This window comes from Nocardia sp. NPDC003693, assembly GCF_053981095.1.
The window spans coordinates 1-55,775 of record NZ_JBSFNO010000046.1; the positions used below are offsets into that span (position 1 = coordinate 1).

Sequence of the window (55,775 nt, forward strand, 5' to 3'; positions counted from 1 at the left end):
ACAGAATCAAGCTCTTCACACCCGCTGCGGAGGACAAGCCTCGCGCTCCACACTCGAGAGCGAACCGCTGCTTCACCGCCTCCAACTTGCGGAAAGTGGTCTCGAGCTCCTGCATAACCTCGATGACCTCGCCATCGGGCATTGAGTACATCGGTAATTCGAGCAGGTTCTCCACCGCGGCGGCGAGTGCTTTGGCACTCGTCGCGATGGTGGGTACCTCTCTCGAATTCATACCCCTATTCTACTCCTTCATAGCGAGCATGAATAGACCAATTCTGTTGATATACAACGCAATTCGGGCCAATCGGCTATTTTGCGCGACAAAATTGCCCCCCGAAATGTCGGGTGTTATCGAGCGCCTCCTGAGCCCGCCGAATCCCTCTTCGCTATTCACCCCATCTCCGCCTATTCACCTGACATGCGGTGGCGAAGTGAGTGATTCGCTGTTTGAAACCGGCCACGGCCGACCTCGCTCCGCGTCCGGTGCGAGCGCCGAGCTGGAATGGCTGCGCCGGTGCCTACCGTGGGTCGGCTTCGGGGTACTTCTGGTCGCAGTGCTGTCGGCGGTCGGGGGAGTGGTGACCGGGGTGATCGTCGGCCGGCGGCTGGAGGCCCTCGACATCGCCGCGCTGGCCTGGCCCGAGTGCTCGATCTTCACGCAACTGCTGGTGGTGCCGTTGGCGGTGGGAGTGGCGGCGGCCGGACTCGCGGCGGGAGTGCTGACGCGCGTGGCGGTTTCCGTTCCGCGAGCGACGGCACTCGGGTGGGGCGCGGTGGCGGCCGTGGTGCTGTTCGGAGTGTTCTGGGTCGTCGCGCGCGAAATCGCCACCGCCGCTGCCGAATGGAGTTCGCTGGCGATGACCGAGACCCCTCGCGAAGCCCTCGCGCACTACCTGGTGCGGCTCGCGGCGCCGGACCTGACGATGCGGTCGCTGCTGTCCGCGTTGCTGTCCGCCGTCGTGACGACGGCCCTGGTGGCGGTCGTGACACGACGTGGCCGACAGCGGGGAGTGCGCGGCACCACGGGAATCGCGGCGGCGTCGATCATCGTGTGCGCGGCGGTGTTCGGTGCGGCGTTCAGTGTGCATGCCCTCGACGTCAAGGACTTCTGGCTCACCGAGTACACGGGTCCGCCCGAGGTTCGGATGCCGAATTAGCCCGTCGCACGGCCGAGACGGAATCGGTGCCGACGAGCTGGTATTCGGCAGCGGCCGAAACACGACATCTACCGGTGGTACGGGCCGGGGACGGCTCGCATCCTGCGGCTGATCCGCGATCGCGACGCCGACTGGCGTGAGCTGGCAGGTGCGGCGCGAGACGGGCGAGGCTCGTGGGGGAACGGGGCCGCCATGCGGGTCGCGCCGGTGGGCGCGTACTTCGCGGACGATCTCGAGCGGGCGGCGGCGGAAGCGGCCGCGTCGGCGACGGTGACCCACACCCATCCCGAGGGCATCGCCGGAGCCGTCGCCGTGGCCGTCGCCGCCGCGCTGGGCGTATCGCAGCCGGGATTGCGGGGACGGGAGTTGCTCGAGACCGTCGCCGAGCGCACTCCGGCGGGGGTGGTTCGCGAGCGTATCGGTACTGCGGCAACCCTGCCGGGATCGGCGGATCTCACGGAAGTCGTTGCGCTGCTAGGCAATGGAAGCGAAACCTCCGCGCCGGACACCGTGCCGTTCTGCCTCTGGATCACGGCCGGGGTATGGGCCGGCGACGAGGTCACGGAGGCCCTGTGGCGGACGGCGGCGGCGGGCGGGGACATGGACACCACATGCGCCATCGTCGGCGGGATTCTCGGTGCGCGGCTGGGGGTTTCAGGACTTCCGAACCACTGGCGCGAGCGGTGCGAACCCCTGCCGAGCTGGCTGGGCTAGAGATTCGCACCGGCCCGGATCATGGCATCTGCTGGGAGAAGCGCAGGTGATTGCCCCAGGGATCGCGAAATCCGCAGTCGCGCACCCCGTACGGCTGGGTGATGGGCCGCTGGGCCACCTCGACCCCGGCGCCCTCGAGACGCTCGAACGTGGCGTCCACATCGTCGGTGCCGAAGATCAGGGTGCCCTGAGCGCCGGTGGCTATCCGGGTGCGCGCACCCTGCTGCACACCGTCATTGGGCACCATCTCGGGCACCTCGAGCAGGAACTCGATCGTGGGCTGACTCGCCGGACCGAGCGTCAGCCAGCGGGCCTTGCCGAACGGCATATCCTGGCGGACCTCCAGGCCGATGGCGTCGCGGTAGAACTCCAGGGCTTCGCGCTGATTGCCGACGAGCACACTGACGTGGGTCAGTGCGAGGTCCTTGCCGCTGCTCAATTTCTCTACTCTCTGTCTAGCTCGATCGGAACGCTGAGGGGGAATACGCCGAGCAATGTAGCCGACGTGGCACAGATTCGCGCGGAACGGATTTCGGGCGGTGAGAGCGCCCGCGGGCTCGCTGTTCAGCGACGATGAGAGAGATTCGCTGCCGAGGGTACCCGTGGACGGGACACGGCCGTCAGCGCGGTCCGCGGGGTCCGGCAACCGAGCGGGCGGCCGGTATCACTCCGTGGGGTCGGGATCGTTGAGCGTCGCCGACTCGCCGATGTCGCCGATCACCCGGTGCAGGCGCGCCCTGCCGTCGGCCAATTCGTATGTCACGCATGCGATGGCGCAACTGCCGGTCGCGACCGCGCGCGAGACCACCATCGATCGCTCCACCAGCAACCGCCCGGTCTCCACCACGTGCCTGGCCTCCAGATCGTCGACGCCGGTCAACCCCTCCGCACGGCCGATCAGGATGGACGGGGTGACCCGCTCGACGATGCTGCGGATGAACCCGCCGGGCACGTCGCCGCCGTCCAGCGCCTTGATGGTCGCGTTCACCGCGCCGCAGCTGTCGTGCCCGAGCACGACGATCAGCGGCACGCGCAACACCTCGACGCCGTACTCGATGGACCCGAGCACCGAGGAGTCGATCACGTGCCCGGCCGTGCGGACCACGAACATGTCCCCGAGGCCCTGATCGAAGATCAGCTCGGCGGCAACGCGGGAGTCTCCGCAACCGAACAGGATGACCGAAGGCTGCTGTCCGTGTACGAGTTTCGCGCGCTCGGCCGCGCCCTGACCGGGATGTTCGAGGGTACCGCTGGTGAAACGCTCATTGCCGGCGCGCAGAGATTTCCACGCGCCGATCGGGTCGGTCTGCGCCATGGTCCTCAGCATGGCAGCTCGAGCCGGATTCAGTGGGCGTACATGCCTATTACGGGTTGGTGATCGGGATGCAGCGTGGTGAGCAGGCTGCGCATCACATCCGCCGAGACCGCCACGCAGCCCGCCGTCGGCCCGTCGGTCGCCACGTGCAGGAAGAACGCCGAACCGGCGGCGGGGACCACCGGCGCCCGGTTGTAGTCGATGACCAGCGCGTAGTCGTACGCCTCCCCGGTGCGCCCGAGGTTCTCACCGGCCGCGGTGTCGAACGGGCACGCGGTCTCGGCGCAGCGGAATCGCTGGTTGTAGTACGGACTTTCGGTGTCCGAGACCCACCACCAGGTGTCGGACGAGCCGACGTCCAGGTACGGCAGCCGCGCCGCCGGAGCGGGCCGCCTGCCGAAACCCTCGGTCAGCGGGAAGATGCCCTGCGGGGTGTACGCCGAGCCTTCGCGCGCGTGCTCGGAGATGCCCTCGCCGCCGACCCGGGCCCGTACCGCGAAGGTCTGCTTCCACTCGCGCAGGCGATTTCGCTCCCACAGTTCCAGCATCGCGTGCGAAGCCCCGGCCCGGGCGGTCACCCACACCACCTGGGATCCGGGCACCCGTCCGGGATCGAAGGGCGGTGCGTCGGAGGCGGGACGCGGCAGCATGATCAACGCCAGCAGCGCCGCTCCCACCGCGACTGCGGCCCGCGCCGCGCGGGCGCGGGTGGCGGACAGGCGCATTCAGCGCTCCGCTAGCGGTGTCGGCCACCCGTACAAGCCGAAGTTCTCCCCGCGCAGGTACAGGTCCACCCCGGCGCTGGTGTACGGCACGGTGTCCGCGGGCAGCTGATCGATGGGGAACCACCGCAGGTCCGAGCACTTGTCCGGTTCGGCGTTGTAGGGCTCTCCCACCCAGCGGTCGGCGTGGAAGAAGAACCCGACCCGGCCCACCTCGTCCGGGGTGCGCACGTGCAGGCTGGCCGCCATGCGAATGTCCTTGCGGGTGAGGGTGATCCCGAGTTCCTCGGCCGCCTCGCGGATCATGGCGGCCTCGAGGTCCTCGTCGGCGTCGAGTTTGCCCGAGGGCAGATTCCACAACCCGTCGGAGTAGCCGGTGTTGGCCCGGCGGGCGAGCAGCACCTCATCGCCCCGGGTGGCGATGAGCAGAACGTCGACGTGGCTGAGGTAGGTCATTGACCGGATTCTTCCAGCCCGGCCGCGCGGACGGCGCGAACGGGATGATCACCGGTGTGCCCGGGCGCGAGTCGGTACGGCGTCGCCCCCGGGAAAGCGCGAAACCGGCCCCGGGAACGGGACCGGTTCCGGGATCGAACTCCGTCAGCCGGGCAGGTCGCTCGCGGCCGCGGTGTCCAGCAGCCAGGTGGTCGACTCGCTGCCGATCGCGCCCGCGGCCGGAATGTCCAGGGGCGAGGCGCCATTGAGCGCGGCGGCGACCGCGGCGGCCTTGGCCTCGCCCGCGACGATCAGCACCACGTGCCGCGAGCGCCGGATGGCGGGCAGCGTCAGGGTGATGCGCACGGCCGGCGGCTTGGGCGAATGCGTCTCCGCCACAACGAGTTCGCGGTCCTCGCGGGTCGCGTCGGTGTGCGGGAACAGCGAGTTGATGTGCCCCTCGCCGCCCATTCCGAGCAGGTGCACGTCGAACGCGCCGTACTGCGCCAGGTGCGCGTGCACCGCCGCGGAGTACTCACCGGTCGCCTCGAGCACGTCCGGGTAGTCGCCGCTGGAGGTCTCGGTGGGATGCACCCGCGTGGGATCGACCGGCACGTGATCCAACAGCGCCCGGCGGGCCTGCAACTCGTTGCGCTCGGGATCGCCGGCGGGCAGATAGCGCTCGTCGCCCCAGAACACGTCGAGCTTGGACCAGTCGATGTCGCCCGGCGCCTTGCGGACCCATTCCAGCAGCCCGATGCCGTTGCCGCCGCCGGTCAGCACGACCGAGGCCGACCCGCGCAGGCGCTGCGCCTCCACGACCAGCGCAACGAAGCGCGCGGCCGCGGCCATGACGAGTTCTTCGGTACCGGCGAAGGTTTCGACGACGGGCTCACTCATAGTTCACCTTTTCGATTCCGGTCAGGGCCTCGGCGTAGATCACGTCGGCATCGAGGTGGCGCAGTTCTTCGGCCAGGCAGTCCCGGGTCTCGCGGCGGGCCAGCGCGAAACGCTGATCCGGCTCACCGGTGCGGGTCAGGGTCGCGGTGCGGCCGTGCTGCGGGCGGGCGATCGAGATGGACACCGTCGGGCGCTTGACCTCCACCTTGAGCTCACCGGTGCGGCGCACGATCGGGCAGTCCAGGCGCGCGGCCAGCCAGCCCGCCAGCATGTCCAGCGCGGGCTCGTCGCGCAGACCCGACACCGTCACCGATTCCACGGCCTCGAACGGCGCCTCGTCCAGCGCGGCGGCCAGCAGGGCCCGCCAGTAGGTGATGCGGCTCCACGCCAGATCGGTGTCACCCGAGGCGTAGGAGGCGCGCCGCTTCTTGATGGTGCCCTGCGGATCCGGCGCGAACGTCGCGTCGGTGATGCGGCGCGTGGCCAGGCGGCCCACCGAATCCTTGGACGGGAACTCCGGGGCCCCGCGCGGCCACCACGCCACCACGGGGGTGTCGGGCAGCAGGAACGGGATCACGACACTGCTCTCGTGGCTGACCAGCTCGCCCTGCAACCGCAGCACGATGACCTCGGCCGCGCCCGCGTCCCCGCCCACGCGGATCTGGGCGTCCAACCGCGTCGCGGCGTTGCGATCCCCGCGCGCCAGCACGATCACCCGGCAGGGGTGTTCGCGGCTGGCGTCGTTGGCGGCGTCGATCGCGTCCTCGGCCTCGGAGCTGTCCAGGGTGCACACCACCAGGGTCAGCACGCGGCCCATGGTGACCACGCCGTTGGCCTCGCGCAGCTGGATGAGCCGTTTGGAGACCTCACGGGTGTCGGTGTCGGGCATGTCGATGATCACGGCCGCCGCCATTCCCGCCCGCTGCGCGCGAGCATCTCGTCGGCCGACTCCGGGCCCCAGGTGCCGGCCTCGTACGGATCCGGCTTACCGGTCGCGGCCCACTGCTCCAGCACGGGATCGAGGATGCGCCAAGACAATTCGACCTCCTCGTTCACCGGGAACAACGAGGGAACGCCGAGCAGCACGTCCAGGATGAGCCGCTCGTACGCCTCGGGGGAGTCCTCGGTGAAGGCCTCGCCGTAGCTGAAGTCCATGTTCACGTCGCGGACCTCCATGGACGACCCGGGCACCTTGGACCCGAATCGCATGGTGATGCCCTCGTCCGGCTGCACGCGGATCACCAGCGCGTTCTGCCCCAGCTCCTCGGTCATGGTCTGATCGAAGGGCAGATGCGGGGCGCGCTTGAACACCACCGCGATCTCGGTGACGCGGCGGCCCAGGCGTTTTCCGGTGCGCAGGTAGAACGGCACCCCGGCCCAGCGCCGCGTCTCCACCGCCAGGGTGATGGCCGCGTAGGTCTCGGTGCGCGAATTCGGGTCGAAACCCTCCTCCTGCAGCAGGCCCACGACCGATTCGCTGCCCTGCCAGCCCGCGGTGTACTGCCCGCGCGCGCTGGTCTGCTCCAGCGGCTCGACCAGCTTGGTCGCCGACAGGACCTTGATCTTCTCGGCCTGCAATTGCTTGGGCTGGAAGGAAACCGGCTCCTCCATGGCCGTCAGCGCGAGCAGCTGCAACAGGTGGTTCTGGATCACGTCGCGGGCCGCGCCGATGCCGTCGTAGTACCCCGCGCGCCCACCCAGGCCGATGTCCTCGGCCATGGTGATCTGCACGTGGTCGACGTAGTTGGCGTTCCAGATCGGATCGAACAGCTGGTTCGCGAAGCGCAGCGCCAGGATGTTCTGCACCGTCTCCTTGCCCAGGTAGTGGTCGATGCGGAACACCGACGACTCCGGGAACACTCGATTGACCAGCGCGTTCAGATCCAGCGCGCTGTCCAGGTCGTGGCCGAACGGCTTCTCGATGATGACGCGCCGCCACGCCGGCGGCTGACCCTGCGGGGCGATACCCGGTTGGGCCAGACCGTTTTTCGACAGCTGGTCCAGCACCACCGGGAACTCGTCCGGCGGAATCGACAGGTAGAAGGCGTGATTGCCGCCGGTGCCGCGATCGCGGTCCAGGTCCTTCAAGGTCGTCGCGAGCCGATGGAAGGCCGCGTCGTTCTCGAAAGTGCCCTGTACGAAACGCAATCCGTCCCGCAGCTGCTGCCACACCTCTTCCCGGAACGGGGTGCGCGAGGAGGAGCTCACGGACTCGTGCACGAGCGCCGCGAACTCCTCGTCGGTCATCTCCCGGCGGGCGAATCCGACCAGGGCGAAACCCGGGGGCAGCAGCCCCCGGTTCGCCAGGTCGTAGATGGCCGGCAGCAGTTTGCGCCGCGACAGGTCACCGGTAACTCCGAAAATCACCATGCTGCAAGGTCCAGCGATCCGGGGTACCCGGCTGTCCCGCTCATCGCGGAGCGGATTCCCCTTCGTGACCTTTGCCGCCGCGCGGGCTGCCACCGTCAGTTGCCTCCTGCTACCCGGAGCTGCTCGGTTGTGGCATCGAGCAGTTCCTGCCAGGACGTCACGAACTTCTCGACGCCCTCGGACTCCAGCACATCGAACACGTCGGCCAGATCGATGCCGACGGCGGCGAGCTGATCGAAGATCGCCTGCGACTCCGGTCCGGTGCCGGACAGGGTGTCGCCGGTGATCTCGCCGTGGTCCGCGGCGGCCTGCAGGGTCTTCTCCGGCAGGGTGTTCACCGTGTTCGGGCCCACCAGCTCGGTCACGTACAGGGTGTCCGGGTAGTCCGGGTTCTTCACGCCGGTCGAAGCCCACAGCGCGCGCTGGGCGTTCGCGCCGCCGGAGGACCGCAGCTGCGCGAACACCGAGGTGTGGTCGCCGCCGTCGAACACGTCCTGGTAGGCCGCGTACGCCAGGCGGGCGTTGGCCAGACCGGCCTTGCCGCGCAGCGCCAGCGCCTCGTCCGAGCCGATGGCCTCGAGCCGCTTGTCGATCTCCGAATCCACGCGCGAGACGAAGAACGAAGCGACGGAATGGATCTTGGCCACATCGTGCCCGGCGGTCTTGGCGTTGCGGATACCCGCCAGGTACGAGCCCATCACCGCGACGTAGCGCTCGACCGAGAAGATCAGCGTCACGTTCACGCTGATGCCCTCGGAGATGACCCGCGAGATGGCCGGCAGACCGGCCTCGGTGGCGGGAATCTTGATGAACAGGTTGGGCCGGTCGACGATCTTCCACAGCTCGATGGCCTGGGCCACCGTGCCGTCCTCGTCGTTCGCCAGGCGCGGGTCGACCTCGATCGAGACGCGGCCGTCCTTGCCGCCGGTGGCGGCGAAGACATCGGCGAACACGTCGCAGGCCGCGCGCACGTCATCGGTGGTGATGGTGCGAATGGTGGTGTCGACGTCCGCGCCCTGGGCGGCGAGTTCGTTCACCTGGGACTCGTAGTCGTGGCCCTGCGACAGCGCGGCCTGGAAGATCGACGGGTTGGTGGTGACGCCGACGACGCTGCGGGTATCGATCAGGTCCTTGAGGTTTCCGGACTGAATTCGATTGCGCGACAGGTCGTCCAGCCACACCGAAACCCCGGCGGCGGACAGCGCCGCGAGATTCGCGTTCTGGGTCATGTTCTGACTATCCCTTCACCTTGGCGAGCGAGCGGGTGGCGGCGGCGACCACGGCGTCGGTCGTGATGCCGAACTCGCGGAACAGCGTCTTGAAATCGGCCGAGGCGCCGAAGTGCTCGATCGAGACGATCTCACCGGCGTCGCCGACGAAGCGGTACCACGGCATGGCGATTCCGGCCTCGACCGTGACGCGCGCCTTGACCGACGGCGGCAGCACCGAATCCTTGTACGCCTGGTCCTGCGCGTCGAACCACTCCACACACGGCATGGACACCACGCGGGTGCCGATGCCCTGCGCCTCGAGGGTAGCGCGCGCCTCGACCGCCAGCTGCAGTTCCGAACCGGTGCCGATCAGGATGACCTGCGGTGTGGCCGTGGAGGATTCGGCCAGCACGTAGCCGCCCTTGGCGACGCCCTCGTACGAGGTGCCCTCCTGGATCGGCAGATCCTGACGGGTCAGCGCCAGCGCGGACGGGCCGTCCTGGTGCGGCGGCTCGGACACCGAGAAGTGCGAATGCCGTTCCGCGGAGTCACGTTCGAGGATGACGCGCCAGGCGTGCGCGGTCTCGTTGGCGTCGCCCGGGCGCACCACGTTCAGGCCCGGGATCGCGCGCAGCGCGGCCAGGTGCTCGATCGGCTGATGCGTCGGGCCGTCCTCGCCCAGGCCGATGGAGTCGTGGGTCCACACGTAGGTGACCGGGGTGCGCATGAGCGCGCCCAGGCGCACGGCGGGCCGCATGTAGTCGGAGAACACCAGGAAGGTGCCGCCGTAGGGACGCGTCGGGCCGTGCAGCGCAATGCCGTTGAGGATCGAGCCCATGGCGTGCTCGCGGACACCGAAGTGCAGCGTGCGGCCGTACGGGTTGGCCTTCCACATGCCGGTGGAGATGGTCTCCGGGCCGAAGCTCGGGGTGTTCGGCATGGTGGTGTTGTTGGACTCGGCGAGGTCGGCCGAACCGCCCCACAGTTCCGGCAGCACCGGGGCGAGGGCGGCCAGCACCGCGCCGGACGCCTTGCGGGTGGCCATGCCCTTGGGATCGGCGTCCCACGACGGCAGCGACTCGGCCCAGCCCTCGGGCAGGCTGCGGGTCGACAGTCGATCGAACAGCGCCTTGTTCTCCGGGTTGGCGGCGGCCCACGCGTCGAACTGATCCTGCCAGGCGGCCTTGGCGGCCTTGGCGCGATCGGCGACCTGGGTGCGAGCGTGCGAGATGACAGCGGCGTCCACGTCGAAGTTCTTCTCCGGGTCGAAGCCCAGGATCTTCTTGGTGGCGGCGACCTCGTCCTTGCCCAGCGCGGCGCCGTGCGAGGCGCCGGTGTTCATCTTGTTCGGGGCCGGGAAGCCGATGATGGTGCGCAGCAGGATGATCGACGGCTTGTCGGTCACGGCCTGCGCGGCGGCCACGGCCTCCTCGATGCCGGTGACGTTCTCGCCGCCCTCGACGACCTGCACGTGCCAGTCGTAGGCGCGGTAGCGCTCGGCGACGTCCTCGGTGAAGGCGATGCGGGTGTCGTCCTCGATGGAGATGCGGTTGTCGTCGTAGAACAGGATCAGGTTGCCCAGCTGCTGGGTGCCCGCGAGCGAGGACGCCTCGGAGGTGACGCCCTCTTCCATGTCGCCGTCGGAGGCGATGACGTAGATGAAGTGGTCGAAGGCGCTCTCGCCCTGTGCCGCTTCGGGATCGAACAGACCGCGCTCACGCCGTGCCGCCATCGCCATGCCGACCGCCGAGGCCAGGCCCTGGCCCAGCGGGCCGGTGGTGATCTCCACGCCCGCGGTGTGCCGGTACTCCGGGTGGCCCGGGGTGAGCGAGCCCCACTTGCGCAGGTCGACGAGATCGTTCAGCTCCAGACCGAAACCGGCCAGGTACAGCTGCACGTACTGGGTCAGGCTGGAGTGGCCGCAGGAGAGCACGAAACGGTCGCGTCCCACCCACTCCGGATCGCTCGGATCGATCCGCATGATGCGCTGAAACAGCGTGTACGCCAACGGCGCCAGGCTCATCGCGGTGCCCGGATGTCCGTTTCCGGCGTTCTGGACCGCGTCGGCGGCCAGGACACGCGCCGTATCGACGGCTTTCGTGTCCAGGTCGCTCCAGTCGGTGGGGTGATGCGGCTGCGTGAGGGCGCGGATGTCGTCTGTGACTGACACGACCGAGGTTCTCCTGACCTTCTCGTGAACACTGAGGTTGTCGGCGGCTTCGCTGGCGGGGGGATGCGCGATGCGCCGACACGAGCATCCGACAGCGCACCGGACTACTACCACCCTAAAGGGGGCCGTTTCCGCGCTATACGGGAACCCGCGTTCACCGGCCGCCGTGTCGTGAGTTCGTGTCCGGGCGCGGACCTGCCCGTGACCGCGCGACGGCACCGCGATGCGTGACACGCCCGGGCGTACCCGGTGGAAAAATCACGAAATGCCCAGGGCAGGCCGACTTCACGCGTCCCGGACACGCACGAGAACGGGTGCCCGCGACCCGTTTCCGGGAGGTCCGCGCCGAGTGCGAAAGTCCGTAACCGACCTGAACGGGACACCGGCGGCCGCGGGCACGCCGGAGCCGAGCCGAGGCCGCGGACACAGAGGGCGAATTAGCGATAGCTCGGCGTGGGTCTACCATTCCGTGTAGTAGTAGCCGCGCCGCCGGGGCCCGCACGCAGGGAAACGGCCGAGCGCGCTGCTGGTCGAGACCGGATCAAGTGCACGGCGTGCGAGGAGAAACAGTGCGGATTGGGCAACAGCCGGGTGGCGCTCACGGCACCTCCGGGACGGTGCTTGCTGAGCGCGTCACGGGCAGTGGACCGCTGGCAGCCGGCACCCGCCGGGTCCTGGCCTATATCGCGCTCACCAAGCCGCGCGTCATCGAGCTGCTGCTCGTGGCAACGATTCCCACCATGCTGCTCGCCGACCGCGGCACCGTGGACATTCGCCTCATCCTGGCCACGCTGTTCGGCGGCTGGATGGGTGCGGCCAGCGCCAACACGCTGAACTGCGTCGCGGACGCCGACATCGACAAGGTCATGAAGCGGACCTCCAAGCGGCCGCTGGCCCGCGAGGCCGTGCCCACCCGCAACGCGGCGATCTTCGGCATCACGCTCGGCCTCGGCTCGTTCGCGTGGCTGTGGTGGCAGGCGAACCTGCTCTCGGGCGCGCTGGTCGTGGCGACCATCCTGTTCTACGTCTTCGTCTACACCCTCGGCCTCAAGCGCCGCACCTCGCAGAACGTGGTGTGGGGCGGCGCGGCGGGCTGCATGCCCGCGCTCGTCGGCTGGTCCGCGGTCACCGGCACCATCGCCTGGCCCGCCATCGTGCTGTTCCTGGTCATCTTCTTCTGGACGCCGCCGCACACCTGGGCGCTGGCCATGCGCTACAAGGAGGACTACAAGGCGGCGGGCGTGCCCATGCTGCCGGTGGTCGCCACCGAACAGGTCGTCACCAAGCAGATCGTCATCTACACCTGGCTCACCGTGCTGGCCACCCTGGCCCTGGTCCCGGCCGCCGGCGCGATCTACGCCGCGGTGGCCATCGCCGCGGGCGCCTGGTTCCTGCTCATGGCACACCAGCTCTACTCGGGCGTGCGCCGCGGTGAGCCGGTGAAGCCGCTGCGCCTGTTCCTGCAGTCGAACAACTACCTGGCGATCGTGTTCTGCGGTCTTGCCGTCGACTCGGTGATGGGGTGGAACACGATCGGGAGCATCCTGTTCGGCTGACGCCCGAGCCGATACAACGCGAACCGCCGCCGAGCACGTGCTCGGCGGCGGTTCGCGTTTTGCGGTGCCCGAGGGCGCCGGGTGGTTCAGCTGTGAGCGGTCACGGCGTGGTCCGCGCCGGGGTGGGTGCTCGAATCCTCGGAGGAGTCCGAGCCGGACGATTCGGGGCGCTCGGGTGAGGAGGCGGCCGTCGCGGGTTCTGACTCGGTGGACGGCGTGGGAGAGACGCCGGGTTCAGTGGTCTCGGCGGCTGCGGCCTCCGGGACATCGGCGGTGTTCGCCTCCACGTCCGCGACGGCCTCGGCGGCGTCCGGCTCGGGCTCGGGCGCGGCGATCGTGCGGGCCTCGGGGCCGGCCGGGGGCAGGGCCTCGAGCTCGCCGCGCAGGTCCGCCACCTCGGCGGCGAGGGCGTCGCGGACCTGGACCTGCTCGTCGAGGCTGGCGCGCATGCCCGCGATGGTGTCGTTCAGGCTGTTCAGCCGACGGTCCGCGCCGAGCAGCCGCCACTCGATCACCACGCGGCGGTCCACCTCGCCGCTGACGTTCTCGACCCACGACACCACGTATTCGAGCCACTCGGGCTGCTTGGGCATGGGCTCGGCCTCGGTCCAGCCCTTGCGCAGCAACGTCTTTCCCGACAGCACCCGCTCGGACCGCCGCCGCGTGAGGTCGTTGACGTGCACCAGACTCAGCTTCCCCGCACTGGTCACTGCGGCCGACACCCGGTACCGCCCCGCCAGATGCATGCGCAGCTCGGCCGTCCCCCGCCCGTCCGCGTCCATGATCCCCAGCCAGGGCCCCTCCGCCGCGTCGATGATCGACTCCAGCACCCCCAACTGCCCCATACCCCGCCGCAGCCGCGTGGCCCGCCGCCGCAGATCCTCGGGTGTGTCGGTCATCTGATCCCAGTGCATGGCACCCACTCTCTTCTCGGCCCGCCCCGAACAATCACCACGAAGAACATAGCCGCGCGTGCCGGTGGGTCGCGCGCACCGCCGGTTGGGCGAGGAGGTGGCGTGGGCCGTCCGAGTGCCGGACAGTGCTCGAACACGTTCCGACTGTCGCCGGACGTGGGTGGAGTCGCAGAATCGGCCGAGGGGTCAGCAGTTGGGGTCGAGGGGGAAGCAGGCCGGGGGGATCGTCGTCTTCGGGATCGTGGGGTCGGTGGTGGTCGAACCGCCGGGGGTCGTGGTGCGCTGGGAGGTGGTGGGGCGGGTGGGGGTGTTCGTGTCGTCGTCTTTTGTCGAGGTGGTGCGGCCGGTGCACATCGCGGCGATGAGCAGGATCAGGAACACCAGGACGATCGCGCCGACTATCGGAATGTCCTTGCGGCGGCGGGGTTTGGTGGGGTGGGTCGTGGACTGGGGGGTGTTCCAGATGGGGAAGCCCGGGCCGCCGGTGGGGCGGGTGGGGGCCGCGGCGTAGGGGGCCTGTGGGTTGGCCACCGGGGCGGTCGGGGGTGCGTTCGGGGGAACGGGGGGTTGATTGCGTTGGGGCGCTTGGGGGCGCGGCTGCTGGGGGGCGCCGGGGCCCTGGGCACCGTACGCCAGGGCCTGGCCGGGGCCCTGGGGACCGGCGGGGGCCTGGGGACCAGCGGGCTGGGATCGGCCGAGGTTGACGCCCGGGCCCTGGGGCTGGCCGGAGCCGTGGGGGGCACCGGGGCCCGGGGGTGCGCCCGGACCCGGCTGGGTGGGAGGCGGGCCGGCGGGGCCCTGTGGGTCGGGGGTGCGTTCGGGGCGATCGGAGGGGGAGGAGCCGCCGGTCAGGTGGCGGTAGGCCGCTACCGCGGCGGCGGCCGCCGCGCCGCCGGCGATCACACCGCCCGCGGCTGCCTTGCCTTTGCCGGAGGAGCCGGACTTCTCCGGCTCCTGTTGCGGCGCTTCGTCCGCGGGCTTGCCGGGCGCGGATTCACCACTGCCGGAACGGGCCTCGGCGGCGGGCTGCGGCGGGGCGGGCGGGGGATCCTGCTGGACCGGGACCGAGGGCACCTTGACCGTCGGGGCGGCCGCCAGCGGCGGAGGGGAGGTGCGCGCGGACTCTGGCGGGGGGAAGCCTTCCGACACCAGGTCGGAATAGGTTGCGGCGGCGGCGAATCCGAGCGCGCCCAGGGCCTGGCCTACCTGGGCGGCGTCCCAGGACGGGTCGGCGCCCTCGGCGATCGTCGTGAAGTAGTTGCGCAGGGAGGAGGGGCCGTCGCCGATCAGGACGTCGATGCCCGGGGGCAGTTCGCCCTTCTCGAGTTTGATCCGGCTGCCCAGCTGCGGGCACAGCAGCACTAAGCCGCTCACCGGCACTTCCTCCCGGCCGGGCGCGGATCTCAGCTGGCGGGCGAGCTCGGCGGTCTGGCGCCGCACCCGCTCGAGCGGATTGGCGTCCCCGTCGATGGGCGCGGGTTTGCCGTCGATCGTCCAGGGCTCGTCCTGCGCGCAGGTGAGGGTGCCGGTGACCCGCTCGGTGAAACCGTGCACGCCGACCACGACACTGGTCTGCGGCGTCCACACCACCACGTCCGCGTCCTGGCACTGCACGATCGCGATGCCCGGCACCGCGTGCGGGCCGCTCCACGACTTGAGCCAGTTCACGACGGTGCGCTCGGTGGCCGACAACCGCGACGGGTCGTCGTTTCGGACCTTCACCAACATGCGAACCACCTCTGACCGATGCCTCTACCTGCCGCCCGCCCGAACGAACGCCGCGACAACCTTACGGCGTCCCGTGACCGGACGTGGCGAATCGTCTTGCGGTGCAGCAAGATCATTCTGCACGCTTTCGCCGAACGACGCGCCGGGGGAGGGCAACTCACCGATTGCTGGAATCGGTCTGGGTCCGGCCGGGGCGCGTTCGCGGGTCCGCGCCCGACACCCCGAGCAGAGGCCGTGGGCATTCCACCGCGTGACTCGAACCCCGTTGCGCTGATCCGGATGACACGGCGCTGCCGGGCGGATGACCCCGATCAGGACCCGCATCATCCGGGCGGATACCCGATCAGTGCGTGCGCGCGCCCACGTATCCGTCAGGGCGAACCAGGATCTGGGTGCCGTCGGCGGCGTCGTAGGCGCGGGCGGCGTGCCCGTCGGCGTCGATCAGCACGTTCTCGCTCCGTGCCCCGGGCCGCACGACCCGGACGAGGTGCGGTCGCACCCCGAAGGATTCGAGCGCCGGCGCACCGTCGCCGAATATCAGCAGCGTCGCGTGCGGTCCCCGGAACATGTCGAACAACCGGACATTCCGGCCGTCACCGGTCACCAGTGGCGCATCGGGCGCGCGGTCACCGGTGCGCAGATCCGCGGAACCGGTGTCCGGGAACAGCATCCGATAGCTCAGGTCCAGCTGATGCGTACCCTCCCGATCCATGGCGTCCGGATCACCCTGCACCGCCTTGTCCAGCAGGTCCGAGGAGAGCCCGAGTACCCGCGCCGCCACCGCCCGGCGCTCGGTCGCGTAGGAGTCGAGCAGCGCCTCGCTCTCCGCTCCGGGATCGCGCAGTGCGACTTCGAGTTTCCAGCCCAGGTTGTAGGCGTCCTGCACCCCGGTGTTCAGGCCCTGCCCGCCGGTGGGCGGATGCACGTGCGCGGCGTCCCCGGCCAGCAGCACCCGGCCCTCCCGGAACCGTTCGGCCAGGCGGGTATTGGGCCGCCACACCGTCGCCCAGCCGAGGTCGGCGAGCTCGATGTCCGAACGCCCCGAGCGCTCGAGCACATACCGTTGCAGCACGGCCAGATTCGCGTCGCCGTCCCCGGATACGGCTGTGGCGAACTGGAAGTGCCGTCCGCCCGGCAGCGGGGTCAGCGCGATGCCGTCCATCGGCGCGTCCGGCCGGGCGAACCAGTAGCCGAACCCGTGGTCGAGGGCGTCGGCGCGCACGTCGCCGAGCAGCATGCGCACCGACTCGTCGGTGACGCCCTCGAAGGCGATGCCGAGCCGTTTGCGCACGGTGCTGCGCCCGCCGTCCGCGCCGACGAGGTAGTCCGCGCGCACGGTCTCGGACTCGCCGCCGCGGACCAGGGTGGCGCTCACCCCGTCCGCGTCGGCGGTGAAATCGGTCAGTTCCGTGCCGAGTTCGACCCGCACCCCGAAGTCCGCCAGCCGCTCGCGCAGCAGTCGTTCGGTGTCGGACTGCCCGAGCACCCACGGATTCGGTTGCGGCACGGCCGGAGTCGGCTCCCGCCACGCGGTCATCCGCCGGTCCATGACGTGTTCACCGCCGATGTGCACCCGCAGGGTGGCCTGCGGCGAACCGGCGGCCAGGACCGCCGCCAGGACCCCGAGATCGTCGAACACCTCCAGCGTGCGCGGCTGGATCCCGTCCCCGCGCGAGCCGTCGAAGAACTCGGCGGCGCGGTCGATGACGCGCACCGGCACGCCGCGCCGGGCGAGGTCGATGGCGAGGGTGAGGCCGGTGGGACCGGCGCCGGCGATGAGGACCTGCACTGACATGACGACTCCAATTACTGAATCTAGATTCACTGAATGTAGATTCAGTATTGTGGGTGGTACTTTCCGCTGTCAAGGAGGTGGTGTGCGTGGCCGGGCGACGCCGGGAGAAGTCGACGGAAACCGAACAGGCGCTCAAGGCCGCCGCGCGCGGGCTGTTCGCCGAGCGCGGCTATCTGAACACCAAGATCACCGACATCACCGCGGCGGCGGGGCGCTCGGCGGGCTCGTTCTACAACCACTTCGCGAGCAAGGAGGAACTGCTCCAGGCGCTGCTGAAAGACCTTGCCGACGAGGGTGATTCAGCGGCCGAGCGGCCCGAGCACAATCCGGACTTCACCGATCCGGACGCGGTGCGCTACCACCTGGCCGAGTACTGGGGCTTCGCCCGCAAGAATTGGGCGGTCATGCGCGCGGTGAACCAGGCGGGCCTGGTCAATGCCGAGTTCGCCCGGATGGCGGCCGATTTCGGGACACAGCAGCGCACGGAGATGGCCGACCACGTCGACGGGTTCGGGCCCGCGGGTCTGGAACTGCCCGGCAGCGTCGACACCAGTCTCGCCATGATGTTCCTGCTCGCCACCGGCCTGCTCCAGGCCGTGGAGGAAGGCGCGATCGAACTCACCGACCAGGAAGCGATCGACGCCCTGACCCGCTTCACCTACCGCGGCCTCACCGGCCGGGACTACTGACCGCGCCGTGGGCATGATCCGCGCTGTCGCGTACAGATGTGGGCACGGGCACGCGGGGCGCCGGCAATCTCGCGACCGGGGATCAGGGCGGCCCTACGAAACAGCCGAGTTCGGCGGTCGTTCAGTTCCCGGCGGTCGATCAGCCGAATACGCCCGATTAGGGCAGCAGGACAATCGATCCCGTGGTCTTGCGCCCCTCCAGATCGCGGTGCGCCTGCTCGGCCTGCGCGAGGGGATACGTCGCCCCGACCCGGATCGACAGCGTCCCGTCGGCGATGGCGTTCATGATGTCGCCCGCGCGCCACAGCAATTCGGCGCGATCGCGGGTGTAGTGCACCAGGGTCGGCCGGGTGACGAAGATCGACCCGGCCGGGTTGAGGCGCTGCAGATCGAAGGGCGGCACCGGCCCGCTGGCCGCACCGAACAGCGCGAGGGTGCCGCGCACGCGCAGCGACGCCAGACTCGCCTCGAAGGTGGAGGCCCCGACGCCGTCGTAGGCCGCCGCCACACCCGCGCCGCCGGTGAGTTCCCTTACCCGCGCGGCGATCTCGTCGTCGTAGCGCAGCACCTCGGCCGCGCCCGCCTCGCGCGAGAGCTTGTCCTTGTCGTCGGTGGACACGGTGGTGACGACCCGCACCCCGCGCGCGGCCAGCAGCTGGGTCAGTATCAGTCCGACCCCGCCCGCGCCCGCGTGCACCAGTACCGTCTCGCCCGGCTCGGGCCTGTAGACCGACTCGATGAGGTAGTGCGCCGTCATGCCCTGCAGCAGCGCCGACGCCGCGACCGCGGGCTCCACACCCGCGGGCACCGGAATCGCCACCGCGGCGTCCACCACGACCTGCTCGGCGTAGCTGCCGGGCGCGGCGGCCCACGCCACCCGGTCCCCGGCCCGGAAGTCGGTGACCCCGGCGCCGACCGCGAGCACCACGCCGCTGCCCTCGGAGCCGGGCACGTACGGCACCGCCTGCGGGTAGCGCCCGGTGCGGATGTAGGTGTCGATGAAGTTCACGCCGATCGCCTCGGTCTCGACCAGCAACTGCCCCGGCCCGGCCTGCGGATCGGGCACCTGTGCGGTGCGCAGGACCTCGGGACCACCGTGCTCGGAAACCTGGATGGCGCGCATGAGTCGTTTCTACACCCGGCGTGCGACCGGGCGGACGACGGCCGCCGTTCGTGGACTTCGATCTACCCATGGGTAAACTGCGGGCATGAGCACTACCGCTGCCCCGGCACCCGTCAAGCTGTCGCCGTCCGTCGTCGACTCGGTGAAGGGATTCGTCTCCGACCACGGCGGTTCCGCCACCGCGGTGCTGCAGCCCGTCGGCCGTATCGGTGTGCGCGTCACCCTGGTCGGTCAGGACGGCGTGCTCGGCGACCGCATGGTGGGCGATCTGGCCACCGCGAAGGAACTCGTCGAGGTCGTGGACGGGCTCACCGAGGCCGATGAATGGAATCGTGAACTCGTGAACCTGGTCACCCCGGCGAAGGGGCACTGGGCGAAGATGGCCGGCTGGGTCGCCAAGCAGAAGCGATTCCCCAAGGCGCGCAACGAGAAGTAGGTCCCTGCTCACAAGTCACCGCTCCCGCCGGGCGCGGGAGCGTGCACAAGTGAAGGATGCCGTGTCGGGCCGAGTGACGAAACAGGCGCAGTTGCGTTCCGCGCTGACTACGCTGTGCTCCCAGTTGCGCCCCGGCGAGATGCTGCCCAGTGAACGCCAGCTCTGCGACGACTACCGCGTCAGCCGCATGACCGTGCGCGAGGTGCTCGGCCAGCTCGACTCCGAGGGCGTGATCACCCGGGTTCCGGGCAAGGGGACCTTCGTCGCCGAACGCGTGGCCCGCTCGCGCCTGCACATGGCCTCGTTCAGCGACGACATGCGCCGCCTGGGCCGCACCCCCAGCACCGTGGTGCTGCACACCGATCTCGCGCCGCCGCCGCCCGCGACGGTCGCCGCGCTCGGACTCTCCATCGAGGACAAGGCTTTTCACCTGGTGCGCCTGCGCCTGGCCGACGGCCTGCCGATCTCCATCGACGACGGCTGGTATCGCGCCGACCTGCTGCCCGGCCTGCTCGAGCACGACCTCACGCAGTCGCTGTACTCGCTGCTGGCCAAGGAATACGACTGCCCGATCGACCGCGCCGACCAGACGGTGCGCGCGGTGGCCGCCGACGAGCGCGGCGCGGGCTGGCTGGGCACCGACGTGGGCTCGCCGCTGCTGGCGTTCGATCGCCAATCCTATTCGCGCGACCGCTGTGTCGAGCATGCCCAGTCCTGGTACCGCGCCGACCGCTACCAGGTCTACATGACCGTCTCCGCCGGCGACGGCAACCAGAACGACTGAGCCCCGGTCGATTTCGCGACCGGGGCTCGAGGCGTCACCACCTCAGATCGAGAACAGCGTCGCACCCGTGTCCACGGTTCCGGTCGCCGCGTCGCGGGCCGAGCCCGGCGCGGTGTCCATCACCACGACCGGCACGGCGGCGCTCAGGCCCATACGGCGAACCGCGTTGGGGGAGAACGTCACCAGGGGCTGTCCCACCTCCACGCGATCGCCCTCGGCGGCCTGCAGCCGGAACAGGTCGGTCTTGCCGACGGTGTCGATGCCCACGTGCAGAAGCACGCCGGCGCCCGCGTCGGTCAGGATCACCGCCGCGTGCGGGTGCAGCTTCACGATCGTGCCCGCGACGGGAGCCACCACCGTGATGTCGTCGTCGGTGTCGGGCGGTTCGATGGCCACGCCGGCGCCGACCATCTCGGCCGAGAACACCGGGTCGGGCACCTCGGACAGCGGGATCGCGGTGCCGGGCAGCGGCGCGAGAATCTGTGTGCTCATCGGGCTCAGAGGAGGTCGTTGATGTCTTCGGCCAGGGCGTCGGCGGTCGGGCCGACCACGACCTGGACCGCGGCGCCGGCCTTGACCACGCCGTGCGCGCCCGCCGCCTTGAGGTCCTTCTCGTTCACGAGGGAGGCGTCCTTCACCTCGACGCGCAGCCGGGTGATGCACCCCTCGACTTCGACGATGTTGGCGGTGCCGCCGAGTCCGGCGACGATCTGATCGACTTTCGACATCTTTCCTCCGTGCGTGTCGAGTGGACAAAGGTGGTTATAACCAGTTTACTGTGGTTATAACCAGTCACCATACCGTCGGGTGACCCTATTCACAGACTGAGGACCACCGCTATGGCCGATGCCGCCCAGAGCGCGCGCAAGACAATCGACCTGTCCGGACTGCAGAAACTCGGCCGCAGCTTGATGCTGCCGATCGCCACGCTACCCGCCGCGGGCCTGCTCGTACGGCTGGGACAGGACGACATGCTCGGCCGCTGGTCGGCGACGAAGACCGTCGCCGATGTCATCGCCGGAGCCGGTGGCGCACTGCTCGACAACCTCCCCCTGCTGTTCGCGGTCGGCATCGCCATCGGCTGGGCCAAGAAGGCCGACGGCTCGACGGCCCTGGCCGCCGTCGTCGGCTACCTGGCCTTCAACGGCGTCCTGAAAGCCATGTCCCCGGTGGTCATGGAGGGCAAGACCGACGCCAAAGGCGCTCAGGCCCTGGTGAACTTCGGTGTCCTCGGCGGCATCGTCATGGGCCTGACAGCGGCCATACTGTGGCAGCGCTACCACCGCACCCAGCTACCGGACTACCTCGGCTTCTTCTCCGGCCGCCGCCTGGTCCCGATCCTGACAGCGTGCGCCGCCGTGGTCATCGGCGTGGCGATGTCGTTCGTCTACCCGGCCTTCAACGCCGGGCTGACCTGGCTCGGTGAGACCGTCGCGAACAACGCGGTCGCGGGCGGCGGCATCTTCGGCTTCGCCAACCGCCTGCTGCTGCCGCTGGGTCTGCACCACATCCTGAACTCGGTGGTGTGGTTCGTGATCGGCGATTACAACGGCGCCCACGGCGACATTCCGCGCTTCCTGGCCGGCGACCCGTCCGCGGGCACCTTCATGACCGGCTTCTTCCCGATCATGATGTTCGGCCTGCCCGCCGCGGCCCTGGCCATCTGGCGCAACGCCAAGCCCGAGAACCGCAAGGTGGTCGGCGGCATCATGCTCTCCACCGGTCTGACCGCCTTCGTCACCGGCATCACCGAACCGCTGGAATTCGCGTTCATCTTCGTGGCCTGGCCGCTGCTGCTCATCCACGCGCTCTTCACCGGTTCGGCGCTGGCGCTGACCAACGCGCTGGGCATCCACGACGGCTTCACCTTCTCCGCGGGCGCCATCGACTATCTGCTGAACTTCGGCAAGGCAACGCATCCGCTGCTGCTCATCCCCATAGGCTTGGGTTACGCCGTCCTCTACTACGTCACCTTCAGCTTCATCATCAAGCGCTGGAATCTGCCGACACCGGGTCGTGAACCCGACGAAGAAGAGATCGAGAAGGAGAACGTCGCGTAATGATCACCCGTACCGCCACCGTCGCGTCCAAGACCGGGCTGCATGCCCGCCCGGCCGCCCTGTTCGCCAAGGCGGCCGCCGAATCGGCCGTGCCCGTGACGATTTCGATCGACGGCAAGCCCGCCGTCGCCGCGGGCAGTCTGCTGCAGGTCATGACGCTGGGCGTCAAGCAGGGCGACACCGTCACCCTGTCCACCGACGAGGGCAACGACGCCGCGCTCGACCGGCTCGTCACCCTGCTGGAGACCGATCTTGACGCGTGAGATCCACGGTGTCGCCGCCGCTCCCGGAGTGGCGCTCGGACCGGTGAAGTGGCTGGCGTCCGCGCCGGTCACCAGCGCCTCCGATACCCCCGGGAGCGACGTCGAGGCCGAGATCGCCCGCGCCGAGGCCGCTTTCGAGGCCGTCGCGGCGCGATACTCCGCCCAGGCGCTCGAAGCGCGGGGCCCGGCCGCGGACATCCTGTTCATGACCTCGGCGCTGGCCGCGGACCCCGCGCTGCTCGACCAGGTGCGCGCGGGCATCCGGGCGGGCGGCCCGACCGCCCACTCGGTCACCGAGGCCGTGGCGCACTTCGCCGGGCAACTGTCCGCCCTCGGCGGCATGATGGCCGAACGCGCCTCGGATCTGCGCGATGTCGGGCAGCGCGTGGTCGCCGAACTGCTCGGCGTCGACCCACCCGGAATCCCGGACAGCGCTACGCCTTTCGTGCTCGCCGCACAGGACCTCGCACCCGCCGACACCGCCACCCTCGATCCCGAGATCGTCGTCGGCCTGCTCACCGTGGCGGGCGGTCCCACCTCGCACACCGCCATCCTGGCCAAGGCCCTGGGGATTCCGGCCGTGGTCGCCGCCCCCGGCGCGGTCGAGATCGCGGAGAACACCGAGGTGGTGCTGGACGGCACGACCGGAATCGTGCGGCTCGAACCCGACGCGGCGCGTCGCGAACAAGCGCTCGCCGCGCGTGCGCGGCAGGCGGACGCGCCCACCGGACCCGGCCGCACGGCCGACGGGCACGCGGTTCCGCTGCTGGCCAACGTGGGCAGCGCGGCCGACGCCCGGCTCGCGGTGGAACTCGGCGCGGAGGGCGTCGGGCTCTTCCGCACCGAATTCCTGTTCCTCGGCGCGCAGACCGCGCCCACCGTGCAAGAGCAGACCGCCAAATACGCCGAGGTGTTCGCCGAACTGGGGGAGCGGCCCGTCACCGTGCGCACCCTGGACGCGGGCTCGGACAAGCCGCTGCCGTTCCTCGGCCTGCCGGACGAGGAGAACCCGGCGCTCGGAATACGTGGATTGCGGTTGAGCAGTGTCGATGAGGGGACACTGCTCGATCAGCTCACCGCGATCGAGGCCGCCCGCCGGGACACCGGCGCGGCGGTCAAGGTCATGGCGCCCATGGTCGCCACCGTCGAGGAGGCGAACTACTTCGTCACCCGCGCGCGGGCCGCCGGGCTCGACGCGGCGGGCGTCATGATCGAGATCCCCGCCGCCGCACTGCGTTCGGAGCACGTGGGCGCGGAGGTGGACTTCTTCTCGATCGGCACCAACGACCTGTCGCAGTACCTGTTCGGCGCGGACCGCATGTCCTCCGCGCTGGCTCCGCTGCACGACCCGTGGCAGCCCGCGCTGGCCGCGACGATCGCCGCGGTGGTGGCGGGAGCGAACCGGAACGACGTCAAGGTCGGGGTGTGCGGCGAATCGGCGTCCAATCCCGAATTCGCCTGCGTGCTGGTCGGTTTGGGAGTCGAGACGCTGTCGATGGCGCCGCGCTCGCTGGCCGGCGTGCGGGCCGCGCTCGCGGCGGTCACCCTCGAACAGTGCCGGGCCGCGGCGGCCGCCGTGGTGGCCGCGCGCACCGCCGCGGACGCGGTGCACGCGGCCCGGACAGCCCTGGGGCGAGGTCGGTGAGGACGACCCTGCGCGGCCGGATCCTCACCCTCACCGACGCGGGAGACATCCCCGACGGCGTGGTGTCCTTCGACGGACCGGTCCTGGAGTACGTGGGACCGGCCCGGGACTTCCCGGGTGAACAGCCCCCGGACACCGGTCCGCCGCCGGTGATCATGCCCGGGCTCATCGACGTGCACTGCCACGGCGGCGGTGGATTCGGCTTTCCGGACGCCGATGCCGCGGGCGTCGCGGCGGCGGCCGGCTTTCATCGCGGCCGGGGCACCACCACGCTGGTGGCCTCGCTGGTCTCGGCGACCGAGGACGAACTGCGCGCCCGTATCGACGTGCTGGGCCCCGCCGTCGATTCCGGACTGCTCGCCGGCATCCACCTCGAGGGCCCGTTCATCAGCGAACACCGCCGGGGCGCACACGATCCCGCACGCATCCACGACGGCGACCCGGACATGCTGCGCCGGCTCGTCGACCACGCGGGCGGCCGGATCGTCTCGGTCACCATCGCCCCGGAGGTGAACGGGTTCGACGCGCTCGCCGATGTGCTCGCCGAGGCGAATGTCGTGCTGTCCCTGGGGCATACCGTCGCCGACTACGACCGCTCGGTACACGCCATGTACCGGGGCCGGCGGGTGTCCATCACCCACCTGTTCAACGCGATGCCCGCCCTCGCGCATCGCGACGCGAACTTCCTGACCGCCGCCATGGCCGCGGCCGGGCGCGGTGACGTGGTGGCCGAGGTCATCGCCGACGGCGTGCACCTGGCCGACGGCACCGTGCGGATGGTCTTCGACACGCTCGGACCGCACAATCTCGCGCTCATCACCGACGCCATGGCCGCCGCCGGCGAACCCGACGGCCGGTACCAGCTGGGCAGTCTGGATGTCGTTGTGCGGGACGGCGTGTCGCGCCTGTACGACCCGCACGGTGCGGGCGCTATCGCCGGCGGCACCGCCTCGGCGTCGGATGTGCTGCGCCGCACCGTTTTCCACGCGGGCGTGGAGCTCTGGGATGCCGCCCTCGCGGCGGCCGCCACCCCCGCCCGCCTGCTCGGCCTCGCGCACCGGGTCGGTGCGCTGCGCCCGGGCCTGCGAGCGGATCTGCTCGTCACCGACCACCACCTGAACCCATTGACCGTGTACAAGGACGGAATTCCATGGAACTCGTGATCGCCGAAAACCTGGTCGACGCCGGAGTGTTGGCGGGCCAGATCATGGCCGACCACGTTCGCGCCGGCGCCCGCTCGATCGGCCTGGCCACCGGCTCCTCCCCGCTGGGCGCCTACCGCGAGATGATTCGCCAGTACAACGACGACGAACTCAGCTTCGCCGGGGTGCAGGCGTTCCTGCTCGACGAGTACATCGGGCTGCCCGCCGGGCACCCGCAGTCCTACCGCCAGTTCATCCGCGACGAGTTCACCTCCTACGTGGACTTCGACGACGCGCTGGTGCACACCCCGGACGGGTCCGCGGCCGACATCCCGGCCGCCGCCGCCGATTACGAGCGCAAGATCGCCGAGAACGGTCCGGTCGCCGTGCAGATCCTGGGCATCGGGGCCAACGGCCACCTCGGCTTCAACGAGCCCGGCTCCTCGCTGCGCTCGCGCACCCGCGTGAAGACGCTGACCCCGCAGACCCGCGAGGACAACGCACGGTTCTTCGACAACGACCTGTCCAAGGTGCCGACCCACGTGCTCACCCAGGGCCTCGGAACCATCGGCGACGCCGAGCATCTGGTGATGATCGCGATCGGCATGGGCAAGGCCGAGGCGGTCGCGGCGGCGGTCGAAGGACCCGTCTCGGCGTACTGCCCGGCCTCGATCCTGCAGATGCACCCGCACGTGACGGTCATCGTCGATCCGAGCGCCGCCTCGTACCTCAAATCCGTGGACTACTACCGCTTCGCCTTCGAGAACAAGCCGGCCTGGCAGAACTTCTGAGCCTGTCCTCCCGGCGCGCGTGCCCGGGCCGCGGATAATTCAACGATGATCGAGCGCAAGGCGAGTCGAACGGCGGTCCTGGTGTGCCAGGGCCGCGCGGTGGCCGACGGCCGGTTGGCGGTGGGGCGCTTCGCGGATCCGCTCGCGGTCCAGCTGCTGCACGCCGACGAGCGCGATCCCGTGGCGCTCGCCCGGGCGGGGGAGCGCCCCGAGGGCTTCGGGCCGCGCATGGAGTTCGAACTGCTCTCCGGCACAGCCGAACTCATGGCCGCCCGCACCGTCGCCATCGACGACGGTGTGCGCGACAGCGCGCATCCGCAACTGGTGCTGCTCGGCGCGGGCCTGGACGCCCGCGCCTGGCGGATGCCCGAACTCGCCGGCACGGCCGTTTTCGAGGTGGATCAGCCCGCCTCGCAGCAGGACAAACGGGCCCGGTTGGGGGAGCGCACACCCCTGGCGACATCGCTGACGTTCGTTCCGGTCGACTTCGCCGAGGACTCCCTCGCCGCCCGCCTGGCCGAATCCGGCCACGACGCGGGGGTGCCCACCACGTGGATCTGGGAAGGCGTCGTGCCGTACCTGACCCCGGACCAGGTCACGGCTACCGTCGCCCTGGTCGCGGCGGTGAGCGCCCCGGGCAGCCGCTTCATCATCAGCTATCCCGTGCCCTCGCCCATGAACGCCCTCGGCCGCAAGGCGCTGGGTCTTCTACTGCGCGGGGCGCGCCGCCCGAACCCCCTCGCCGACGAGCCCTTCCGCTCGTCCTGGACCCCGCCGGTACTCCAATCCCTGCTCGCCGCACACGGTTTCGAGGTGACCACCGACATCGATCTGCTGACGATCGCGCAAGACCTCGACATCACCCCGCGCCGCCCCCGTTTTCTGCGCACCGGCCACATCGCCATCGCGGACCGAACCTGATCGCGCCGGGGCTAGCATCGGGTGATGACCTCAATCGTCCCCCACCTCTGGTTCGACGATCAGGCACGTGAAGCCGCGGAGTTCTATACGAGCGTTTTCCCGGACTCCGCCGTCACGAACGTGACGACCATTCGCAATGTGCCGAGTCCGACGGGCGAGAGTGACATCGTCTATTTCACGCTGGCCGGCCAGCAGTTCATGGCGATCAGCGCGGGCCCGGTGTTCACGCCGAATCCGTCGATCTCCTTCATCGTCAACTTCGATCCGTCCCGGGACCCGCGGGCCCGCGAAAACCTCGACGCGGCCTGGGCCGCGCTGTCCGACGGTGGCGCCGCACTGATGCCGCTGGACACCTACCCGTTCAGCGAACGCTACGGCTGGGTCGCCGACAAATACGGCTTCACCTGGCAGCTCATGCTCACCGATCCGGCCGGTGAGCCGCGCCCGTTCATCGTTCCGTCGCTGCTGTTCGTCGGTGATGTCGCGGGTAAGGCCCGCGAGGCCACCGACTTCTACCTGTCGGTCTTCCCCGACTCGCAGCGCGGCACCCTGGCCCCCTATCCGCCCGACGCCCCCGAACCCGAGGGGTCGGTCATGTTCACCGATTTCCGGCTGTCCGACACCTGGCTCACCGCGATGGACAGCTCGAGCCCGGACCACGGCTTCACCTTCAACGAGGCCGTGTCCCTGTTGGTCCCCTGCGACACCCAGGACGAGATCGATCGCTACTGGAAACTGCTGTCCGCCGACCCGGCCGCGGAACAGTGCGGGTGGTGTAAGGACAGCTACGGGGTGTCCTGGCAGATTTCCCCCGCCGTCGCCGACGAGATGCTGCAGAACGGCACCCCCGAACAGGTCGACCGGGTCACCGCGGCCTTCATGCCGATGAAGAAGATGGACATCGAGACCCTGCGCCGCGCCTACGACGGCGCCTGACAAAGTCCCCGGGTCGGTCGTCCCCGCCTAGCGCACCAGTTCGGGTTCGGTGGTCTGCTCGACCGCCGCGACCGTTTCTCGGGTGCGCATCGACGCCCACAGGGCGGCGGTCGCGGCCACACAGGCCGCGGCGCCGCCGACGTGGATGGCGACCAGCGCGGCCGGGACGTCGGTGAAGTACTGCACGATGCCGACCAGGGCCTGGCTCGAGATCAGGGCGATCAGGACGATCAGGCGCTTGCGGATCGCGGCGGTCATGCCGATGGCGGCCAGGCCGAAGCCGAGACCGACGACCAGGCTCAGGTAGGCGACCAGCAGCTCCGCGTGCAGGTGCACCAGCGTGCTGATCTCCACCTCGAGCCGGGCGACCGGGCGCTCGATGCTCTTGTCACCGGCGTGCGGACCGGCCGCGGTCACCAGCGTGCCCGCGACAAGCGTTGCGCTGAGGGCGATTCCGCTCAGGGCGGTGAGCAGGCGCAGCGGCTTGGGCACCAGGATGGTTTCGGTGCCGTCGTCCGGTTCGGCGATCTTGGCGTACAGGAGCGTGGCCAGCCACACCATGAGCATCGACACCAGCAGGTGCACCGCCACGGTCCACCACAGCAGGCCCGTGCGCACGGTGATGCCGCCGATGATGGCCTGCAGCACGGTGCCGCCGGGCATCAGCCAGGCGTAGATCTGCACCTCGCGCCGGCGCCGGGCCCGGGTCACCGCGATCACCACGGCGGCCGCGCACAGGGTCACCGCGAAAGTCAGCAGGCGATTGCCGAATTCGACCGCCTGGTGGATCACCGGCACCTCGGCCACGGTGACCGGGACGAAGCTGCCCGGGAAGCACTGCGGCCAGGTGGGGCAGCCCAGCCCGGAGGCGGTGACGCGGACGATGGCTCCGGTGACCGAGATTCCGGCCTGCGACAGGATCACCGCGAAGGCGATGAGCAGCTGCGTCCGCTGGGAGGGAAGCGGGAACCGGTCGGCGAATCGCTGGAAGGCGCGAGATAGCACGCGTCGATGGTAGCGGGAGCGCATTCCACCCCGTCATCGGGCCTACTACGGCGTGTCGTGGATTGTGCCGGGTGACCCGAAACGCGTGGCAGCGCGCTTCTAGTCGAAGCGGAAGTACTTGGTCGCCAGCCAGCCGGCGAGCCCGCCCCAGCCGGCCAGCACCGCGAACCCGTACCAGTCCACGCCGCCCTGCAACGCCCGTTCCAAGGTCGCGGTCAGCGCGCCCGAGGGCACCGCGCGCGCGAGCAGGTTCACCGCCTGCGGGACATCGTCGGACATCAGCACCAGGCTCGCGATGCCCAGCATGACGAACCAGAGCACGTTCGCCAGCGCCAGGACGATCTCGGCCTTGAGCGTGCCGCCCAGCAGCAGGCCCAGCGCCGCGAAGGTCGCCGTGCCCAGCGCGATCACGATCGCGCCCAGCGCGAGCCCGGCGATCGAGGGCCGCCAGCCCAGCGCGAAACCTATGGCGCCCAGCAGAATCGACTGCAGCACCACCACGATCAGCACCGCCGCGCACTTGCCCGCGACGATGCCCCAGCGCGGCAGCGGGGTGGCCCCGAGGCGCTTGAGCGCGCCGTAGCGGCGATCGAAGCCGACGGCGATGGCCTGTCCGGTGAACGCGGTCGACATGACCGCGACCATCATGACCGCGGGCACGATCCGATCGACCCGGTGCTCGCCGAGCCCGGTCAGCGGCAGCAGCGTCAGGCCGATCAGCAGCGTGATCGGGATGAACATGGTCAGCAGCAGCTGTTCGCCGTTGCGCAGCAGCAGGATCAGTTCCAGCCGGGTCTGGGCGGCCATCATGCGGGCCCGGGTCGTCGGCTGCGGATTCGGGGCGAAGGTGCCCGGCGCGAAGCGGTTCAGCGTCTCGGTCATCCGCGCAGTTCCCGTCCGGTGAGTTCGAGGAAGACATCTTCCAGCCGGCGCTGGTCGATGCGAATATCGGTGGGCAGCACGTCGATTCGCGCGCACCACGCGGTGACGGTGGCCAGGACCTGCGGGGTGATCTCGCCGCGCAGCTGATAGGAGCCCGGGGTGGCCTCCTTGGGCAGGAACCCTTCGGGCAGTGCGGCTTCCAGCAGCGACAGATCCAGATTCGGCGGGGCCGTGAAGGCCAGGCGGCCCTCGGCGTTGTGTGAGGTGACCTCGCTCGGGGTGCCCTGGGCCACGATGCGCCCGTGGTCGATGATGACCAGCTGATCGGCGAGCTGTTCGGCCTCGTCCATGAGGTGCGTGGTGAGCAGCACGCTCACACCGTCCCGGCGTAGCGCGTCGATGAGCTCCCACACCAGATGCCGGGCCTGGGCGTCCAATCCGGCGGTGGGCTCGTCGAGGAACACGATCTCGGGGCGGCCGACCAGCGCGCACGCCAGTGCCAGCCGCTGCTGCTGACCGCCCGAGAGCCGCCGGTAGGGGGTGCGCCGGGCGTCCTGCAGGCCGAGGGTTTTCAGCAGCCATTCCGGGTCCAGCGGCCGCGCGGAGTACGAGGCGACCAGGTCGAGCATCTCGCCCGCGCGCGAACCGGGGTACGCGCCGCCGCCCTGCAGCATGACGCCGATGCGCGGGCGCAGGCGATCCGAATCCGCGACGGGATCCAGGCCGAGCACGCGCACGCTGCCCGTGTCGGGGGCGACGAAGCCCTCGCACATTTCGGTGGTGGTCGTCTTGCCCGCGCCGTTGGGGCCGAGCAGGGCCAGCACCTGCGCGCGTTCGATCTCGAAGCTGATGCCGTCCACCGCGGTGGTCTCGCCGAAGCGTTTCACAATGCCGTCGACTTTGACGGCGGGTGCGGAGGCTGCGGTCACGATGAGACACCGTAGGCCGTGGGCTGCTGTGACGGAGCCGACACCCCCGGCTGTTTGCGCCACGGCAGCACATTTCGGGTCAGGAAGATGAACGCCAGGCCCACGATCACGGTGGCGATGGCGGACTCGACGATCTGGAAGACGTAGAAGTCGGCGCCGCGCGGCATGACGATCACGCTGACCACGGCGGAGAAACAGACTGCGGGTACCCGGAACGCGGGCCGGTTGGCCCAGGCCGCGAGCGGGACGATGGCCCACAGCAGATACCAGGGCTGCACGACGGGGAACAGCAGCACGATCGCGCCGAGGGAAACGCCCATCGCCCCGACCGGATGCAGGCGCCCGGTCCAGGTGGCCACGAGCATGCGCACGGTGATGAACGCGGCGACGGTGCCGGCGATCGGCCGGGTGATGGCCAGCAGCGCGGTCGTGTGGTCGCCGAGTCCGAGTAGTACGCCGCCGAATCCGGTGATGACCCCGATGGCGGTGGGCAGCGACATCCAACTGCGCACGGCGCTGGCCACATTGAGGGTGTGCACCCAGCCGAAGCCGAGGCCGCTGACACCGCTCACGAACAAGGTGGTGGCCAGGGCGATGACGCCCAGCAGCGCGCCGGTGCCGATGACGACCTTCAGGCCACCGCCCCAGCGTTTGGCCAGCGCCATGGTGACGAAGCCGAGCGCGATGATCGAGGTGATCTTGATGGAGGAGGACAGCGCGATGATCACGGTCCCGAAGACCAGCAGCGCCCACGCGCGCCGGTCGAACGGGTGGGTGTCCTCGGCGGCCCGCAGGCAGAATTCCAGGCCGGCCAGCATGAGCCCGAGCATGATCGCGTCGTTGTGCACGCCGCCGACCAGGTGGAACAGCACCAGCGGGTTCGCCGCGCCCAGCCACAGCGCGCTGACCGCGGCCACGCCGCAGCGCCGGGCCAGCCGCGGCAGCGCCCACACCATGAGCGCGACGCCCGCGAGTACGAGCAGCCGATGCAGCCACACCCCGGCGATGATGTTGTCGCCGGTCAGTTCCGCGATGCCGCGACCCATCCACAGGAACAGCGGGCCGTAGGGCGCCGGGGTCTCGCGCCAGATGTTGGGCACGTTGTTGGTCAGGACGTTGTTGATCCCCAGCCCGCCCGCGGGCCCGACCTCGTAGGGGTCCAGTCCGCGCGCGGCGATCTCGCTCTGCGCCAGATACGAATACACGTCGTTGCTGAACATGGGCGGTGCGACGCTGAGCGGAATGATCCACAGCAGCAGCGTGCGATCGAGCTGTGAGCGTGTGAGCCGGTGCAGCGGGTTGCCGCCCCACCCGCCGACGGCGAAGCGCCCGAGCAGCAGCCACGCCATGACGACCAGGACCGCGCCGATCATGCACAGCGCCAGGGTCGAGGTGTGCGCCCGCGCGAAGAAGCCCAGCACCCGCACCCCGGAGGTGGGGTTCTGGTGCACCGGCTGCGCCCCGACGCCCAGGGCCGCGATCGCCATGATCACCGCGCCGGTCGCCCCGAGCAGGCGGATCCGCATCAGCTGCAGCGTTTCTCGCCGGTCCAGTCCCGGTGCGTCCGCGTCGGCGGTGTGCAGCACCGCGATCGTGTGATCAGCGGGTGAGACGTCCAGGCCGAGCGCCCGGCGTCCCAGTTCGATCACTCTGCGCCGCGCGCCGTCCACTACCGCCACGGTCCCGAAGCCTAGTCGGCCGAACCACCCCCGACTCCGATCGCCCGCCCCTACCCCCGGTGCGTCGCCACCGCCCCGCCGACCCCCGGTTCCCGTGCGGCCCGGGCCCGGGTACGCGGCTGTGCCTCGAGTTATGTTTATGGCAACCGTCCGCGAGGATTGGAGTGGTCGAGCGTGTCTGTCCCTGCCATGCATCCGCGCCCCGGGAATCTGCGTGCGGTCGCCGAGCAGATCCAGCAGGCCACGGGATTACGCGTAGAGATCCTGGGGGGCAGCCTGGTGATGTCGCCGACGCCGCGCGGCAAGCACGCCGGCTCGATTCGCCGTATCCGTCAGCAGCTCGAAGCACATATGCGGTCCGGATCGGCGACCTACGAGGTCACCTCGATTCCCATGCCGGGTGACGACGACGACTACTGCACCCCTGATCTGATCGTGCTGCCCGACAGCTGGGACGAAGACGACGAGTGGCTTGCCGATCCGGCGGACGTCGAACTCGCCGTCGAGGTGATCTCCAAGAGCGAGAAGGCGCGGGAGATCGCCGACAAGAACGGCTGGTACGCGCTCGCCGGTGTGCGGGTGTTGCTGGTCGTCGATCCTCGATTCGGCCGCTGGATTCTGCACACGCATCCGAAAGACGGTGCCTACCACGGGCTGTTGGACGGGGAGTACGGCGATCCGATTCCGCTGCCGGATCCGTTCGGCTTCGCGCTGGACAGCGGATGTCTGCCCCGATACGGGGAGCAATAGCGCGGATTCGTTCGGCGGGTGGGGAGTTGGCCGCAGTCGTTGTGAAAATGCGCTCTGTGCAACCTGATTGGGCTGTCTCGTGGGAGTTCCGGGCGCATTTCGACTGTTCGTGTCGTACCCCGCTCATACGCTGGGGGGATGGTGTCGGAGTCGAAGCGGCGAATCGAGATGGCGGCGGCGGGGCTTTTGGCCCGGCACGGCTATCACGGGTTCGGACTGAAGAAGCTGAGTGAAGCGGCCGGACTGCCGTACGGGTCGATTTACCACCACTTTCCGGGCGGGAAAGAGGAGATCGCGGTGTCCGCCGTCACCAGCACGGGGGTGGTGATCGGGCAGATGATCCGGGACGCGCCCGAGGACGTGTTCGACAGGACCGCAACGCTGTTCGAGGTCATGGTCACCAAACTGACTGCGTCCCAGTGGACCGACGGCTGCCCGGTGGGCACCCCGGCGCTCGACGGCGGTACCGACGTGGCCGCGGTCCGCACCGCCTGCGTCTCGGCATTCGATGCCATGGCGAGCGGTTTCGCCGAGCTGCTCACCGAGATGGGCATGCCCGAGGCGCACGCGCGCGAACTGGCCACCACGGTCGTCGCGGCCTATGAGGGCGCGACGCTGCTGGCCCGCGTCCGACGCTCGGACGAGCCGCTGCTGACGGTCGCGGCGGCCATGTCGCGGTTGATCCGCCTGAGCCTGTCCGAGGTTCCGGTCGCCGACCCGGCCCCGACGTAGGGGAGATCGCGGCGGCCGAATGCCGGGTCTCGAACCGCTCTCGGCGGATGGCGAATGTTCAGCTATCAATTAGAGTGCGAGGGGGATCGCCGCGCGGCCGGTGCGGTGATCGCCGATCGATTCCGTACTGCCCTACGAGGGAACGGGGAGATCATGGCTCGCAACTCGGTTGCTACCCAGCTGGTCGACGTGCTCGTCGCCGCCGGGGTCGAGCGGGTGTTCGGACTGGTCGGCGACAGCCTCAATCCGTTCGTGGACGCGATCCGGCGAACATCCGGCATCGAGTGGGTGCACTGCCACAACGAGGAGAGCGCCGCCTTCGCCGCGGGAGCCGAAGCGTTGCTGACCGGTCGCCTCGCGGTGTGCGCCGCGAGCTGCGGACCGGGCAACACCCACCTGATCCAGGGGCTGTACGACGCGCACCGCAACGGCGCGCCCGTGCTGGCCATCGCCTCGCACATTCCCAGCCGCGAGATCGGCACCGGCTTCTTCCAGGAGACCCATCCGGAACGACTGTTCGTGGAATGCAGCCACTTCTGCGAAATGGTGAGCATCGCCGACCAGATGCCCCGGCTCTCCTATATCGCCATGCAGACCGCGCTCGGCAGGCGCGGGGTCTCGGTGCTGGTCGTGCCGGGCGACGTGCTGCAGGGCGAGGCCGAGCATCGCGGCTGGCGGTCGGACCTGGTGACCGAGGCCGCGGTCGCGGTGCCGCCCGCGGCGCAGGTGGACCGGCTCGCCGAGGCGATCAACGACGCCGACACGGTGACCCTGTTCGCCGGCGCGGGGGTGCGCGGCGCGCACGCGCAGGTCATGGCCCTGGCCGAGCGCGTCAACTCCCCGGTCGGGCACGCCCTGGGCGGTAAGGAGTGGATCCAGTTCGACAACCCGTACGACGTGGGCATGACCGGTCTGCTCGGGTACGGCGCGGCGTACGAGGCCATGCACGAGGCCGACCTGCTCATCATGCTCGGCACCGATTTCCCCTACGACAACTTCCTGCCGCAGGACGGCCGCATCGCCCAGATCGACCGCGACCCCGCCCGCATCGGCCGCCGTGCCGCCATTGACATCGCGGTGCACGGCGATGTCGCCGCGACCATCGACGCCCTGCTACCGGTGGTGCAGCACAAACCGAGCCGCGCGTTCCTGGACGACATGCTGCGCCGCAACGCCGCGTCGCTCGAGCACGTGGTGGACGCCTACACCCACGACATCGAGCACCACACCCCGATCCACCCCGAGTACGTCGCCGCCCTGCTCGACGAGATCGCCGACGACGACGCGGTGTTCACCGTCGACACCGGCATGTGCAACGTCTGGGCCGCCCGCTATCTGAGCCCGAACGGCCGCCGCCGCATCATCGGCTCGTGGCGGCACGGCACCATGGCCAACGCGCTGCCGCACGCCATCGGCGCGCAGTCGGCTTTTCCGGGCCGCCAGGTGATTTCGCTGTCCGGCGACGGCGGGCTGGCCATGCTGATGGGGGAGTTGCTCACGGTCTGGCGGCATCGGCTGCCGGTGAAGATCGTGGTGTTCAACAACTCCTCGCTCGGCATGGTGAAACTGGAGATGCTGGTGGACGGGCTGCCCGACTACGGCACCGATCACGAACCCGTCGACTACGCCGCCATCGCCGCGGCCGTCGGGCTGAAGTCGATCCGGGTCACCGATCCGGCGAAAGTCCGTGCGGCACTGGAACAGGCGTGCGCCGAGCCCGGCCCGGTCCTGGTGGACGTGGTGACCGACCCCAACGCGCTCTCGCTGCCGCCCAAGATCGACGCTGCCCAGGTCAAGGGCTTCGCGCTGGCCGCGGGCAAGATCGTGCTCGGCGGCGGGGTGGGCCGGATGGTCGAGCTGGCCCGCAGCAACCTGCGCAACATTCCGCGGCCCTGACCTGGGGCAGCAGCGCCCTCGGACGGGATCGCCCGGGCGGAAGGCGTTGCGGCGGATCGGCTTCTACCGATCGGGCGGGGCCCGATTCACGCGTGTGCGGTCTTGTCCGACGGGATGAACGCTCCGAACGCGGGTCGGTGCGGTGGCGCACTGTTTCGATCAGAGGCGGCGCACTGTCCCGATCAGAACAGCCCGCTGATCCCGTCACCCAGCGATTTCGCGCTCAGCAGCGCGAACAGCACCGCCATGACCACATAGTGATTGCGGATGGTCCAGTCCTTCCACCGCTCCAGGGTGGCCGAGGAGGAACGACTGCTCACGAAGTGCATCGCGAGTGGAATCAGTACGCCCAGTGAGGAAATGGCCACGAAGATCGACCCCGCGACGAGCTGTCCCGGACCGTGCAACGCGGACTCGGCGGTAGTCACCGCCCCGGACGCGATCTGCATGACGTTCTTCGGACTCGCCACGACCAGCACCACGCCCAGGACCACACATTTCGCGGTGGTGAACTGCTCGAGGTTCTCCAGCCGGCGCGGCAGCGTACCGACCTCGGCGGCGCGGGCCAGACGCAGCTGCCGCAGGGTCATCAGCGCCAGCAGCACGCCGAGGGTGAGCCGGAACCAGGCGACCCAGGTCCCCGGATGTCCGTCCCGGTGCGCGCCCGCCGCCTCCGCGATCAGCAGCAGCCCCGCGAAGATGCCCGCCACCGCCAGCACCCACCCCAGCGCGAATGCCAGGGCGTTTCCCCGTCCGCCCCGCGGCACGGCCACCAGCAGAATGACCGCGATCAGTGCGACCGGACTGATCGCCACACCGACCGCGTGGCTGAGAAACTGCCCGATCGCGTTCCCCATGAAAACTCCTGCCGTCGAGGTGAATTCGAGTCGTGATCGCCGCGGGAATCAGCTGTTCGAGGGGTCCTACCCGCCTGTGCTCTGCTCGTCGCCCGGCCTGGTCCGACCTGGCTCGTCACTGTGCCCGCGTCGTCCTGGCTCGTCGCCTTGCCTGTGGCGGCCCGACTCGTCGGTCCGCGCGCCGCGGCGGGGGGTATCGCGCGGATGCACGGGCTGCGTGCCGCGCGGTGCACCGTCCGATTTCCCCTGCACGACCGCTGCCGCGTCGAGGGGATGGTCGGGCTGCACCGCGTCAATCCGCCGATACGCCCCGCCCTGACCCGGCCTGGGATCGGGCTCATCGACGTTCGGCCAGAACGCCGCCGCGCGTTCGGCCTGCGCGCACACGGTCAGCGCCGGATTCACCCCGGGATCAGCGGTGACCGCGGCCGCCCCGACCACGCTGAGCGAGGGATAGCCGAACACCCGGTGATAGGCATCGATCACCCCGTCGCGCGGATTCCCGCCGATACAGCATCCACCCAGCTCCCGGTCGGTACCCGGTAGGCCGATCGTGCCCGCGCCCGTCCGTGACCGCACGGTCGCCACGAGGTGACGCAGCGCCGTGTGGCCGGCGGATATCTCGCGGCCATCCGGTCCGGCGTGCCCCGCGTGCGTCCCCCATCCGTCACGGTCCCCGCCGGTAGGCGTGGGTTCGCCCAATCGCGCCGACAGATGATTCAGCACCCCGCGATCACGCATGTCGGCCAGCAATCGCCGGGTTCCGCGCGCTCCGGCCGCGAGCACCACCTGCCCGGCGGTGAACGTCCGCCGCCCGACCCACCAGGGCCGCCCGGTGCGCTGAGCCGACACCTTCCAGCCGCCGGCGCGCAACGGCCGCACGGTCATCACCGTCGTCATCGGCACGATCCGCGCCCCGCCGCGCTCGGCGCAGGTCAGATAGCGGCGAGGCGGAATGCTCAGTGCCCGTTCGTAATACGGCTCGAGTTCGGCTCGCCAATCGGTGATCCCGGCCCACCGCTCGTCGCCGAAGAACGCGTCCCCCGGCACCTGCGGCCGCGCCTCCTCGCCCGGTTCGGCGAACCCGCGTCCCGCGGCGATCACCGCCACCCGGTAGCCCTTCTCGATCAGCCGCAGCGCGGTGACGCTCCCGCCGCAGCCGGACCCGACGATGACCACATCGAAATCCATGTCCGCCGCCACACGGCCGCCTCTCGATAGGGAAGGTGGTGGCTCGAGCGTAGCTATCGATTTGCCGATCGTCGGGGATCTGCCGGGATTTCACCCTTTTTGGTGGACGCTGGTCGGTCGGTTCGGTCGAGCCCTCGCGCGACCGCAAATTTCCCGCGAATCCGGCCCGCTCACCGGGCCAATCCGGCGCAGGTTGGACGGTGTGCAGAGAGTCACACGCCCCAGCCCCCCGAAGTCAGGTGACCCTTACTGGAACGCGGGATGGAATTCCGTCACACTGATGTTGTGAAAACCGTGGGTTTGCGGAATGCGGGAGCGGAGACCGGGCGCCGGAAGGGCGCCCGGCCCGTTGTCGCGTCCGGACCCGCCGGTGAGGGCCACACCCGCGAGGCCGTCATCAAGCTCCTGCTGGAAGAGGGGCCCATCACCGCCACCGATATCGGCAAGCGGCTGGCCCTGACCCCGGCGGGCGTGCGACGGCACCTGGACGCGCTCATCGAATCGGGCGAGGCACGCGCCGCCCGGTCCGCGGCGTGGCAGCAGAAGGGCCGCGGGCGCCCGGCCAAACAGTTCCAGCTGACAGCCACCGGCCGGGGCCGTTTGGGGCATGCCTACGATGACCTCGCCGGCGCGGCCATGCGCCAGCTGCGCGAGATCGGCGGCGACAAGGCCATCACCGAGTTCGCGCGCAAGCGGGTCGCCGCCATAGTCGCCGGAATCGAGCGGCTCGGCGGGACCACCCCGGAGGCGACGACCGAGAAGGCCGAGGAGATCGCGGAAGCGTTCACCGAAGCCGGCTTCGCCGCCTCCACCCGGAAAGTTGGTGCGGGCGTGCAGATCTGCCAGCATCACTGCCCGGTGTCGCATGTGGCCGAGGAGTTTCCGGAGCTGTGCGCCGCCGAGCTGGAGGCCTTCCGGGAATTACTCGGCACGCACGTGCAGCGCCTGGCGACCATCGCCAACGGCGATTGCGCGTGCACCACGCATGTCCCGGTGCTGCCGCTGGCCGTGCCCCCTAGAACGAGTACCGCATAAACCACCGCAAGAACCCGCAGCAAGTTCCGTTGCACAGCCCGCAACGGCATCTACACAACGACTCCGGAAGGAGTGCCGAATGACGACGACGACCGACCAGGTGCAGCCGCTGTCCCAAGAGGAGACCATCGCCTCGATCGGGACTTACGGGTATGGCTGGGCCGACAAGGATGTGGCCGGTGCCAGTGCCAAGCGCGGCCTGTCCGAGGAGGTCGTGCGCGATATCTCGGCGAAGAAGAGCGAACCCGAGTGGATGCTCGACTTCCGGCTGAAGGCGCTGCGCATCTTCGAGAAGAAGCCCATGCCGAACTGGGGCTCGGACCTCGACGGCATCGATTTCGACAACATCAAGTACTTCGTGCGCTCGTCCGAGAAGCAGGCCGCCACCTGGGAGGACCTGCCCGAGGACATCAAGAACACCTACGACAAGCTCGGCATCCCCGAGGCGGAGAAGCAGCGCCTCGTGTCAGGTGTCGCGGCGCAGTACGAGTCCGAGGTCGTCTATCACTCGATCCGCGAGGATCTCGAGAAGCAGGGCGTCATCTTCCTGGACACCGATACCGCGCTCAAGGAGCACCCGGAGCTGTTCCAGCAGTACTTCGGCACGGTCATCCCGTCCGGTGACAACAAGTTCTCGGCGCTGAACTCGGCCACCTGGTCCGGTGGCTCGTTCATCTACGTGCCGAAGGGCGTGCACGTGGACATCCCGCTGCAGGCGTACTTCCGCATCAACACCGAGAACATGGGTCAGTTCGAGCGGACGCTGATCATCGTCGACGAAGACGCCTACGTGCACTACGTCGAGGGTTGTACCGCACCGATCTACTCCTCGGACTCGCTGCACTCCGCGGTCGTGGAGATCATCGTGAAGAAGGGTGGCCGCTGCCGGTACACCACGATCCAGAACTGGTCGAACAACGTCTACAACCTGGTCACCAAGCGGGCCAAGGCCGAGGCGGGCGCGACGATGGAATGGGTCGACGGCAACATCGGCTCCAAGGTCACCATGAAGTACCCGGCCGTGTGGATGACCGGTGAGCACGCCAAGGGCGAGGTGCTCTCGATCGCGTTCGCCGGTGCGGGTCAGCACCAGGACACCGGTGCGAAGATGCTGCACCTGGCGCCGCACACGTCCTCGAACATCATCTCCAAGTCCGTGGCGCGCGGCGGCGGTCGCGCCTCCTACCGCGGTCTGGTGCAGGTGAACAAGGGCGCGTACGGCTCGAGCTCGTCGGTCAAGTGCGATGCGCTGCTGGTGGACAACATCTCTCGCTCGGACACGTACCCCTATGTGGACATCCGCGAGGACGACGTGACCATGGGCCACGAGGCGACGGTGTCCAAGGTGTCCGAGGACCAGCTGTTCTACCTCATGAGCCGCGGTCTGACCGAGGACGAGGCCATGGCGATGGTGGTGCGCGGCTTCGTCGAGCCCATCGCCAAGGAACTCCCCATGGAGTACGCCCTCGAGCTCAACCGCCTGATCGAACTGCAGATGGAAGGAGCCGTCGGCTGATGACGGTCGAGAACGTAGCCGTTGCCGCTGAGGCTCGTACCCCGGCGGTGAACAAGGGCGAGGTCTTCGCCTCGTTCGACGTCAACGCCTTCGAGATCCCCTCGGGTCGCGACGAGGCGTGGCGCTTCACCCCGATGCGCCGCCTGAACGGCCTGCACGACGGCACCGCCGTGCAGGACGGGCAGGCGACGGTCGAGGTCAACTCGGTCGAGGGCGTCACCGTGGAAACGGTCGAGCGCACCGACGAGCGCCTCGGCCAGGGCGGGGTGCCCACCGATCGCGTTGCCGCGCAGGCGTACTCGGGCTTCGAGCAGGCGACCGTCATCTCGGTCGGCGCCGAAACCGAAGTGGCCGAGGCGGTTTTCGTGACCATCACCGGTCCGGGCGCGGGCAAGGTGGCCTTCGGTCACACCCAGATCCGCCTGGCCAACTTCGCCGTCGCCACCGTGGTCATCGACTACCGGGGCAGCGGAACCTTCGCCGACAACGTGGAATTCGTGCTCGGGGACAGCGCCAAGCTGTCGGCCGTCATCGTCCAGGACTGGGCCGACGACGCCGTGCACGTCACCATGCACCACCCGCGCGTGGGTCGCGACTCCACGCTGCGGCACACCAACGTCACCCTCGGCGGCGACCTGGTGCGCCTGGCGGCGAACGTGCGCTACGCGGGCCCGGGCGGCGACGCCGAGCTGCTCGGCCTGTACTTCGCCGACGACGGCCAGCATTTCGAACAGCGCCTGCTGGTCGATCATTCGCAGCCCAACTGCAAGTCCAACGTGCAGTACAAGGGTGCGCTGCAGGGTGATCCGAGCTCCTCGAAGCCGGACGCGCACACCGTGTGGGTGGGCGATGTGCTCATTCGCGCGGCCGCCGAGGGCACCGACACCTACGAGGTGAACCGGAACCTGGTGCTCACCGATGGCGCGCGCGCCGATTCGGTGCCGAACCTGGAGATCGAGACCGGCGAGATCGTCGGCGCCGGACACGCCTCGGCGACCGGTCGTTTCGATGACGAGCAGCTGTTCTACCTGCGCTCGCGCGGTATCACCGAGGAGGCGGCGCGGCGTCTGGTCGTGCGCGGCTTCTTCCACGAGATCATCCAGAAGATCGCCGTCCCCGAGGTTCGGGAGCGGCTCGAGGCGGCCATCGAGGCCGAACTCGCCGCCGTGGGCGTCTGACGCTCACTCACCTGAACCCCCATACTTCCCTCCCCATAAAGGAATTCGAATTCGATGACCACCCTGGAAATCAAGGACCTGCACGTCGAGGTCGCCAACCCCGACGAGTCCGGCGAGCCCATCAAGATCCTCAAGGGCGTCAACCTGACCGTGAAATCCGGTGAGACGCACGCGATCATGGGCCCCAACGGCTCGGGCAAGTCGACCCTGTCCTACGCCATCGCCGGTCACCCCAAGTACACGGTCACCTCGGGCACCATCACCCTCGACGGTGAGGACGTGCTGGAGATGTCGGTCGACGAGCGCGCTCGCGCCGGCCTGTTCCTGGCCATGCAGTACCCGGTCGAGGTCCCCGGCGTCTCGGTCTCCAACTTCCTGCGCACCGCCGCCACCGCCGTCCGCGGCGAGGCCCCCAAGCTGCGCACCTGGGTCAAGGAAGTCAAGGAGTCGATGTCCGAGCTGGAGATCGACCCGTCGTTCGTGGAGCGCTCGGTCAACGAGGGCTTCTCCGGCGGTGAGAAGAAGCGCCAGGAGATCCTGCAGCTGAGCCTGCTCAAGCCGAAGATCGCGATCCTGGACGAGACCGACTCGGGCCTGGACGTGGACGCGCTGCGCATCGTCTCCGAGGGCGTGAACCGCTACAAGGAGCGCGAAGAGGGCGGCGTCCTGCTGATCACCCACTACACCCGCATCCTGCGCTACATCAAGCCGGACTTCGTGCACGTGTTCGTCGGCGGTCGCATCGTCGCCGAGGGCGGCGCGGAACTCGCCGAAGAACTCGACTCGAACGGCTACGTGCGCTTCACCTCTGCTGCTGTAGGAGCCTAGTTATGACGACCACGGTGCCCGCCCTGGACGTCGCCCGTATCCGGGCCGACTTCCCGATCCTGAGCCGCACTGTGCGCGATGGCAAACCCCTGGTCTACCTGGATTCCGGCGCCACCTCGCAGCGGCCGACGGAGGTGCTGGACGCGGAACGCGAGTTCCTGACCCGGCACAACGCGGCGGTGCACCGTGGCGCTCATCAGCTGGCCGAGGAGGCCACCGACGCGTACGAGGGCGCCCGCGCGGACATCGCCCGGTTCGTGGGCGTGGGCGTGAACGAGATCGTGTTCACCAAGAACGCGACCGAGTCGCTGAACCTGGTGGCCAACGCCTTCGGTGACGCGCGGTTCCCGTACCACGTGGGCCCGGGTGACGAGATCGTCATCACCGAGCTCGAGCATCACGCGAATCTCGTGCCGTGGCAGGAGCTCGCGCGGCGCACCGGCGCCACCCTGAAGTGGTACGGCGTCACCGACGACGGGCGGATCGATCTCGACTCGCTCGAGCTGTCGCCGGCCACCAAGGTGGTCGCGTTCACGCACCAGTCCAACGTGACCGGTGCGGTCGCGCCCGTCGCCGAATTGGTGCGTCGCGCAAAGGAAGTCGGCGCGCTGGTCGCGCTGGACGCCTGCCAATCGGTGCCGCACATGCCGGTGGACTTCCGTGAGCTGGGTGTGGACTTCGCGGCCTTCTCCGGGCACAAGATGCTCGGCCCGTCGGGTGTCGGCGTGCTCTACGGGCGGTACGCGCTGCTCGAGGAGACCCCGCCGTTCATCACCGGCGGTTCCATGATCGAGACCGTCTTCATGGACCACAGCACCTACGCCGCCCCGCCGCAGCGTTTCGAGGCCGGCGTGCCGATGACCTCGCAGGTCGTCGGATTGGGCGCGGCCGTGCGGTATCTGGAAACGCTCGGCATGGACGCGGTTGCCGCGCACGAGCATTCGCTGACCGCGCACACCCTCGAAGGGCTGAGCAAGATCGAGGGCGTGCGCATCGTCGGCCCGGCCGACAGCGCCGACCGCGGTGGTGCGGTGGCCTTCGTGGTCGACGGTATCCACGCCCACGACGTGGGTCAGATCCTCGACGACGAGGGTGTGGCGATCCGCGTCGGCCATCATTGCGCCTGGCCGCTGCACCGCAAGTTCGGTGTGGCCGCCACCGCCCGCGCCTCCTTCGCCGTCTACAACACCCTCGACGAGGTGGACGCGCTGATCGCCGCGGTGCGGAAGGCTCAGAGCTTCTTCGGAGTTGCATAGATCATGCGCATGGAGCAGATGTACCAGGAAGTGATCCTGGATCACTACAAGCACCCGCACCACCGGGGGCTGCGCGAGCCCTTCGGCGCGGAGGTGCATCACGTCAACCCGACCTGCGGTGACGAGATCACGCTGCGTGTGCACCTGGACGAGAACGATGACGTCAAGGACGTCTCCTACGACGGTCAGGGCTGCTCGATCAGTCAGGCGTCGACCTCGGTGCTGGCCGATCAGGTGATCGGCCTGCCCGTGCAGCAGGCGCTGAAGGTGGTCGAATCGTTCAACGAGATGATCACCAGCCGCGGCACCCTGGACGGTGACGAGGATGTGATCGGCGACGGCATCGCCTTCGCCGGTGTGGCCAAGTACCCGGCGCGCGTGAAGTGCGCGCTGCTGGGCTGGATGGCGTTCAAGGACGCGGTCGTGCAGATCGCCTCCGTCGAGGAGACCAAACCGTCGATGTCGAACGGGGAGAAGAAGAACGATGAGTGACACCACGCCCGCCCCGGCCGATCCGGCCGCCGAAGTGACTGCCGCCCAGTCGGATTCCGCCGCGGTCGAGGCCACCGAGCCCGAAGCCGAGCTGACCGAGGAAGAGATCAAGTTCCTCGAGGATCTCGAGGAGGCCATGCGCGACGTGGTCGACCCCGAACTCGGGATCAACGTCGTCGATCTGGGCCTGGTCTACGGCATGAAGGTCACCGACGGCATCTGCAAGCTGGACATGACCCTGACGTCCCCGGCGTGCCCGCTGACCGACGTGATCGAGGATCAGTCCCGCAACGCCCTGGTCCGCAGCGGCCTGGTCGAGGACCTGCAGATCAACTGGGTCTGGATGCCGCCGTGGGGCCCGGACAAGATCACCGAGGACGGCCGCGAGCAGCTGCGAGCCCTCGGGTTCACGGTGTAGACGCCGTCCGGTTCCACCAACAACTGTGGCCCCGCCGAATTCGGCGGGGCCACAGTTGTTGCGGCAATACCGGTGGTGCGATTCCTGCGGCAAGCGCAGGCCGGGGCGTTGCGGAGGTGCTGACGCCGGGTGAGATCAGGCGTCGCCGTAGATCGTCAGCCAGATCGCGCGGCCCAGTGAGCGGGCCATTTGCTCGTCGTCCACCGCGTCGGTGCCGAGCAGGAAGTCGATGGAGCGTTCGACCATGCAGGTCAGCACGATCGCGGTCGCGGTGATGTCGACGCGGGCGGGGAGGCGGCCCGCGGACTGGTCGGTGTGCAGGCGTTGGCAGACCAGGGCGACGAACGAGCCGACGCGGCCGCGCCAGTACTGGCCGACGTCGGGGTCGTAGGCCGAGACCTCCGAGAGTGCCCGCAGCAGCTGGGCGTGCGGGCGCGAGCCCGCGATCATCAGGCGCATGGCGTGCACGACGCCGGCCTCGCCGTCGGCGTGACTGCTGGACCACCACTGTTCGGCCGCGCTGAACTGGTCGTCGGTGGCGAGTTCGGCCATGCGGATCAGTAGCTGACTCTTGTCCGGGAAGTATCGGTAGAAGGTCGAGCGGGCGATGTCGGCTTCGGAGGCGATGCGCTGGACCGCCAGTTCGGTGAAAGTCGCTCCGCCGCCGAGCAGTTCGTCCACCGCCGCCAGCACGCGGCGTTCCACGGCTTCGCGGCGCTCGTCGCGCTGTGCGCGCCCGGTGCGCGCGACGCGGGTCAGCGAGGGCATGCGGGCTCCCCGAGCGCGGCACTGCGGTGACGGTGCGATGGGGGAGTCATGGGGCCATTGTGCCGCAACGCGGGCGACACGCCGAGTCGGAGTGAAAAGTATTGACAAGAGACGATTTTCATCTCACCCTCTCATGTGAGACACAGTGTCCGAACACTCTGTCCCTCGAGTGGGAGTTTCGATGCGCACCGAATTCGCCGAAGTCGTCATAGTCGGAACACGGTGCGCGGGAACCGCGGCCGCCGTCGAATTCGCCCGCGCGGGAAGACATGTCATCGCTCTGGACAGCGGCCGGTTCCCCTCCGATACCCTGTCCACGCATCTGCTCTGGCCCACCGGCGTGGCCGAACTCGACGCGCTCGGTGCGCTCGACCGGGTCCTGGAACTCGGCGCACCCCGGCTCGGTACCGCGTTCGCCGGCGGCGCGGGCTACGCGGTCCGCACCGAGTTCGCGGCCGTCGACGGCGTGGACTACGCACTCTGCGTGCGGCGTTCGGGCCTGGACGCGGCGCTGGTGGCCACGGCCCGTGAGCACGGCGCGGACCTGCGCGAGGGCGCGCTGGTCACCGAGTTGATCCGCGAGCGGGACCGAATAGCGGGTGTGCGCTACACCGATCGCGCCGGTGTGGTCGCCGAGGTACGCGCGCCCCTGGTCGTCGGCGCGGACGGCCGCCGCAGCACCGTCGCGAAACTCGTCGGGGCCACCGCGCCCTACCGGGAGGCCGCCAGCGGTCGCGCCTGCTACTTCGGCTACTGGCACGACGCGCATCCGGGCCAACGCCATGTCGCGGCACAGTGGCGCAGCGGCGATCTGCTCGGCACCGCGTTTCCGTGCGACGGCGATCTGGTGCTGTGCCTGATCCAGCCGCCGGTCGAACGCGCCGAACGCAGCCCGCGCACCGCCGAAGCGCTGTACCGCCGCTTCATCGGCGAGATCCCGGAACTCGCTGAGCGCCTGCGTGATTGCACGCTCGCGGGCCGGGTGCGCACCGCGTTCGACCTGGTCTCCTACTTCCGGCGCTCCTCGGGCCCGGGCTGGGCGCTGCCGGGAGACGCCGGGCATTTCAAGGATCCCATCACCGCGCAGGGGATCCGGGACGCGCTGCGCTACGGCCGCCTGCTCGCCCGCGCCGCTGCCCCGGTGCTGGACGACCCCGCCGCGCTGGACGCCGCGCTGCTGGATTGGGAACGGCAGCGCGAGCTGGAATGCCTGCCCATCTACCAGTGGACCAACCGGCTCGCGCGCGGCGCGGCCATGACCCCGCTGGAGGTGGAACTGTATCGCGCCGCGGACGCCGACCCGGGCCTGGCCGCCCGGGTGCTCGAAGTCATGACCCGCATGCGGTCGCCGGAACAGATGCTGCCGCTGCGGGTTTCGGCGCAACTGGCCGCGCGGGCCGTCCGCAGGCACGCGCCGGTTCCGGTGGCGCACACCCTGGTGCGTGAACTGCTCGACACCGCCACCGAACACCACCAGCGCCTGCGCGCCCGCCGCGACGGCCTGCCGCCGCTCCCCGCGTGGCCGGATACCGCGATCGTCGCGGCGAGCTGATTCGGCCGGGTCCAGGTCCGGCAGATCGCCGCATCCGCGACGACGCCCCGTGTGAGCCGCGCCGCGGTCGCCGCCCGCACCGGCTGATCGTTCCCACCCATTCCATCACCTGCCCGCAGTCGCCGCCCCGCACCGGCTCTCGCCACCTCCTCCGCCACCCGTCCGTAGCCGCCGGTCCGCAACCGCCCATCGCTGTTCGCCCACTCCACCGCCCGCCACTCCCGGTACCGCCCATCGCCACCCGGCGGCGGTACGCACCTCGCCCGTCCCCCCTCGGCCGTCTCCACGGTCACCTCGCCGCCCAGACCCGCGGCTCGATCCGCCCGCGACGGCTCCACAGTCATCCGCTCGCACCGTCTCCACCCACCCTCCGCGCCCGTCCATCCCACGTACCCAGGAGTGATCCGTGAACCCCCGACCCGATGCGCCCGTCACCGCCATCTCCCGACGAAACATGCTGCGCGGCACCGCTTTGGCGGCCGCCGCGGTCACCCTGCCCGCCATCGGTCCGGTGCGAGCACACGCCGCCGGCCGGTCGGTCGCGGTCTTCGGCGGCGGCGTCTCGGGGCTGACCACCGCCCACGAACTCATCGACCGCGGCTACGAGGTCACCGTCTACGAACCGCTCGCGCTGGGCGGCAAGGCCCGCAGCATGCCGGTGCCGGGCACCGCGGCGGGCGGGCGCGCGGACCTGCCCGGTGAGCACGGGTTCCGCTTCTTCCCCGGCTGCTATCAGCACATTCCGGAGACCATGAGCCGAATTCCGTTCCCAGGCAACCCGCGTGGCGTTGCCGACAATCTGGTGCGGGTGGAGGCGACCACGGCCGGATTCCCGAATCTGCCGCCCATCGTGCTGCCGGTGGAGCCGGGCGGGCTCGCCCAGCTGACCCCGGAGGTGATCCAGTCGACCATCTCCGGGGCGGTGGGCTTCATCCCGCAGTTGCCGCCCACCGAACTGGCGTTCTTCACCCAGCAGATGATGCGCTGGTTCACCAGTTCCACCGAACGCCGGTTCGGCGAGTGGGAGTACCGGTCCTGGACCGACGTGATGCAGGCGAACGGCAAATCGACCGCCTACCGCGAGTATCTGGTGAACGCGCTCACCCGAATCACCGTGGCGGCCAAGCCGCATCGCAGTTCCGCGCGCACCATCGGCACGATCGGTGAGGCGCTGGTGCTGGCCGGCACCGGCCTGGTGCCCGGCTACCAGGGCGGGGTCGACCGCATCCTGAACCGGCCCACCAACGAGGCGTGGATCGATCCGTGGGTGGACCACCTGCGCGGGCGCGGTGTGCGATTCGTCATGGGGGCCAAGGCGACCGGGCTGCACCTGGACGGCGGCCGGATCAGCGGCGCGACCGTCGCCGGCGTGGGCCGGGTGGAGGCGGACTGGTACGTGTGCGCGATGCCGGTCGAACGCACGGTGCCGCTGCTGAACGACGCGATCCTGAACGCCGATCCGAGCCTGGCGGGTATGCGGAACCTCGAGGTCGACTGGATGGTCGGCATCCAGTACTACCTCACCACGCCGACCGAACTCCCCGAGGGACACGTCGCCGCGCTCGGCTCACCCTGGGCGCTGACCGCCCTGCGCCAGGCGCCGATGTGGGTGGGCGACTTCGCCGCGCGCTACGGCGACGGGACGGTCCGCGAGTGCCTCTCGGTCGACGTCTCGGACTGGGACACCCCCGGGATCCTGTTCGGCAAGACCGCGAAGCAGTGCACGAAAGACGAAGTGGCGCAGGAGGTGTGGGCCCAGCTGAAGGCGTGGCTCAATACCGGGACCGACTGGCTGCGCGACGAGGACATCCACTCCTGGTTCCTGGATCCCGGCGTGCACTGGGACGGCGGCGCAGCCGTGAACGACACCCCGCTGCTGGTGAACACGGCCGGCTCCTATGATCACCGCCCCACCTCCCACTGCGCGGTGGAGAACCTCTTCTTCGCCGGCGACCACGTCCGCACCCACATCGATCTGGCGACGATGGAGGGCGCCAACGAGTCCGGCCGCACCGCCGCCAACGCCGTCCTGGACGCCGCCGCCGACAACGCTCCCCGGGCCTCGATCTTCCCCCTGTTCGCCCCGCCGATCTTCGAGCCTTTCAAACAGCTCGATGCCCAGCGCTACCGTGCGGGCCTGCCCCACCTGCTGGGCTGAGCGGATCCGGCTGCCGGGCGACCCACCGCGCGGGCGGGGCTGTTAGTGTGTGCCCGACCGCGTGCCGGAAGGGGAATCGTGTCCTACGTTGTCAGCCCGTATGCCGTTGACCTGGAAGGTCTTCGGCTGATCGGGTCCTATGGCCAGGAGTTCGTCGACGACATCGTGCGCTCGGCGCCCGCCGCCGTGCTCGAGCGGCTCGACGAGGCCGAGGACGTCGGGCTCGGGCCCGGGGACGTCATCCGGCAGCTGCTGCGGGGGGAGCCCATGCACCGGGACTTCGGGCCCTCGTACGGGCACGCGCTCGAGGCGCTGTGCCGGCACAGCGGCAGCCAGCTGAACAACGCGCACTGGGCCGGAATGCGATTCGGGTACTTCGCGCTGGTGCAGAACGCGCTGGCCGAGATCGGGGTCGACTTCGACCCGTCCGAACTGGTGTTGAGCGGATCGCCGGTGAACCTGCCCGAGATCGAGGACTTCCCGAGCATCGGGTACCTCGACAACCGCGAGATCACCTCCCTGGCAGAGATATTCGCCGACGCCGACCTCGATCGGCTGGCCGACGACACCGTGCGGGCGTCGGTCGCCGATCTGGTCGAATGGCTGCGCGTGTGTCAGGACAAGGGCACCGGGCTCGTGTGCTTCTACTACTGACCGCCCCCGGGAACCGGGTCAGGACACCGGTTCCCAGTGCAGTTCGTTCAGCGCGTCGTGCCGGTCGTTGACCCAGTCCCACATCAGCCGCGCCACCAGGAGCGGATCCTGCACGCTGGTGGTGACCATGTCGCCGTCGCGGTATTCCAGGATGTACTCGTCGGGGGCTTCCCGGTAGGTCTGGATGAAGGTGCCCTCGTTGCCGGGTTCGTCCACGATCAGGAACGGCTTCGTGGTCAACAGGTGCAATTGCGGTATCCAGGAACGCAATTGCCGCGGCGTGAGGGTCCGGAAGTAGCGCGCGCCGCCGAGATTCACCCGCAGTTTGCGTGGTTCGGCCTGTTCCAGGGTGCCGTCGGTCGGATCGTAGAGCGCGAAACCGGTGTCGGCGATGAGCTCCTCGATCCACAGCAGCGCGCGCCAGGCCGCGTGCTCGGGCACCGAGATCCGGATGCAGTCACCCGCGGGTTCGAGAATGATGCGGCCGTTCCACACGGGGATCTCGGTGTTCCAGCGCCACAGGTCGGCCAGGATCAGACCTAGGCTGACCGCGGCGGGCGTTCCGAGTCGGGATTCCAGGTAGCCGGTGACCTCGTGCGGCGCGGCGACGGAATCGGCCGGTAGGACGATGAATTCGCAACTCACGCGGACCAAACTAGTCCACGCGCTCGACACACGGGGGACCGAACCCGCCGGGATCGGGGAACCGGGCCCTCGCGCCGTAGGATGCGCGGGTGACCGGATACGACGACTTCGATGGATTCGAGCATCTCGACACCTCCACCCTGCACCCGCGCCAGCAGCAGATTCTGGCCGCCATCCGGGATTGGGTACAGCGGCACGGGTATTCGCCCAGCACCCGCGAACTCGGCGACGCGGTGGGCCTGCGGTCGGGGTCCTCGGTGTCCAGGCATCTGAAGGCGCTGGAGGATCGCGGATTCCTGACCCGCAGTGAATCGGTCACCCGGCCCATGGATGTGCGATTGTTCCTGAACTCCGCGCCCGGCCGGACGCAGCCGGAGAATACGGTGTCGGTTCCGGTGGTCGGCGATATCGCGGCCGGCGCCCCCATCCTCGCCGAACAGCACACCGACGACATTCTCTCGCTGCCCCGAGAATTGGTGGGTCGCGGCACCGTATTCGGACTCCGCGTGCGCGGTGACTCCATGATCGACGCCGCGATCTGCGACGGCGACATCGTGATCATTCGCCAGGAGAGCGAAGCGCATTCCGGTGAGATCGTCGCGGCCATGATCGACGGCGAGGCCACGGTGAAGGTGTATCGCCGCAGCAACGGCCACGTGTACCTGGAGCCGCGCAACCCCGCTTACAGTGTGATCGACGGCGACGAGGCCACCGTACTCGGCAAAGTCGTCTCGGTTATGCGTCGCGTCTGAGACGATTTCCCCGGGTCGGTGTGCAGTTCGCCGGTCGGGCAATGCCGGAACCGGAAATCCTCCAAAAGTTGGAGACTGTCCAGTTCCAATTGGACATTGGTTCGGCGCTCGACAAGAATTCGACCCGTTCTGACAAATTCATGACGGGGAGTATCGAATGTCGTTGCTGCGCAAGGCCGGAATGGGCCTCGCGATCATGTCGATGGCGGCGATGGGTGCCATGGCCGCAGGTCCCGCCTCGGCGGCGGGAGAAGAGCCGGTGTTCACCGCGACTGCCGGTGACCTCTACGGGGCGCTCGCGCTGTCGCGGAGCACCGGAAACGTGGCGTACGCGGTGAACTACGGCAGCTACGGCGCCGCGGAGAACGCCGCCATCGCCAAGTGCGGCCAGAGCGACTGCGAGTCGGTCGTTCGCTTCGCCAATGCCTGCGGTGCGGTGTCGCAGGGCGCCGACACCCGCTTCGGCTGGGCGTGGGCGCCGACCAAGGCCGAGGCCGAGAAGAGTGCCACGGACGTGCTGGGCAACAGCGCCCCGCAGTTCCCGGACCTCGGCTCGTCCTCGCCGCGGGCGGCCAAGGTGATCCTGTCGGCGTGCACCGATAACGCGCGCTGATCACGGTCCGAACCTGATGTGCGCCGTACCGGATTCGTCCGGTGCGGCGCACATTTGTCTTATCCGGGCACGTTCCGGACAGATGGCGCGAAAACCCCTGGGCGCGCTACTGATTCAGTGCGTGGGCAGCCGTTCGGTGGACTCTTCGGCCAGGGCGCGCGAGACGTTCTCCACCCCGGCGCGCACCACCGAACCGTAGCCGTCGTCGTCGAGCACATCCAGGCGCTCCCGGGCGGCGGCCAGGTGCCGGCGCGCGGTGTCGAACGCGCCGAGGCGCCGGTAGTTGTCGGCCAGATTCAGGTGCAGCGACGGATAGAACCCGCTGACCTGCAGCGTCGAATGATGCTCGCGCGCTCGCGCGTCGGTGAGCGCGTCCGCGGCGTCCAGGGCGCGCACGTCCCAGGTGAGCGCGTCGGCCGGATGCTCGTGCAGATCGGCCAGGAAATGCCCGATGGTGACCCGGTGCAGCGCGTCGCCGTCCGCCCCGACCGAATCCCAGAGCGCGGCAAGCTGTTCGCGCGCCCGCGCGGGCTCGCCCGTCCGGCCGAGGATGACGGCTGCGTTGATGGCGTCCATGGTGCTGTCGGTCATGGCCGACACCGTAGCGGCGGGGTCCGACAACTTCGCCGCCGCGGGGTCAGCGCGGAATGCGCGCCCGTCCGCCCTCGCCGGCGATGCGGCCCTTGCGGATGAGTTCGCGTTTGGTGCCGGGGGTCAGGGTGATCTGCTCGCTGTCACCCTCGGCGGGGGAGTCCTCGAAACCCGGTGCGGGATTGGGTCGCACGAACAGGGTCACGGTGGTGCCCTCGGTGAAGCCGTTGCGCTTCATGAGCGAGGCCGAGGCGGTGTTGTGGTTCTCGACGTCGGTGACGATGCGCCGCGCGCCGCTGTTGAACAGGGTCTCGCAGCACGCGTTCATCAACCGGCCCGCGATGCCGCGGCCCTGCATGTCGGGTGCGACCGCGATCCACTCCAGGTATGCCCAGTCGTCGCGGAGCTCGAACTCCATGGAGCCGAGCACGAATCCCACCACGCGATCGGAATCCACCGCCACCCAGCACGAGCGGCTCGGGCTGTCCAGGTGTTCGGCCACCGAGGTGAGCGACCAGGACGTGTAGGGCTTGGTGTTGGTGTCGAACACCTCGTAGCCCAGATCCAGGACCTGGCGGAGATGGCCGAGCCCCATGGGCACGATGGCTATGGCGGGTTCCATAGCCGCCAGTTTGCCAGTTCCGGGCTCCGGTGACCCGTCCGCCGTGCTCACGCGCCTTTGCGGGTTTGTTTGCTCGGCGCTTTCTTCGCGGTCGTCTTCTTGGCGGCGGTCTTTTTGGCCGGGGTCGTGGATTTCGACGCCGATTTCGCGGCCTTGGCGGGCGCCGCTTTCGTCGCTCCGCCGCGGCCGGACGCTTCCAGACTGCGCTGCAGCGCGGCGACCAGATCCACGACCTCGGCGTCTATTTCGGGTGCGGCGGCCTCGGGCGCGCGGGTGACCTTGCTGCTGCCGCTGGCAATCGCCTCGTCGAGCAGTTTCTTCAATTCGATCTGGTATTCGTCCACGTACAGGCTCGGGTCGAAATCATCAGAGAGCGTATCGACCAGGGTCTCGGCCATTTTCAATTCCTGCGCCTTGGGCGCGGCCACCCCGTCCAGCTTCTCGAACGCCACCGACCGCACCTCGTCCGGCCACAGCATGGTCTGCAGCACCAGCACCCCGTCCCGCACCCGCAGCGCCCCCAGCCGGGTCTTCTGCCGGAGCGTGAAGTGCACCAGCGCGAGCCTGTCGGTCTGCTCGAGCGTCTTGGCGAGCAGGACATACGCTTTCGGCGTGGTCGAATCGGGTTCGAGGTAATAGCTCTTGTCGAACAGAATCGGGTCTATCTGTTCGGACGGCACGAATTGCAGGACCGGAATCTCGTGCTTCTCCGCGGCGGGCAGCTTGGAGAAATCCTCGTCGGTCAGGATCACCCGGTCCCCGTCCGGCGATTCGTACGCCTTGTCGATATCGGCGTACTGCACGGGCTGCCCGTCGATGGTGCACAACCGCTCGTAGCGAATGCGCCCCCCGTCGGCGGCGTGGACCTGATGAAATTTGATGTCGTGGTCCTCGGTGGCGGTATAAACCTTGACCGGGACGTTGACCAACCCGAACGCGATGGAGCCCTTCCAGATGGACCGCATTTCCCGATCGTAGCTGCAACGGGCATTTCCGGCATTTAACACGCCGCCTACCTGGGGTTTCCTATGGTTGCGTGATGTTGTCGGTGGGCTGCCGCTCAGCGCCACCCCCATGCCGTTTGCAGACCGAGGCTGCCCGCCGCGAGGAGTACGGCGAGGATGCCGCCGAACAGCAACGGGCGTGTTCCGGCCCGGCGGAGCTGATCCCCTGTGAGGGCGGTGCCGATTCCGGCCATGGCCGCGGCTATGAGCCAGGCGCTGGTCGTGGTGATTGCCGCGTGCCAGCTGGTCGGGATCGCGCCGGTGGCGGCCACGGCGGACGCGGCCAGAAAGAGCACGACGAACGCCGGGATGATCCGGAGCAGGTCGCGCTTCGAATCGGTCGAATCCGCGCGGCGCCGAGCCCAGTGCAGTCCGAGGCACATGGGCACGATCATCAGACTGCGGACCAGTTTGACGATGACTGCGAAATGCGCTGCGGCCGTGCTGAAGACGGCTCCGGCGGCCAGGACCGACGAGGTGTCGTTGATCGCGGTTCCCGCCCACAGCCCGAAGGCTTCGTCGGACATGCCGAGCAGGCGGCCCAGCGGCGGAAACACGAGTACACCCGCGACATTGAAGACGAAGATCGTCGCCAGCGCGTAGCCGACCGTCTCGCGGCGCGGTCGCAGTACCGCGGTGGCCGCCGCGATGGCCGATGCGCCGCAGATGGTGGTGCCGACGGCGACCAGGATGGCGGATTCCCGGTCCAGCGCCAGCAGTCTGCCGACCGCGAACGCGCTGACGGCGCCGATCGCCAGGGTTCCGAACAGCACCGCGGCCGTGCGATGGCCGACCGTGAGAACGGTGCCGACCGGTAGCCCCAGACCCAGGAGCACGATGGCGGCCTGCAGGAGGCGCTGCCGCGCGAAAGCCAGCCCCGGGCCGAACCGGCTGTCACCGTGTGGGGCTGTGCCACCGACGGCTGCGACGAGCGCACCGGCGCAGAGTCCCAGGACGGGTGCGCCGACTACCGGCAGGAAATGGCCGAGGATCAGCGCCAGGGTGGCGAGAGCGGCGGCAAGTATCAAGCCCGGCAATATATTACGCATCCTCGCACTGTCGCCGTGGCCCGGACCGCTGAGTAGCCACCGATCGCGGACGAACTCATAAGCTCCGGTTTGCACCGCGCCGGCGTTCGGCGGTTTACTTCCCGCCCCGATGGTCGCGGTGGACTCTCGAGTGGCGCGATCGACCGGCGTCGCGATAATCGAGCGGTATGCCGCTGCCCCCTGGAACCCCTGACCTGGAGTCGTTGGATCTGCTGGTGTCGGTGGCCGAGCTGGGCAGTCTCGGCGCCGCCGCGCGCCGGCACGGCATCAGCCAGCCCGCCGCGAGCATGCGGATCAGTGCTCTCGAACGTCGGCTGGGATTGCATCTGCTCGAGCGTGGGCCCAACGGCTCGGTGCTGACCGGCGCCGGGCGGACCGTCCTCCCCCACGCGCTGACGGTGCTCGCGGCCGCTGCCGCCCTGGTGGCCGACACCGCTGAACAGCGCGGTGCGGGGACATCCCGTCTCCGTATCGCCGCGTCGAAAACGATTGCCGACCACCGAATTCCGCATTGGCTGGCGGCGCTGCGCGGGCTTCGCCCCCTGGTCGGCGTGACGCTCGAGGTCGAGAACTCCTGCCAGGTAGCCGAACTCGTGCGCAGCGGGGTCGCGGATGTGGGCTTCGTGGAGGGCCCGCATCTGCCGGACGGCTTGGCCGGCCGTGAGCTGGGCGCGGACGAGCTGGTTGTCGTCGTCGGTGCGGGTCATGCGTGGACCACACGCGGCCGGTCGCTGTCGCTGGCCGAACTGGCGCGCACCGCGTTGCTGTGGCGAGAACCCGGATCCGGTACGCGCGACACGGTGTGGGAGGCGCTCACTGCGTTCGGAGCACCCACCGTGCCCGCCGCCGAACTCGGCTCGGCCGCGGCCATTCTCGCGGCGGTGCGGGCCGGCGTGGCTCCGGCCGTGCTGAGCAGACTCGTCGCGGAATCAGATCTGCGCGCCGG

At 69.4% G+C, this 55,775-nt stretch carries 57 protein-coding genes and 1 pseudogene (1 of these 58 running past the window's edge); 29 read left to right on the forward strand and 29 right to left on the reverse strand.

Annotated features, from left to right (window positions below; genetic code table 11):
- Positions 1–232: hypothetical protein (locus ACWDOP_RS33525; protein ID WP_456348265.1), on the reverse strand; the 232-nt coding region annotated here is incomplete at its 3' end.
- A 199-nt stretch (positions 233–431) separates the two neighbouring features.
- Between ACWDOP_RS33525 and ACWDOP_RS33530 the strand changes: the two genes are divergently transcribed.
- On the forward strand, positions 432–1,157 hold the full coding sequence (locus ACWDOP_RS33530) for a hypothetical protein (RefSeq protein ID WP_456348266.1): 726 nt from the start codon (positions 432–434) through the stop codon (positions 1,155–1,157).
- Between the two features lie 66 nt (positions 1,158–1,223).
- The gene (locus ACWDOP_RS33535) at positions 1,224–1,871 is read left to right on the forward strand and encodes an ADP-ribosylglycohydrolase family protein (protein WP_456348311.1); all 648 of its coding nucleotides are present in this window, start codon (positions 1,224–1,226) and stop codon (positions 1,869–1,871) included.
- A 19-nt stretch (positions 1,872–1,890) separates the two neighbouring features.
- On the opposite strand, the gene ACWDOP_RS33540 is transcribed toward ACWDOP_RS33535, so the two are convergent.
- The 9 genes from ACWDOP_RS33540 to tkt form a co-directional block, all read right to left on the reverse strand.
- Complete coding sequence (locus tag ACWDOP_RS33540) at positions 1,891–2,310, reverse strand: VOC family protein (RefSeq protein WP_454203020.1); 420 nt, start codon at positions 2,308–2,310, stop codon at positions 1,891–1,893.
- 225 nt (positions 2,311–2,535) lie between these two features.
- Positions 2,536–3,186: a carbonic anhydrase gene (locus tag ACWDOP_RS33545; protein ID WP_456348267.1), complete on the reverse strand. Its 651-nt coding sequence runs from the start codon at positions 3,184–3,186 to the stop codon at positions 2,536–2,538.
- Positions 3,187–3,215: 29 nt separating this feature from the next.
- On the reverse strand, positions 3,216–3,911 hold the full coding sequence (locus ACWDOP_RS33550; RefSeq protein ID WP_456348268.1) for a L,D-transpeptidase family protein: 696 nt from the start codon (positions 3,909–3,911) through the stop codon (positions 3,216–3,218).
- Positions 3,912–4,364, reverse strand: a complete 453-nt coding sequence (locus tag ACWDOP_RS33555) for an NUDIX hydrolase (protein ID WP_454203023.1) — start codon at positions 4,362–4,364, stop codon at positions 3,912–3,914. It lies immediately after the preceding gene.
- 144 nt (positions 4,365–4,508) lie between these two features.
- The gene (pgl, locus tag ACWDOP_RS33560; RefSeq protein ID WP_456348269.1) at positions 4,509–5,243 is read right to left on the reverse strand and encodes a 6-phosphogluconolactonase; all 735 of its coding nucleotides are present in this window, start codon (positions 5,241–5,243) and stop codon (positions 4,509–4,511) included.
- Positions 5,236–6,144, reverse strand: coding sequence for a glucose-6-phosphate dehydrogenase assembly protein OpcA (gene opcA / locus ACWDOP_RS33565; protein WP_456348270.1), 909 nt, complete (start codon positions 6,142–6,144; stop codon positions 5,236–5,238). Before opcA ends, pgl begins: the two co-directional genes overlap by 8 nt.
- On the reverse strand, positions 6,141–7,706 hold the full coding sequence (gene zwf / locus ACWDOP_RS33570) for a glucose-6-phosphate dehydrogenase (RefSeq protein ID WP_456348271.1): 1,566 nt from the start codon (positions 7,704–7,706) through the stop codon (positions 6,141–6,143). Before zwf ends, opcA begins: the two co-directional genes overlap by 4 nt.
- 2 nt (positions 7,707–7,708) lie before the next feature.
- Entirely contained in the window at positions 7,709–8,842 is a 1,134-nt protein-coding gene (gene tal / locus ACWDOP_RS33575; protein WP_456348272.1) for a transaldolase, read from the reverse strand.
- Positions 8,843–8,849: 7 nt separating this feature from the next.
- Positions 8,850–10,994, reverse strand: coding sequence for a transketolase (gene tkt / locus ACWDOP_RS33580; protein WP_454203028.1), 2,145 nt, complete (start codon positions 10,992–10,994; stop codon positions 8,850–8,852).
- A gap of 569 nt (positions 10,995–11,563) precedes the next feature.
- On the opposite strand from tkt, the gene ACWDOP_RS33585 reads away from it, so the two are divergent.
- Positions 11,564–12,550 (forward strand): heme o synthase, encoded by a 987-nt coding sequence (locus tag ACWDOP_RS33585; protein ID WP_456348273.1) that lies wholly within the window; start codon positions 11,564–11,566, stop codon positions 12,548–12,550.
- A gap of 86 nt (positions 12,551–12,636) precedes the next feature.
- Here ACWDOP_RS33585 and ACWDOP_RS33590 read toward each other — a convergent pair whose 3' ends face one another.
- From ACWDOP_RS33590 to ACWDOP_RS33600, 3 genes are all read right to left on the reverse strand, one after another.
- Positions 12,637–13,449 (reverse strand): hypothetical protein, encoded by an 813-nt coding sequence (locus tag ACWDOP_RS33590; protein ID WP_456348274.1) that lies wholly within the window; start codon positions 13,447–13,449, stop codon positions 12,637–12,639.
- 201 nt (positions 13,450–13,650) lie between these two features.
- Positions 13,651–15,192 carry an NERD domain-containing protein gene (locus ACWDOP_RS33595; protein WP_456348275.1) on the reverse strand — a complete coding sequence of 514 codons (1,542 nt, stop codon included), beginning with the start codon at positions 15,190–15,192 and terminating at the stop codon, positions 13,651–13,653.
- A gap of 343 nt (positions 15,193–15,535) precedes the next feature.
- Positions 15,536–16,987, reverse strand: a complete 1,452-nt coding sequence (locus ACWDOP_RS33600) for an FAD-dependent monooxygenase (protein WP_456348276.1) — start codon at positions 16,985–16,987, stop codon at positions 15,536–15,538.
- Between the two features lie 53 nt (positions 16,988–17,040).
- On the opposite strand from ACWDOP_RS33600, the gene ACWDOP_RS33605 reads away from it, so the two are divergent.
- Complete coding sequence (locus ACWDOP_RS33605; protein ID WP_456348277.1) at positions 17,041–17,676, forward strand: TetR/AcrR family transcriptional regulator; 636 nt, start codon at positions 17,041–17,043, stop codon at positions 17,674–17,676.
- A 157-nt stretch (positions 17,677–17,833) separates the two neighbouring features.
- Here the strand turns inward: ACWDOP_RS33605 and ACWDOP_RS33610 are convergent, their stop codons facing one another.
- Entirely contained in the window at positions 17,834–18,799 is a 966-nt protein-coding gene (locus ACWDOP_RS33610; RefSeq protein ID WP_456348278.1) for a quinone oxidoreductase family protein, read from the reverse strand.
- 85 nt (positions 18,800–18,884) lie between these two features.
- Between ACWDOP_RS33610 and ACWDOP_RS33615 the strand changes: the two genes are divergently transcribed.
- On the forward strand, positions 18,885–19,235 hold the full coding sequence (locus ACWDOP_RS33615) for a hypothetical protein (protein WP_456348279.1): 351 nt from the start codon (positions 18,885–18,887) through the stop codon (positions 19,233–19,235).
- 49 nt (positions 19,236–19,284) lie between these two features.
- Positions 19,285–20,019, forward strand: coding sequence for a GntR family transcriptional regulator (locus tag ACWDOP_RS33620; protein ID WP_456348280.1), 735 nt, complete (start codon positions 19,285–19,287; stop codon positions 20,017–20,019).
- A gap of 42 nt (positions 20,020–20,061) precedes the next feature.
- Here the strand turns inward: ACWDOP_RS33620 and ACWDOP_RS33625 are convergent, their stop codons facing one another.
- Both ACWDOP_RS33625 and ACWDOP_RS33630 read right to left on the reverse strand, forming a co-directional pair.
- Complete coding sequence (locus ACWDOP_RS33625) at positions 20,062–20,511, reverse strand: PTS sugar transporter subunit IIA (protein ID WP_456348281.1); 450 nt, start codon at positions 20,509–20,511, stop codon at positions 20,062–20,064.
- A 5-nt stretch (positions 20,512–20,516) separates the two neighbouring features.
- Positions 20,517–20,747, reverse strand: a complete 231-nt coding sequence (locus ACWDOP_RS33630; RefSeq protein ID WP_454203039.1) for a glucose PTS transporter subunit EIIB — start codon at positions 20,745–20,747, stop codon at positions 20,517–20,519.
- A gap of 111 nt (positions 20,748–20,858) precedes the next feature.
- Between ACWDOP_RS33630 and ACWDOP_RS33635 the strand changes: the two genes are divergently transcribed.
- The 7 genes from ACWDOP_RS33635 to ACWDOP_RS33665 are packed head-to-tail and all read left to right on the forward strand — an operon-like array spanning position 20,859 to position 27,777.
- Entirely contained in the window at positions 20,859–22,079 is a 1,221-nt protein-coding gene (locus tag ACWDOP_RS33635) for a PTS transporter subunit EIIC (RefSeq protein WP_456348282.1), read from the forward strand.
- Positions 22,079–22,342, forward strand: a complete 264-nt coding sequence (locus tag ACWDOP_RS33640) for an HPr family phosphocarrier protein (RefSeq protein ID WP_454203041.1) — start codon at positions 22,079–22,081, stop codon at positions 22,340–22,342. The genes ACWDOP_RS33635 and ACWDOP_RS33640 overlap by 1 nt, the downstream gene beginning before the upstream one ends.
- Complete coding sequence (gene ptsP, locus ACWDOP_RS33645; RefSeq protein WP_456348283.1) at positions 22,332–23,987, forward strand: phosphoenolpyruvate--protein phosphotransferase; 1,656 nt, start codon at positions 22,332–22,334, stop codon at positions 23,985–23,987. Before ACWDOP_RS33640 ends, ptsP begins: the two co-directional genes overlap by 11 nt.
- Positions 23,984–25,150 carry an N-acetylglucosamine-6-phosphate deacetylase gene (locus tag ACWDOP_RS33650; RefSeq protein ID WP_456348284.1) on the forward strand — a complete coding sequence of 389 codons (1,167 nt, stop codon included), beginning with the start codon at positions 23,984–23,986 and terminating at the stop codon, positions 25,148–25,150. Before ptsP ends, ACWDOP_RS33650 begins: the two co-directional genes overlap by 4 nt.
- The gene (nagB, locus tag ACWDOP_RS33655) at positions 25,138–25,920 is read left to right on the forward strand and encodes a glucosamine-6-phosphate deaminase (RefSeq protein ID WP_456348285.1); all 783 of its coding nucleotides are present in this window, start codon (positions 25,138–25,140) and stop codon (positions 25,918–25,920) included. The genes ACWDOP_RS33650 and nagB overlap by 13 nt, the downstream gene beginning before the upstream one ends.
- A 45-nt stretch (positions 25,921–25,965) precedes the next feature.
- Positions 25,966–26,841 (forward strand): class I SAM-dependent methyltransferase, encoded by an 876-nt coding sequence (locus tag ACWDOP_RS33660; RefSeq protein ID WP_456348286.1) that lies wholly within the window; start codon positions 25,966–25,968, stop codon positions 26,839–26,841.
- Positions 26,842–26,865: 24 nt separating this feature from the next.
- Positions 26,866–27,777: a VOC family protein gene (locus tag ACWDOP_RS33665; protein ID WP_456348287.1), complete on the forward strand. Its 912-nt coding sequence runs from the start codon at positions 26,866–26,868 to the stop codon at positions 27,775–27,777.
- Positions 27,778–27,804: 27 nt separating this feature from the next.
- Here the strand turns inward: ACWDOP_RS33665 and ACWDOP_RS33670 are convergent, their stop codons facing one another.
- The 4 genes from ACWDOP_RS33670 to mptB all read right to left on the reverse strand — a co-directional run bounded on the left by ACWDOP_RS33670 (position 27,805) and on the right by mptB (position 32,272).
- Positions 27,805–28,782: a COX15/CtaA family protein gene (locus tag ACWDOP_RS33670; RefSeq protein WP_456348288.1), complete on the reverse strand. Its 978-nt coding sequence runs from the start codon at positions 28,780–28,782 to the stop codon at positions 27,805–27,807.
- Between the two features lie 99 nt (positions 28,783–28,881).
- Complete coding sequence (locus ACWDOP_RS33675) at positions 28,882–29,664, reverse strand: ABC transporter permease (protein ID WP_454203048.1); 783 nt, start codon at positions 29,662–29,664, stop codon at positions 28,882–28,884.
- Positions 29,661–30,593, reverse strand: coding sequence for an ABC transporter ATP-binding protein (locus tag ACWDOP_RS33680; RefSeq protein WP_456348289.1), 933 nt, complete (start codon positions 30,591–30,593; stop codon positions 29,661–29,663). Before ACWDOP_RS33680 ends, ACWDOP_RS33675 begins: the two co-directional genes overlap by 4 nt.
- Positions 30,590–32,272 (reverse strand): polyprenol phosphomannose-dependent alpha 1,6 mannosyltransferase MptB, encoded by a 1,683-nt coding sequence (gene mptB, locus ACWDOP_RS33685; protein WP_454203050.1) that lies wholly within the window; start codon positions 32,270–32,272, stop codon positions 30,590–30,592. Before mptB ends, ACWDOP_RS33680 begins: the two co-directional genes overlap by 4 nt.
- 174 nt (positions 32,273–32,446) lie before the next feature.
- On the opposite strand from mptB, the gene ACWDOP_RS33690 reads away from it, so the two are divergent.
- The 3 genes from ACWDOP_RS33690 to ACWDOP_RS33700 all read left to right on the forward strand — a co-directional run bounded on the left by ACWDOP_RS33690 (position 32,447) and on the right by ACWDOP_RS33700 (position 35,650).
- Entirely contained in the window at positions 32,447–33,022 is a 576-nt protein-coding gene (locus ACWDOP_RS33690) for a Uma2 family endonuclease (protein ID WP_456348290.1), read from the forward strand.
- Between the two features lie 138 nt (positions 33,023–33,160).
- The gene (locus ACWDOP_RS33695) at positions 33,161–33,754 is read left to right on the forward strand and encodes a TetR/AcrR family transcriptional regulator (protein WP_454203051.1); all 594 of its coding nucleotides are present in this window, start codon (positions 33,161–33,163) and stop codon (positions 33,752–33,754) included.
- A gap of 153 nt (positions 33,755–33,907) precedes the next feature.
- Positions 33,908–35,650, forward strand: coding sequence for a pyruvate dehydrogenase (locus ACWDOP_RS33700; RefSeq protein WP_456348291.1), 1,743 nt, complete (start codon positions 33,908–33,910; stop codon positions 35,648–35,650).
- A 182-nt stretch (positions 35,651–35,832) separates the two neighbouring features.
- Here ACWDOP_RS33700 and ACWDOP_RS33705 read toward each other — a convergent pair whose 3' ends face one another.
- The 3 genes and pseudogenes from ACWDOP_RS33705 to ACWDOP_RS33715 form a co-directional block, all read right to left on the reverse strand.
- Positions 35,833–36,507, reverse strand: a complete 675-nt coding sequence (locus tag ACWDOP_RS33705; protein WP_456348292.1) for a GAP family protein — start codon at positions 36,505–36,507, stop codon at positions 35,833–35,835.
- A gap of 66 nt (positions 36,508–36,573) precedes the next feature.
- On the reverse strand, positions 36,574–37,407 hold the full coding sequence (locus tag ACWDOP_RS33710; RefSeq protein ID WP_456348312.1) for a GMC oxidoreductase: 834 nt from the start codon (positions 37,405–37,407) through the stop codon (positions 36,574–36,576).
- Positions 37,408–37,589: 182 nt separating this feature from the next.
- Positions 37,590–37,698, reverse strand: a pseudogene (locus tag ACWDOP_RS33715) (FAD-binding protein); the annotation flags it as partial.
- A 261-nt stretch (positions 37,699–37,959) separates the two neighbouring features.
- On the opposite strand from ACWDOP_RS33715, the gene ACWDOP_RS33720 reads away from it, so the two are divergent.
- The 7 genes from ACWDOP_RS33720 (at position 37,960) to ACWDOP_RS33750 (ending at position 44,421) form a co-directional block, all read left to right on the forward strand.
- Positions 37,960–38,733, forward strand: coding sequence for a helix-turn-helix transcriptional regulator (locus ACWDOP_RS33720; RefSeq protein WP_456348293.1), 774 nt, complete (start codon positions 37,960–37,962; stop codon positions 38,731–38,733).
- A 79-nt stretch (positions 38,734–38,812) separates the two neighbouring features.
- On the forward strand, positions 38,813–40,249 hold the full coding sequence (sufB, locus tag ACWDOP_RS33725) for a Fe-S cluster assembly protein SufB (protein ID WP_454203055.1): 1,437 nt from the start codon (positions 38,813–38,815) through the stop codon (positions 40,247–40,249).
- On the forward strand, positions 40,249–41,427 hold the full coding sequence (sufD, locus tag ACWDOP_RS33730) for a Fe-S cluster assembly protein SufD (RefSeq protein WP_456348294.1): 1,179 nt from the start codon (positions 40,249–40,251) through the stop codon (positions 41,425–41,427). Before sufB ends, sufD begins: the two co-directional genes overlap by 1 nt.
- A gap of 54 nt (positions 41,428–41,481) precedes the next feature.
- On the forward strand, positions 41,482–42,255 hold the full coding sequence (gene sufC / locus ACWDOP_RS33735; protein WP_454203057.1) for a Fe-S cluster assembly ATPase SufC: 774 nt from the start codon (positions 41,482–41,484) through the stop codon (positions 42,253–42,255).
- 2 nt (positions 42,256–42,257) lie between these two features.
- Entirely contained in the window at positions 42,258–43,511 is a 1,254-nt protein-coding gene (locus ACWDOP_RS33740) for a cysteine desulfurase (protein ID WP_456348295.1), read from the forward strand.
- A gap of 3 nt (positions 43,512–43,514) precedes the next feature.
- Complete coding sequence (gene sufU, locus ACWDOP_RS33745) at positions 43,515–44,003, forward strand: Fe-S cluster assembly sulfur transfer protein SufU (protein ID WP_454203059.1); 489 nt, start codon at positions 43,515–43,517, stop codon at positions 44,001–44,003.
- Complete coding sequence (locus ACWDOP_RS33750; RefSeq protein ID WP_454203060.1) at positions 43,996–44,421, forward strand: metal-sulfur cluster assembly factor; 426 nt, start codon at positions 43,996–43,998, stop codon at positions 44,419–44,421. Before sufU ends, ACWDOP_RS33750 begins: the two co-directional genes overlap by 8 nt.
- 135 nt (positions 44,422–44,556) lie before the next feature.
- Here the strand turns inward: ACWDOP_RS33750 and ACWDOP_RS33755 are convergent, their stop codons facing one another.
- A complete protein-coding gene (locus ACWDOP_RS33755) occupies positions 44,557–45,189 on the reverse strand; it encodes a TetR/AcrR family transcriptional regulator (protein ID WP_456348296.1) in 633 nt (210 codons plus the stop codon).
- A 181-nt stretch (positions 45,190–45,370) separates the two neighbouring features.
- Here ACWDOP_RS33755 and ACWDOP_RS33760 point away from each other — a divergent pair, with 181 nt between their 5' ends.
- The 3 genes from ACWDOP_RS33760 (at position 45,371) to ACWDOP_RS33770 (ending at position 49,553) form a co-directional block, all read left to right on the forward strand.
- Entirely contained in the window at positions 45,371–46,741 is a 1,371-nt protein-coding gene (locus ACWDOP_RS33760; RefSeq protein WP_456348297.1) for an NAD(P)/FAD-dependent oxidoreductase, read from the forward strand.
- 454 nt (positions 46,742–47,195) lie between these two features.
- Entirely contained in the window at positions 47,196–48,899 is a 1,704-nt protein-coding gene (locus tag ACWDOP_RS33765) for a hydroxysqualene dehydroxylase (protein ID WP_456348313.1), read from the forward strand.
- A gap of 78 nt (positions 48,900–48,977) precedes the next feature.
- Positions 48,978–49,553, forward strand: coding sequence for a DUF7691 family protein (locus tag ACWDOP_RS33770; RefSeq protein WP_456348298.1), 576 nt, complete (start codon positions 48,978–48,980; stop codon positions 49,551–49,553).
- A gap of 18 nt (positions 49,554–49,571) precedes the next feature.
- Here the strand turns inward: ACWDOP_RS33770 and ACWDOP_RS33775 are convergent, their stop codons facing one another.
- On the reverse strand, positions 49,572–50,198 hold the full coding sequence (locus ACWDOP_RS33775; RefSeq protein ID WP_454203065.1) for a hypothetical protein: 627 nt from the start codon (positions 50,196–50,198) through the stop codon (positions 49,572–49,574).
- Between the two features lie 89 nt (positions 50,199–50,287).
- On the opposite strand from ACWDOP_RS33775, the gene lexA reads away from it, so the two are divergent.
- Together lexA and ACWDOP_RS33785 are read left to right on the forward strand one after the other, a co-directional pair.
- Complete coding sequence (gene lexA / locus ACWDOP_RS33780) at positions 50,288–50,950, forward strand: transcriptional repressor LexA (protein WP_454203066.1); 663 nt, start codon at positions 50,288–50,290, stop codon at positions 50,948–50,950.
- A gap of 157 nt (positions 50,951–51,107) precedes the next feature.
- On the forward strand, positions 51,108–51,563 hold the full coding sequence (locus ACWDOP_RS33785) for a DUF4189 domain-containing protein (protein WP_454203067.1): 456 nt from the start codon (positions 51,108–51,110) through the stop codon (positions 51,561–51,563).
- Positions 51,564–51,677: 114 nt separating this feature from the next.
- Here ACWDOP_RS33785 and ACWDOP_RS33790 read toward each other — a convergent pair whose 3' ends face one another.
- The 4 genes from ACWDOP_RS33790 to ACWDOP_RS33805 form a co-directional block, all read right to left on the reverse strand.
- Complete coding sequence (locus tag ACWDOP_RS33790) at positions 51,678–52,154, reverse strand: hypothetical protein (protein ID WP_456348299.1); 477 nt, start codon at positions 52,152–52,154, stop codon at positions 51,678–51,680.
- A gap of 46 nt (positions 52,155–52,200) precedes the next feature.
- Positions 52,201–52,776: a GNAT family N-acetyltransferase gene (locus ACWDOP_RS33795; RefSeq protein WP_456348300.1), complete on the reverse strand. Its 576-nt coding sequence runs from the start codon at positions 52,774–52,776 to the stop codon at positions 52,201–52,203.
- A 47-nt stretch (positions 52,777–52,823) separates the two neighbouring features.
- Complete coding sequence (ku, locus tag ACWDOP_RS33800; RefSeq protein WP_456348301.1) at positions 52,824–53,741, reverse strand: non-homologous end joining protein Ku; 918 nt, start codon at positions 53,739–53,741, stop codon at positions 52,824–52,826.
- 95 nt (positions 53,742–53,836) lie between these two features.
- The gene (locus ACWDOP_RS33805; protein WP_456348302.1) at positions 53,837–54,829 is read right to left on the reverse strand and encodes a YeiH family protein; all 993 of its coding nucleotides are present in this window, start codon (positions 54,827–54,829) and stop codon (positions 53,837–53,839) included.
- A 167-nt stretch (positions 54,830–54,996) separates the two neighbouring features.
- Between ACWDOP_RS33805 and ACWDOP_RS33810 the strand changes: the two genes are divergently transcribed.
- Positions 54,997–55,775, forward strand: the 5' portion of a protein-coding gene (locus ACWDOP_RS33810) for a LysR family transcriptional regulator (protein WP_456348303.1). It continues 139 nt past the right edge of the window; 779 of the gene's 918 nt are visible here — the first part of the coding sequence; its start codon is at positions 54,997–54,999; its stop codon lies beyond the right edge, outside the window.

Coding starts and splice junctions, on each gene's coding strand:
- ACWDOP_RS33665 (WP_456348287.1), top strand. CDS start 26,866: ATGACCTCAATCGTCCCCCACCTCTGGTTCGACGATCAGGCACGTGAA.
- ACWDOP_RS33760 (WP_456348297.1), top strand. CDS start 45,371: ATGCGCACCGAATTCGCCGAAGTCGTCATAGTCGGAACACGGTGCGCG.
- ACWDOP_RS33555 (WP_454203023.1), bottom strand. CDS start 4,364: ATGACCTACCTCAGCCACGTCGACGTTCTGCTCATCGCCACCCGGGGC.
- ACWDOP_RS33675 (WP_454203048.1), bottom strand. CDS start 29,664: ATGACCGAGACGCTGAACCGCTTCGCGCCGGGCACCTTCGCCCCGAAT.
- ACWDOP_RS33615 (WP_456348279.1), top strand. CDS start 18,885: ATGAGCACTACCGCTGCCCCGGCACCCGTCAAGCTGTCGCCGTCCGTC.
- sufU (WP_454203059.1), top strand. CDS start 43,515: ATGCGCATGGAGCAGATGTACCAGGAAGTGATCCTGGATCACTACAAG.
- ACWDOP_RS33660 (WP_456348286.1), top strand. CDS start 25,966: ATGATCGAGCGCAAGGCGAGTCGAACGGCGGTCCTGGTGTGCCAGGGC.
- ACWDOP_RS33595 (WP_456348275.1), bottom strand. CDS start 15,192: ATGTTGGTGAAGGTCCGAAACGACGACCCGTCGCGGTTGTCGGCCACC.
- tal (WP_456348272.1), bottom strand. CDS start 8,842: ATGACCCAGAACGCGAATCTCGCGGCGCTGTCCGCCGCCGGGGTTTCG.
- ACWDOP_RS33630 (WP_454203039.1), bottom strand. CDS start 20,747: ATGTCGAAAGTCGATCAGATCGTCGCCGGACTCGGCGGCACCGCCAAC.
- ACWDOP_RS33705 (WP_456348292.1), bottom strand. CDS start 36,507: ATGGGGAACGCGATCGGGCAGTTTCTCAGCCACGCGGTCGGTGTGGCG.
- ACWDOP_RS33710 (WP_456348312.1), bottom strand. CDS start 37,407: ATGACGACGGTGATGACCGTGCGGCCGTTGCGCGCCGGCGGCTGGAAG.
- ACWDOP_RS33795 (WP_456348300.1), bottom strand. CDS start 52,776: ATGGAACCCGCCATAGCCATCGTGCCCATGGGGCTCGGCCATCTCCGC.
- ACWDOP_RS33750 (WP_454203060.1), top strand. CDS start 43,996: ATGAGTGACACCACGCCCGCCCCGGCCGATCCGGCCGCCGAAGTGACT.
- ACWDOP_RS33590 (WP_456348274.1), bottom strand. CDS start 13,449: ATGACCGACACACCCGAGGATCTGCGGCGGCGGGCCACGCGGCTGCGG.
- ACWDOP_RS33550 (WP_456348268.1), bottom strand. CDS start 3,911: ATGCGCCTGTCCGCCACCCGCGCCCGCGCGGCGCGGGCCGCAGTCGCG.
- ACWDOP_RS33610 (WP_456348278.1), bottom strand. CDS start 18,799: ATGCGCGCCATCCAGGTTTCCGAGCACGGTGGTCCCGAGGTCCTGCGC.
- ACWDOP_RS33720 (WP_456348293.1), top strand. CDS start 37,960: ATGGAATTCCGTCACACTGATGTTGTGAAAACCGTGGGTTTGCGGAAT.
- sufD (WP_456348294.1), top strand. CDS start 40,249: ATGACGGTCGAGAACGTAGCCGTTGCCGCTGAGGCTCGTACCCCGGCG.
- ACWDOP_RS33600 (WP_456348276.1), bottom strand. CDS start 16,987: ATGTCAGTGCAGGTCCTCATCGCCGGCGCCGGTCCCACCGGCCTCACC.
- ACWDOP_RS33805 (WP_456348302.1), bottom strand. CDS start 54,829: ATGCGTAATATATTGCCGGGCTTGATACTTGCCGCCGCTCTCGCCACC.
- sufB (WP_454203055.1), top strand. CDS start 38,813: ATGACGACGACGACCGACCAGGTGCAGCCGCTGTCCCAAGAGGAGACC.
- ACWDOP_RS33625 (WP_456348281.1), bottom strand. CDS start 20,511: ATGAGCACACAGATTCTCGCGCCGCTGCCCGGCACCGCGATCCCGCTG.
- pgl (WP_456348269.1), bottom strand. CDS start 5,243: ATGAGTGAGCCCGTCGTCGAAACCTTCGCCGGTACCGAAGAACTCGTC.
- ACWDOP_RS33765 (WP_456348313.1), top strand. CDS start 47,196: ATGCTGCGCGGCACCGCTTTGGCGGCCGCCGCGGTCACCCTGCCCGCC.
- ACWDOP_RS33640 (WP_454203041.1), top strand. CDS start 22,079: ATGATCACCCGTACCGCCACCGTCGCGTCCAAGACCGGGCTGCATGCC.
- sufC (WP_454203057.1), top strand. CDS start 41,482: ATGACCACCCTGGAAATCAAGGACCTGCACGTCGAGGTCGCCAACCCC.
- ACWDOP_RS33545 (WP_456348267.1), bottom strand. CDS start 3,186: ATGGCGCAGACCGACCCGATCGGCGCGTGGAAATCTCTGCGCGCCGGC.
- nagB (WP_456348285.1), top strand. CDS start 25,138: ATGGAACTCGTGATCGCCGAAAACCTGGTCGACGCCGGAGTGTTGGCG.
- ACWDOP_RS33700 (WP_456348291.1), top strand. CDS start 33,908: ATGGCTCGCAACTCGGTTGCTACCCAGCTGGTCGACGTGCTCGTCGCC.
- ACWDOP_RS33785 (WP_454203067.1), top strand. CDS start 51,108: ATGTCGTTGCTGCGCAAGGCCGGAATGGGCCTCGCGATCATGTCGATG.
- ku (WP_456348301.1), bottom strand. CDS start 53,741: ATGCGGTCCATCTGGAAGGGCTCCATCGCGTTCGGGTTGGTCAACGTC.
- ACWDOP_RS33740 (WP_456348295.1), top strand. CDS start 42,258: ATGACGACCACGGTGCCCGCCCTGGACGTCGCCCGTATCCGGGCCGAC.
- ACWDOP_RS33635 (WP_456348282.1), top strand. CDS start 20,859: ATGGCCGATGCCGCCCAGAGCGCGCGCAAGACAATCGACCTGTCCGGA.
- ACWDOP_RS33790 (WP_456348299.1), bottom strand. CDS start 52,154: ATGACCGACAGCACCATGGACGCCATCAACGCAGCCGTCATCCTCGGC.
- ACWDOP_RS33695 (WP_454203051.1), top strand. CDS start 33,161: ATGGTGTCGGAGTCGAAGCGGCGAATCGAGATGGCGGCGGCGGGGCTT.
- ACWDOP_RS33755 (WP_456348296.1), bottom strand. CDS start 45,189: ATGCCCTCGCTGACCCGCGTCGCGCGCACCGGGCGCGCACAGCGCGAC.